At 60.2% G+C, this 56168-nt stretch carries 60 protein-coding genes and 1 pseudogene; 32 read left to right on the top strand and 29 right to left on the bottom strand.

The window, feature by feature from the left end:
- Positions 1-176: 176 nt before the first annotated feature.
- The 13 genes from IB264_RS32075 to IB264_RS32015 all read left to right on the top strand — a co-directional run bounded on the left by IB264_RS32075 (position 177) and on the right by IB264_RS32015 (position 12160).
- The gene (locus tag IB264_RS32075) at positions 177-1073 is read left to right on the top strand and encodes a carbohydrate ABC transporter permease (RefSeq protein ID WP_025428738.1); all 897 of its coding nucleotides are present in this window, start codon (positions 177-179) and stop codon (positions 1071-1073) included.
- Entirely contained in the window at positions 1073-1939 is an 867-nt protein-coding gene (locus tag IB264_RS32070; RefSeq protein WP_025428739.1) for a carbohydrate ABC transporter permease, read from the top strand. The genes IB264_RS32075 and IB264_RS32070 overlap by 1 nt, the downstream gene beginning before the upstream one ends.
- Before the next feature lie 5 nt (positions 1940-1944).
- Positions 1945-3042: an ABC transporter ATP-binding protein gene (locus tag IB264_RS32065; RefSeq protein WP_025428740.1), complete on the top strand. Its 1098-nt coding sequence runs from the start codon at positions 1945-1947 to the stop codon at positions 3040-3042.
- 1 nt (position 3043) lies between these two features.
- Positions 3044-4156, top strand: coding sequence for a mandelate racemase/muconate lactonizing enzyme family protein (locus IB264_RS32060; RefSeq protein WP_057208031.1), 1113 nt, complete (start codon positions 3044-3046; stop codon positions 4154-4156).
- A gap of 10 nt (positions 4157-4166) precedes the next feature.
- Positions 4167-4517, top strand: a complete 351-nt coding sequence (locus IB264_RS32055) for an L-rhamnose mutarotase (protein ID WP_057208030.1) — start codon at positions 4167-4169, stop codon at positions 4515-4517.
- The gene (locus tag IB264_RS32050; RefSeq protein WP_057208028.1) at positions 4510-5589 is read left to right on the top strand and encodes a Gfo/Idh/MocA family protein; all 1080 of its coding nucleotides are present in this window, start codon (positions 4510-4512) and stop codon (positions 5587-5589) included. Before IB264_RS32055 ends, IB264_RS32050 begins: the two co-directional genes overlap by 8 nt.
- A gap of 2 nt (positions 5590-5591) precedes the next feature.
- Positions 5592-6038, top strand: coding sequence for a MaoC/PaaZ C-terminal domain-containing protein (locus IB264_RS32045; RefSeq protein ID WP_025428744.1), 447 nt, complete (start codon positions 5592-5594; stop codon positions 6036-6038).
- 10 nt (positions 6039-6048) lie between these two features.
- On the top strand, positions 6049-6783 hold the full coding sequence (locus IB264_RS32040) for an SDR family oxidoreductase (protein WP_057208026.1): 735 nt from the start codon (positions 6049-6051) through the stop codon (positions 6781-6783).
- 25 nt (positions 6784-6808) lie between these two features.
- Complete coding sequence (locus IB264_RS32035; protein WP_057208024.1) at positions 6809-7654, top strand: fumarylacetoacetate hydrolase family protein; 846 nt, start codon at positions 6809-6811, stop codon at positions 7652-7654.
- 21 nt (positions 7655-7675) lie between these two features.
- The gene (locus IB264_RS32030; protein WP_084814741.1) at positions 7676-8953 is read left to right on the top strand and encodes an L-fuconate dehydratase; all 1278 of its coding nucleotides are present in this window, start codon (positions 7676-7678) and stop codon (positions 8951-8953) included.
- Between the two features lie 247 nt (positions 8954-9200).
- Entirely contained in the window at positions 9201-10178 is a 978-nt protein-coding gene (locus IB264_RS32025; protein WP_025428748.1) for a C4-dicarboxylate TRAP transporter substrate-binding protein, read from the top strand.
- Between the two features lie 159 nt (positions 10179-10337).
- On the top strand, positions 10338-10850 hold the full coding sequence (locus tag IB264_RS32020; protein ID WP_025428749.1) for a TRAP transporter small permease: 513 nt from the start codon (positions 10338-10340) through the stop codon (positions 10848-10850).
- Positions 10847-12160 carry a TRAP transporter large permease gene (locus tag IB264_RS32015; RefSeq protein WP_025428750.1) on the top strand — a complete coding sequence of 438 codons (1314 nt, stop codon included), beginning with the start codon at positions 10847-10849 and terminating at the stop codon, positions 12158-12160. The genes IB264_RS32020 and IB264_RS32015 overlap by 4 nt, the downstream gene beginning before the upstream one ends.
- Before the next feature lie 48 nt (positions 12161-12208).
- Here the strand turns inward: IB264_RS32015 and IB264_RS32010 are convergent, their stop codons facing one another.
- On the bottom strand, positions 12209-13504 hold the full coding sequence (locus IB264_RS32010) for an MFS transporter (protein ID WP_025428751.1): 1296 nt from the start codon (positions 13502-13504) through the stop codon (positions 12209-12211).
- A gap of 38 nt (positions 13505-13542) precedes the next feature.
- Positions 13543-13938, bottom strand: a complete 396-nt coding sequence (locus IB264_RS32005) for a MarR family winged helix-turn-helix transcriptional regulator (protein ID WP_025428752.1) — start codon at positions 13936-13938, stop codon at positions 13543-13545.
- A gap of 239 nt (positions 13939-14177) precedes the next feature.
- Here IB264_RS32005 and IB264_RS32000 point away from each other — a divergent pair, with 239 nt between their 5' ends.
- Positions 14178-14414, top strand: a complete 237-nt coding sequence (locus tag IB264_RS32000; RefSeq protein WP_057208094.1) for a DUF6500 family protein — start codon at positions 14178-14180, stop codon at positions 14412-14414.
- Positions 14415-14541: 127 nt separating this feature from the next.
- Here the strand turns inward: IB264_RS32000 and IB264_RS31995 are convergent, their stop codons facing one another.
- The 8 genes from IB264_RS31995 to IB264_RS35470 all read right to left on the bottom strand — a co-directional run bounded on the left by IB264_RS31995 (position 14542) and on the right by IB264_RS35470 (position 20128).
- Positions 14542-15528 (bottom strand): TerC family protein, encoded by a 987-nt coding sequence (locus tag IB264_RS31995; protein WP_192435064.1) that lies wholly within the window; start codon positions 15526-15528, stop codon positions 14542-14544.
- Between the two features lie 326 nt (positions 15529-15854).
- Positions 15855-16748 carry an SDR family NAD(P)-dependent oxidoreductase gene (locus IB264_RS31990; protein WP_171520652.1) on the bottom strand — a complete coding sequence of 298 codons (894 nt, stop codon included), beginning with the start codon at positions 16746-16748 and terminating at the stop codon, positions 15855-15857.
- Positions 16745-17530, bottom strand: a complete 786-nt coding sequence (locus tag IB264_RS31985) for a hypothetical protein (protein WP_057225291.1) — start codon at positions 17528-17530, stop codon at positions 16745-16747. Before IB264_RS31985 ends, IB264_RS31990 begins: the two co-directional genes overlap by 4 nt.
- Before the next feature lie 10 nt (positions 17531-17540).
- The gene (locus tag IB264_RS31980; protein ID WP_057208081.1) at positions 17541-18128 is read right to left on the bottom strand and encodes a protein-S-isoprenylcysteine O-methyltransferase; all 588 of its coding nucleotides are present in this window, start codon (positions 18126-18128) and stop codon (positions 17541-17543) included.
- A 72-nt stretch (positions 18129-18200) separates the two neighbouring features.
- The gene (locus IB264_RS31975) at positions 18201-18785 is read right to left on the bottom strand and encodes a hypothetical protein (protein ID WP_057208019.1); all 585 of its coding nucleotides are present in this window, start codon (positions 18783-18785) and stop codon (positions 18201-18203) included.
- A 126-nt stretch (positions 18786-18911) separates the two neighbouring features.
- Entirely contained in the window at positions 18912-19046 is a 135-nt protein-coding gene (locus IB264_RS31970; protein WP_025428759.1) for a hypothetical protein, read from the bottom strand.
- A gap of 122 nt (positions 19047-19168) precedes the next feature.
- Positions 19169-19759, bottom strand: a complete 591-nt coding sequence (locus tag IB264_RS31965) for a L,D-transpeptidase (RefSeq protein WP_025428760.1) — start codon at positions 19757-19759, stop codon at positions 19169-19171.
- 6 nt (positions 19760-19765) lie between these two features.
- Positions 19766-20128 (bottom strand): hypothetical protein, encoded by a 363-nt coding sequence (locus IB264_RS35470; RefSeq protein WP_244494256.1) that lies wholly within the window; start codon positions 20126-20128, stop codon positions 19766-19768.
- On the opposite strand from IB264_RS35470, the gene IB264_RS31960 reads away from it, so the two are divergent.
- Entirely contained in the window at positions 20048-20749 is a 702-nt protein-coding gene (locus tag IB264_RS31960; protein ID WP_309141685.1) for an SDR family oxidoreductase, read from the top strand. The genes IB264_RS35470 and IB264_RS31960 overlap by 81 nt on opposite strands.
- Before the next feature lie 175 nt (positions 20750-20924).
- Here IB264_RS31960 and IB264_RS31955 read toward each other — a convergent pair whose 3' ends face one another.
- A complete protein-coding gene (locus IB264_RS31955) occupies positions 20925-22097 on the bottom strand; it encodes an MFS transporter (RefSeq protein WP_057208015.1) in 1173 nt (390 codons plus the stop codon).
- 48 nt (positions 22098-22145) lie between these two features.
- Here IB264_RS31955 and IB264_RS31950 point away from each other — a divergent pair, with 48 nt between their 5' ends.
- Both IB264_RS31950 and IB264_RS31945 read left to right on the top strand, forming a co-directional pair.
- Positions 22146-22718 carry an Lrp/AsnC family transcriptional regulator gene (locus IB264_RS31950; RefSeq protein WP_057208013.1) on the top strand — a complete coding sequence of 191 codons (573 nt, stop codon included), beginning with the start codon at positions 22146-22148 and terminating at the stop codon, positions 22716-22718.
- Between the two features lie 336 nt (positions 22719-23054).
- A complete protein-coding gene (locus tag IB264_RS31945) occupies positions 23055-23477 on the top strand; it encodes a DUF4168 domain-containing protein (protein WP_057208079.1) in 423 nt (140 codons plus the stop codon).
- A 228-nt stretch (positions 23478-23705) separates the two neighbouring features.
- Here IB264_RS31945 and IB264_RS31940 read toward each other — a convergent pair.
- Together IB264_RS31940 and IB264_RS31935 are read right to left on the bottom strand one after the other, a co-directional pair.
- Positions 23706-24115: pseudogene (locus IB264_RS31940) on the bottom strand (SDR family oxidoreductase); the annotation flags it as partial.
- Between the two features lie 128 nt (positions 24116-24243).
- A complete protein-coding gene (locus IB264_RS31935) occupies positions 24244-25191 on the bottom strand; it encodes a LysR family transcriptional regulator (RefSeq protein WP_162249737.1) in 948 nt (315 codons plus the stop codon).
- A gap of 48 nt (positions 25192-25239) precedes the next feature.
- Between IB264_RS31935 and IB264_RS31930 the strand changes: the two genes are divergently transcribed.
- The gene (locus IB264_RS31930; protein WP_082523634.1) at positions 25240-26514 is read left to right on the top strand and encodes a cytochrome P450; all 1275 of its coding nucleotides are present in this window, start codon (positions 25240-25242) and stop codon (positions 26512-26514) included.
- A 57-nt stretch (positions 26515-26571) separates the two neighbouring features.
- Here the strand turns inward: IB264_RS31930 and IB264_RS31925 are convergent, their stop codons facing one another.
- Positions 26572-27258, bottom strand: a complete 687-nt coding sequence (locus IB264_RS31925; RefSeq protein ID WP_210335702.1) for an FkbM family methyltransferase — start codon at positions 27256-27258, stop codon at positions 26572-26574.
- Between the two features lie 273 nt (positions 27259-27531).
- A complete protein-coding gene (locus IB264_RS31920) occupies positions 27532-27822 on the bottom strand; it encodes a BON domain-containing protein (RefSeq protein WP_057208004.1) in 291 nt (96 codons plus the stop codon).
- A 272-nt stretch (positions 27823-28094) separates the two neighbouring features.
- Between IB264_RS31920 and IB264_RS31915 the strand changes: the two genes are divergently transcribed.
- The 7 genes from IB264_RS31915 (at position 28095) to IB264_RS31885 (ending at position 33836) form a co-directional block, all read left to right on the top strand.
- On the top strand, positions 28095-28595 hold the full coding sequence (locus IB264_RS31915; RefSeq protein WP_057225246.1) for an invasion associated locus B family protein: 501 nt from the start codon (positions 28095-28097) through the stop codon (positions 28593-28595).
- 37 nt (positions 28596-28632) lie between these two features.
- On the top strand, positions 28633-28968 hold the full coding sequence (locus tag IB264_RS31910) for an SH3 domain-containing protein (RefSeq protein ID WP_082523633.1): 336 nt from the start codon (positions 28633-28635) through the stop codon (positions 28966-28968).
- A 441-nt stretch (positions 28969-29409) separates the two neighbouring features.
- Positions 29410-30642 (top strand): glycine betaine/L-proline ABC transporter ATP-binding protein ProV, encoded by a 1233-nt coding sequence (proV, locus tag IB264_RS31905; RefSeq protein ID WP_057225250.1) that lies wholly within the window; start codon positions 29410-29412, stop codon positions 30640-30642.
- A gap of 26 nt (positions 30643-30668) precedes the next feature.
- Positions 30669-31547, top strand: a complete 879-nt coding sequence (locus IB264_RS31900; RefSeq protein WP_057207997.1) for a proline/glycine betaine ABC transporter permease — start codon at positions 30669-30671, stop codon at positions 31545-31547.
- Between the two features lie 65 nt (positions 31548-31612).
- A complete protein-coding gene (locus IB264_RS31895) occupies positions 31613-32479 on the top strand; it encodes a glycine betaine ABC transporter substrate-binding protein (RefSeq protein ID WP_057207995.1) in 867 nt (288 codons plus the stop codon).
- An 84-nt stretch (positions 32480-32563) separates the two neighbouring features.
- Entirely contained in the window at positions 32564-32818 is a 255-nt protein-coding gene (locus IB264_RS31890; protein WP_057207993.1) for a helix-turn-helix domain-containing protein, read from the top strand.
- Between the two features lie 130 nt (positions 32819-32948).
- Positions 32949-33836 (top strand): aldo/keto reductase family oxidoreductase, encoded by an 888-nt coding sequence (locus tag IB264_RS31885; protein ID WP_171520650.1) that lies wholly within the window; start codon positions 32949-32951, stop codon positions 33834-33836.
- A gap of 40 nt (positions 33837-33876) precedes the next feature.
- On the opposite strand, the gene IB264_RS31880 is transcribed toward IB264_RS31885, so the two are convergent.
- From IB264_RS31880 to IB264_RS31850, 6 genes are all read right to left on the bottom strand, one after another.
- Positions 33877-34602 (bottom strand): glutathione S-transferase, encoded by a 726-nt coding sequence (locus IB264_RS31880; protein ID WP_057225293.1) that lies wholly within the window; start codon positions 34600-34602, stop codon positions 33877-33879.
- Positions 34603-34766: 164 nt separating this feature from the next.
- The gene (locus IB264_RS31875; protein ID WP_082523632.1) at positions 34767-35882 is read right to left on the bottom strand and encodes a Glu/Leu/Phe/Val dehydrogenase; all 1116 of its coding nucleotides are present in this window, start codon (positions 35880-35882) and stop codon (positions 34767-34769) included.
- Positions 35883-36216: 334 nt separating this feature from the next.
- On the bottom strand, positions 36217-37656 hold the full coding sequence (locus IB264_RS31870; protein WP_057207987.1) for an NAD-dependent succinate-semialdehyde dehydrogenase: 1440 nt from the start codon (positions 37654-37656) through the stop codon (positions 36217-36219).
- 242 nt (positions 37657-37898) lie between these two features.
- Positions 37899-39062: an MFS transporter gene (locus IB264_RS31860; protein ID WP_192435060.1), complete on the bottom strand. Its 1164-nt coding sequence runs from the start codon at positions 39060-39062 to the stop codon at positions 37899-37901.
- Between the two features lie 366 nt (positions 39063-39428).
- Complete coding sequence (locus tag IB264_RS35700) at positions 39429-39728, bottom strand: putative sulfate exporter family transporter (RefSeq protein ID WP_082523631.1); 300 nt, start codon at positions 39726-39728, stop codon at positions 39429-39431.
- A 131-nt stretch (positions 39729-39859) separates the two neighbouring features.
- Positions 39860-40594 carry an IclR family transcriptional regulator gene (locus IB264_RS31850; RefSeq protein WP_234907939.1) on the bottom strand — a complete coding sequence of 245 codons (735 nt, stop codon included), beginning with the start codon at positions 40592-40594 and terminating at the stop codon, positions 39860-39862.
- Positions 40595-40769: 175 nt separating this feature from the next.
- Between IB264_RS31850 and IB264_RS31845 the strand changes: the two genes are divergently transcribed.
- The 5 genes from IB264_RS31845 (at position 40770) to IB264_RS31825 (ending at position 45845) form a co-directional block, all read left to right on the top strand.
- A complete protein-coding gene (locus IB264_RS31845) occupies positions 40770-41747 on the top strand; it encodes a tripartite tricarboxylate transporter substrate binding protein (RefSeq protein ID WP_171520649.1) in 978 nt (325 codons plus the stop codon).
- Between the two features lie 64 nt (positions 41748-41811).
- Positions 41812-42303 carry a tripartite tricarboxylate transporter TctB family protein gene (locus tag IB264_RS31840; protein WP_057225255.1) on the top strand — a complete coding sequence of 164 codons (492 nt, stop codon included), beginning with the start codon at positions 41812-41814 and terminating at the stop codon, positions 42301-42303.
- 1 nt (position 42304) lies between these two features.
- Positions 42305-43843 carry a tripartite tricarboxylate transporter permease gene (locus IB264_RS31835; RefSeq protein ID WP_192435058.1) on the top strand — a complete coding sequence of 513 codons (1539 nt, stop codon included), beginning with the start codon at positions 42305-42307 and terminating at the stop codon, positions 43841-43843.
- Positions 43840-45024, top strand: coding sequence for a CaiB/BaiF CoA-transferase family protein (locus IB264_RS31830; RefSeq protein ID WP_192435056.1), 1185 nt, complete (start codon positions 43840-43842; stop codon positions 45022-45024). Before IB264_RS31835 ends, IB264_RS31830 begins: the two co-directional genes overlap by 4 nt.
- Positions 45021-45845 carry a citryl-CoA lyase gene (locus IB264_RS31825; RefSeq protein WP_171520646.1) on the top strand — a complete coding sequence of 275 codons (825 nt, stop codon included), beginning with the start codon at positions 45021-45023 and terminating at the stop codon, positions 45843-45845. The genes IB264_RS31830 and IB264_RS31825 overlap by 4 nt, the downstream gene beginning before the upstream one ends.
- A gap of 41 nt (positions 45846-45886) precedes the next feature.
- On the opposite strand, the gene IB264_RS31820 is transcribed toward IB264_RS31825, so the two are convergent.
- From IB264_RS31820 to IB264_RS31800, 5 genes are all read right to left on the bottom strand, one after another.
- Positions 45887-46747, bottom strand: a complete 861-nt coding sequence (locus IB264_RS31820) for a LysR substrate-binding domain-containing protein (RefSeq protein WP_057225262.1) — start codon at positions 46745-46747, stop codon at positions 45887-45889.
- A gap of 201 nt (positions 46748-46948) precedes the next feature.
- On the bottom strand, positions 46949-48016 hold the full coding sequence (locus IB264_RS31815) for an ABC transporter ATP-binding protein (RefSeq protein ID WP_025428789.1): 1068 nt from the start codon (positions 48014-48016) through the stop codon (positions 46949-46951).
- A 10-nt stretch (positions 48017-48026) separates the two neighbouring features.
- Entirely contained in the window at positions 48027-48866 is an 840-nt protein-coding gene (locus IB264_RS31810; protein WP_171520645.1) for an ABC transporter permease, read from the bottom strand.
- Positions 48863-49747 (bottom strand): ABC transporter permease, encoded by an 885-nt coding sequence (locus tag IB264_RS31805; RefSeq protein WP_057214813.1) that lies wholly within the window; start codon positions 49745-49747, stop codon positions 48863-48865. The genes IB264_RS31810 and IB264_RS31805 overlap by 4 nt, the downstream gene beginning before the upstream one ends.
- Before the next feature lie 92 nt (positions 49748-49839).
- Positions 49840-50916: a PotD/PotF family extracellular solute-binding protein gene (locus tag IB264_RS31800; protein WP_057207964.1), complete on the bottom strand. Its 1077-nt coding sequence runs from the start codon at positions 50914-50916 to the stop codon at positions 49840-49842.
- Positions 50917-51282: 366 nt separating this feature from the next.
- Between IB264_RS31800 and speB the strand changes: the two genes are divergently transcribed.
- Positions 51283-52344 carry an agmatinase gene (gene speB / locus IB264_RS31795; RefSeq protein ID WP_057225270.1) on the top strand — a complete coding sequence of 354 codons (1062 nt, stop codon included), beginning with the start codon at positions 51283-51285 and terminating at the stop codon, positions 52342-52344.
- Between the two features lie 121 nt (positions 52345-52465).
- Positions 52466-53437 carry an ornithine cyclodeaminase family protein gene (locus IB264_RS31790; protein ID WP_171520644.1) on the top strand — a complete coding sequence of 324 codons (972 nt, stop codon included), beginning with the start codon at positions 52466-52468 and terminating at the stop codon, positions 53435-53437.
- Between the two features lie 229 nt (positions 53438-53666).
- Here the strand turns inward: IB264_RS31790 and IB264_RS31785 are convergent, their stop codons facing one another.
- The 3 genes from IB264_RS31785 to IB264_RS34510 all read right to left on the bottom strand — a co-directional run.
- A complete protein-coding gene (locus IB264_RS31785; RefSeq protein ID WP_057225274.1) occupies positions 53667-53987 on the bottom strand; it encodes a ferredoxin family protein in 321 nt (106 codons plus the stop codon).
- Positions 53987-54178: a hypothetical protein gene (locus IB264_RS34985; protein WP_057225276.1), complete on the bottom strand. Its 192-nt coding sequence runs from the start codon at positions 54176-54178 to the stop codon at positions 53987-53989. Before IB264_RS34985 ends, IB264_RS31785 begins: the two co-directional genes overlap by 1 nt.
- A 1657-nt stretch (positions 54179-55835) precedes the next feature.
- Positions 55836-56168: hypothetical protein (locus tag IB264_RS34510; RefSeq protein ID WP_210335700.1), on the bottom strand; the 333-nt coding region annotated here is incomplete at its 5' end.

The raw sequence follows: 56168 nt of genomic DNA, 5'->3' as shown, positions 1-56168 counted from the left end.
GAGACAGGAAGGCGGCGCCGATACCAAGGTGTCGGCGCCGCCTTCGTCATTTACTGCGTAACTCCCTGGATCGGAAATGGTCAGGAAGGATTATGCAGCAAGTTTAATGCCTTGCAGCGTCTTTTTCGCGTCATATCTGACGCGCGGCACTGTGATGTCACCCTCAGGAATGCCTGATGAAGCTCAAGAAACTGTCCGCACCGGTCCTTCTGCTGCTACCGGCCTTTGTCGTGCTGGCAGCGGTCATCGTGGTGCCGTTGCTCTTCTCCTTCTATTCGAGCTTCACGCCGTTCCGGCTGACCAAGCCTGAATCGCTCTGGATCTTCGTCGGTCTGCGCAACTACATCACCGTGCTGAGCAACTGGGATTTCTGGGTCGCTTTCGGCCGCACCGTCCTTCTGCTCACCGTCGCACTGAACACGGAGATGCTGCTTGGCCTCGGCCTCGCGCTCCTTGTCAACAAGGCCACCCACGGCCAGCGGCTGCTGCGCACCATCATGATGTTCCCGATGATGTTTTCACCGGTGCTCGTCGGCTTCCAGTTCAAATTCATGTTCAACGACAACATCGGTTTCGTGAACAATGCGCTGCAGTCGCTCGGGCTGACGGACCGCGCCATCCCCTGGCTGATTGACGGCAACCTCGCGCTGATCTCGATCATCATTGCCGAGGTCTGGTCGTCGACTGCGGTCTTCGCGATCCTCATTCTTGCCGGTCTTCTGGCGATGCCGAAGGACCCGGTCGAGGCGGCGCATGTCGATGGCTGCACGCCATGGCAGACATTCCGCTACGTCACCTGGCCCTATCTCATGCCTTTTGCCTTCATCGCCATGACGATCCGCTCGCTCGACGTCGCCCGCGCCTATGACATCGTGAAGATCATGACCGATGGCGGCCCGGCCAAGCGCACCGAGCTTCTGTGGACCCTGATCGGCCGCACGGCCTACGCCGACGCCCGCATGGGGATGGCCAACGCCATGGCCTATGTCGCCATCCTGCTGTCGATCGTCTTCACCGTCTATTTCTTCCGCAAGCTCGCCGCCGCGCGCCAGCAGATCGGAGCCGAGTGGTAATGGATATCAATTCGTCACATCGCCTGCGCCGGCGCCTCCTGAAGACGGCGCATCTGATCGGGCTGTTTCTCGCAATGGCCGTGATCTGCCTGCCGGGCCTCTGGATCGTGCTGTCGTCGTTGCGCCCGACCGTCGAGATCATGGCAAAGCCGCCGGTCTGGATCCCGGAAAGCATTTCGCTGGATGCCTACCGCGCCATGTTCGCCGGCGCCGGGCAGGGCGGGGTTCCCGTCTGGGACTACTTCCGCAACTCTCTCATCATCTCCGTCACGTCGACGGTGATCGCTCTGGCGATCGGCATGGCCGGTGGTTATGCCTTTGCCCGTTACCGCTTCAAGGCAAAGTCGGCGATTTTCCTCGGCTTCATGCTGACGCGCGCCGTTCCCGGCATCGCGTTGTCCCTCCCGCTCTTCATGATCTATGCCCGCACCGGCATCATCGACACGCATTTCTCGCTGATCCTGACCTATGTCGCGCTGAACGTGCCCTTCACTATCTGGCTGATCGACGGCTTCTTCCGTCAGGTACCGAAGGATCTGGCGGAAGCCGCCCAGATCGACGGCTGCACACCCTGGCAGGCATTCTGGCAGGTGGAGTTTCCGCTTGCTGGCCCCGGCATTGCCTCCGCGGGCATCTTCGCCTTCCTCACGTCCTGGAATGAATATGCTCTGGCCTCGCAGATCACCCGCTCGGTCAACTCGAAAACTCTGCCCGTCGGCCTGCTCGACTACACCGCCGAGTTCACGATCGACTGGCGCGGTATGTGCGCGCTCGCCGTGGTCATGATCGTCCCGGCGCTCACGCTCACCTTCATCATTCAAAAGCACCTCGTTTCGGGCCTCACCTTCGGCGCGGTGAAAGGATAACATTCATGGCTCCTGTCACCCTCAGGAAACTGGTCAAACGCTATGGCGCGCTCGAAGTCGTTCACGGCATCGATCTCGAGGTGAAAGACCGCGAGTTCATCGCCCTGGTCGGCCCGTCCGGTTGCGGCAAATCGACGACGCTGCGCATGATCGCCGGCCTCGAAGATGTCAGCGGCGGAGCCATCGAGATCGGTGGCCGCAAGGTCAACGACCTGCCGCCGCGCGCCCGCAACATCTCGATGGTCTTCCAGTCCTACGCGCTCTATCCGCATATGACGGTCGCCGAGAACATGGGTTTCTCGCTGAAGATCGCCGGCCGCTCTACTGACGACATCAAGGCGCGCGTCGATGAGGCTGCGACCATTCTCGATCTCGGCCATCTGCTGGAACGTCGCCCGTCGCAGCTGTCCGGCGGCCAGCGCCAGCGCGTGGCGATGGGCCGTGCGATCGTGCGCCAGCCCGACGTCTTCCTGTTCGACGAGCCGCTGTCCAACCTCGACGCCAAGCTGCGCACCCAGGTGCGCACCGAAATCAAGAAGCTGCATGCCCGCATGCAGGCGACGATGATCTATGTGACGCATGACCAGGTCGAGGCGATGACGCTTTCCGATCGCATCGTCATCATGCGCGACGGCCATATCGAACAGGTCGGAACACCGGAAGAAGTCTTCCAGAAACCCGCGACGAAGTTTGTTGCCGGCTTCATCGGCTCGCCGCCGATGAACATGGACGAGGCCGTGGTCGACCATGGCCAGCTGGTGTTTGCGACCGGCGTCCGTCTGCCCATCCCGCCGCGGTTTGTCGGCGCGCTCCGCGCCGGCCAGAAGGTCACATTCGGCCTGCGGCCCGATGATATCTACCCCACGGGCCATGGCCTTCATGCCGGCGATGCCGCTGCCGTGCACGAGGTTGAGCTGCCCGTCACCATCACCGAGCCGCTCGGCAACGAGACGCTGGTGTTCATCCAATTCAATGGCCGCGACTGGGTTTCGCGCATGCTCAATCCGCGTCCGCTTCGCTCAGGCGAAAGTGTGCGCATGAGCTTCGATCTCTCCCGCGCCCATCTCTTCGACATCGAGACAGGAAAGGCTCTGGAAGGCTGACATGGCAAGGATCGAGAAAATTGAACTGCGTATGGTCGATCTGCAGCCGAAGGTGAAGCGGACCGACGCGATCCAGAGCTTCGTCAGCCAGGAAACGCCGATCGTCACGATCACGGATTCCGACGGCGCGACCGGGACGGGCTACAGCTACACGATCGGCACGGGCGGTTCCTCCGTCATGCGCCTGCTGTCCGACCACCTCGTTCCGATCCTGATCGGCGAGGACGTCGATTGCATCGAAGCCATCTGGCACAAGATGGAATTTGCCACCCATGCGACGACGATCGGCCCGATAACGGCGCTGGCACTCGCTGCCGTCGACACCGCCCTTTGGGACCTGCGCGCACGGAAACAGAAGCTGCCGCTCTGGAAGCTTGCCGGTGGCGCCAAGGACAGTTGCCCGCTCTACACCACCGAAGGCGGTTGGCTGCATATCGAAAAGGAAGCCCTCGTCGAGGATGCGCTTCAGGCCAAGGCCAAGGGTTTTTCCGGCTCCAAGGTCAAGATCGGCAAGCCGCACGGCTCCGAGGACTATGATCGCCTGTCGGCGATGCGCAAAGCGCTCGGTGATGGCTTCGAGATCATGACCGACTGTAACCAGGGTTTTACCGTTGACGAGGCGATCCGCCGGGCCGCTCGGCTGAAGGAGTTGGATCTCGCCTGGATCGAGGAGCCGCTGCCGGCCGACGATCTCGACGGCCACATCCGCCTGACACGCTCGACCCCGACCCCGATCGCCGTCGGCGAATCCATGTATTCGATCCGGCATTTCCGTGAGTACATGCAGAAGGGGGCCTGCTCGATCGTCCAGGTCGACGTCGCCCGCATCGGCGGCATCACGCCTTGGCTGAAGGTCGCGCACGCTGCTGAGGCTTTCGATATTCCGGTCTGCCCGCATTTCCTGATGGAACTGCATGTCAGCCTTGTCTGCGCCGTGCCGAACGGCAAATATGTCGAATACATTCCGCAGCTCGATGAACTGACAACCAAGGGCATGGAGATCCGTAACGGACGCGCCATTGCGCCGTCTGAAGCCGGCATCGGCATTGCCTGGGACTGGGATGCTGTGAAGGCGCGCTCGATCAACGAGTTCACCCGGGAATTCGTGAAGTAGGGAGGCCGCCATGCAACGAATGGGAATGGTGATCGGTCTTCAGCCCGACAAGATCGCCGAATACAAGACGCTGCACGCTGCCGTCTGGCCGGAGATCCTTACGCTGATCTCCGAATGCAACGTCACGAATTACTCCATCTTCCTCAAGGAGCCGGAAAACCTGCTGTTCGGCTACTGGGAATATGTCGGCGAGGATTTCGCAGCCGACATGGCCAGGATGGCCGCGCACCCGAAGAACCAGGAATGGTGGTCGGTTTGCATGCCATGCCAGAAGCCGCTCGAAACGCGCGGGGATGGCGAGTGGTGGGCGATGCTGGAGGAAGTCTTCCACCACGACGGAAAGGTCTTGCATCGTGACTGACCAGTTCGATCCGACGTCGCTGCAGCAATCCTGGCCGACACCCGAAAAACCGCGCCCGATCGTCATCTTCGGCGCCGGCAGCATTGTCGGTGATGCGCATCTTCCGGCCTATCGCAAGGCAGGCCTTCCCGTCGCCGGCATCTTCGATCCCGATGTCAAGAAGGCGGCGTCGCTTGCTGCCGAATGGGGCATCCGAGCGTTTGCGACCGAGACCGAGGCGCTGGCAATCCCAGATGCGATCTTCGATCTGGCGACGCCGCCGGCAGCGCATGCTGCAATCCTGTCGAAACTGCCAGTAGGATCGGGCGCCCTGATCCAGAAGCCGATGGGCGCAGATCTGGCAGCAGCCACGGAGATCCTCAACATCTGCCGTGACCGGCAATTGCAGGCGGCAGTCAATTTCCAGCTTCGCTTTGCCCCGATGATGCTGGCGCTGCGCGACGCGATCGAAAAAGGCTATCTCGGCCAGATCGTCGACTTCGATGCGTGGCTTGCACTTGCCACGCCCTGGGGTCTCTGGCCGTTCCTCAAAGGGTTGCCGCGGATCGAGATCGCCATGCACTCGATCCATTATCTCGACCTGATCCGCGGACTGCTCGGCAATCCCGACGGTGTGCACGCCAAGACGATCGGCCATCCCAATCATGAGGTGGCGCAGACCCGCACGGCCGCCATTCTCGACTACGGCGACCAGGTGCGCTGCGTGCTTTCGGTCAATCACGACCATGATTTCGGCCGCAAGTTCCAGGCCTGCGAGTTCCGTATCTCGGGAACCGAGGGGGCGGCATACGTCAAGCTGGGCGTCAATCTCGACTATCCGCGCGGCGAGCCCGACGAACTGTGGATCCGGCCAGCCGGTGGCACGGAATGGGTGGAGGTGCCGCTCAACGGCGCCTGGTTCCCAGACGCTTTTGCCAATCGCATGGCCAACCTGCAACGCTTCGTTAGTGGCGAGGACGAGCAGCTGATCGGCGCAGTCGACGACGCCTGGCAGACGATGGCGCTGGTCGAGGCCGCCTACCAATCCAGCGCGCGGCCTGCAACCGCGATCGCGCCACTTCCCGGACGTTGACGATGTTGGAACAGACAATCCATTTCGAAGACTATGAACTCGGCCATGTCAGGTTGAGCACAGGCCGTACGATCACCGAGACCGACTTCGTGGTCCATGCCGGGCATACGGGCGACTTCTTCCCGCACCACATGGACGCGGAATTCGCCAAAACCTTGCCCGGCGGCCAGCGGATCGCCCATGGCACCATGATCTTTTCCATCGGCGTCGGCCTGACGGCGTCGCTGATCAATCCCGTCGCCTTTTCTTATGGCTATGATCGGTTACGGTTCGTGCGTCCGGTTCATATCGGCGACACCATCCGCACCCGCGTGACGATCTCCGCCAAGGAGGACGATCCGAAGCGGCCGAAGGCGGGACGTGTCGTCGAACGGTGCGAAGTTATCAACCAGCGTGGCGAGGTCGTCCTCGCCGCCGATCATATCCTGGTCGTCGAACGCAAAGCATGAGGGGTCAACAATGACAACGGGTCTTTCGGGTAAGGTCGTCCTTATCACCGCCGCAGCCCAGGGCATCGGCCGCGCCACCGCGCTTGCCTTTGCCAAGGCCGGCGCCAAGGTGCATGCCACCGACATCAACACCGAGGCACTCGCAGCGCTGGCCGCAGAAGCCTCTGTTGAAACCCATCGGCTCGACGTTCTCGACCCAGGCGCTGTCGAGGCGCTGGTTGAGAAGATCGGTCAGGTCGACGTGCTCTTCAATTGCGCCGGTTTCGTGCATGCCGGCTCGATCCTCGACATGAAGGATGCCGACCTTGAATTCGCCTTCGACCTCAACGTCAAGGCGATGATCCGCACCATCCGGGCCGTGTTGCCGGGCATGCTTTCGCGCAAGGACGGCTCGATCATCAACATGGCTTCGGTTGCGTCCAGCATCAAGGGCGTGCCGAACCGCTTTGCCTATGGCGTGACCAAGGCGGCCGTCATCGGCCTGACCAAATCCGTTGCCGCCGACTATGTCGCCGACGGCATCCGCTGCAATGCCATCTGCCCTGGTACGGTCGAAAGCCCATCGCTGCAGGATCGCATGCGGGCACAGGGCGATTACGACGCGGCGCGGGCCGCCTTCATCGCCCGTCAGCCGATGGGCCGGATCGGCACGCCGGAAGAGATCGCCGATCTCGCCCTCTACCTCGCCGGCGCGACCTATACCTCCGGGCAGGCCTATGCCATCGATGGCGGCTGGACCATCTGAGCACTCAAATCAGGGATATGACACCATGAAACTTCTTCGTTATGGCGAACCGGGGCAGGAAAAGCCTGCAATCATCGACGCGAGCGGCACGCTTCGCGATCTTTCCGGCCATGTCGCCGACTTCTCGGGAGCAGCGCTGGATCCTGCCAAGTTGGCGGAGCTGGCCAAGCTCGATCTTGCCAGCCTTCCGGCTGTGGCCGGCAGCCCGCGCCTCGGCCCTTGCGTCGCTGGCACCGGCAAATTCATCTGCATCGGCCTCAACTATTCCGACCATGCCGCCGAAACGGGTGCGACCGTTCCCTCCGAGCCGATCATCTTCATGAAGGCGACGTCGGCCATCGTCGGTCCGAACGATGACCTCGTCATTCCGCGCGGCTCCGAGAAGACCGACTGGGAAGTCGAACTCGGCGTCGTCATCGGCCGCAAGGCGAAGTATGTCAGCGAAGCCGAAGCCCTCGACTATGTCGCCGGCTATTGCACGGTCCACGACGTGTCAGAGCGCGCGTTCCAGATCGAGCGCCAGGGACAGTGGACCAAGGGCAAGTCCTGCGACACCTTCGGCCCGACCGGCCCATGGCTGGTGACGAAGGACGAGATTCCGGATCCGCAGAACCTGCCGATGTGGCTCAAGGTCAACGGCGAGACGATGCAGAACGGCTCATCCAAGACCATGGTCTATGGTGTCGCCTATCTCGTCTCCTACCTGTCGCAGTTCATGTCGCTGCAGCCGGGCGACATCATTTCGACCGGTACGCCGCCGGGCGTCGGCATGGGCATGAAGCCGCCGCGTTACCTCAAGGCCGGCGATGTCGTCGAACTCGGCATCGAAGGTCTCGGCACCCAGAAGCAGTCCGTACGCGCGGACGACTGATCTATTCTCATTGGAGCAAACATGACCCGCATCACCGATCTGCGCGTCTTCGATCTGCGCTTTCCCACATCGCAGAGCCTCGACGGTTCCGATGCCATGAACCCGGACCCTGACTATTCCGCGGCCTATGTCATCCTCGACACCGATAGCCCCGGATTGGCGGGCCATGGCCTGACGTTCACGATCGGGCGGGGCAACGACATCTGCTGCATGGCGATCAAAGCCATGCAGCATCTCGTCGTCGGCAGCGATACGGCGGAGATACTCGCCAATCCAGGCCGCTTTTGGCGACATCTGACCAGCGACAGCCAGCTGCGCTGGATCGGCCCGGAGAAGGGGGCCATTCATCTGGCCACCGGTGCCATCGTCAACGCGATCTGGGATCTGCTCGCCAAGGAAGCCAGCAAGCCCGTCTGGCAACTCGTCGCCGACATGTCGCCGGAAGAGATCGCCGACATTGTCGACTACCGCTATATGACCGATGTGCTGACCCGCGACGAAGCCGTGGCGATCCTGAAGCGTGCCGAAGCCGGCAAGGCGGAGCGTATCGCGACGCTGAAGAGCGAAGGTTACGCCTGCTATACGACGTCTGCCGGTTGGCTCGGCTATGACGACGACAAGCTTCGCCGGCTGGCGCAGGAGGCAATCGACCAGGGCTTCAATCACGTCAAGATGAAGGTCGGGCGTGATCTCGCCGACGACATCAGGCGCCTGACCATTGCACGCGAAGTCATCGGCCCGGACCGCTACCTGATGATCGATGCTAACCAGGTCTGGGAGGTCGGTGAAGCGATCGACTGGGTCAAACAACTGGCCTTTGCCAAGCCGTTCTTCATTGAGGAACCGACAAGTCCCGATGATGTCGCCGGCCACCGTAAGATCCGTGAGGCGATCGGCCCGGTGAAAGTCGCAACCGGTGAGATGTGCCAGAACCGGATCATGTTCAAGCAGTTCATCGCCGAGGGCGCGATCGACGTGGTGCAGATCGATTCCTGCCGCATGGGCGGCCTGAACGAAGTGCTGGCGGTTCTGCTGGTGGCGGCGAAGTATGAGCTTCCAGTCTGGCCGCATGCCGGCGGGGTAGGGCTCTGCGAATACGTCCAGCATCTGTCGATGATCGACTACATCGCCGTGTCTGGGACCAAGGATGGCCGGGTGATCGAGTATGTCGACCATTTGCACGAGCACTTCCTCGAGCCGTGCATCATCCACAACGCCGCCTACATGCCGCCGGAACGTCCAGGCTTTTCGATCGAGATGAAGCCGCAGTCCATCAAGGATTACACGTTCAAGGGCTAGTAGCGCCGATTATCCCTGAGAGGGTATTCATATATAAGGTGTGAATTCAAACGTGTTGCTTGAAGCCGCTGCAGGATCTCTGCGGCGGCTTTTGCTTTTTCCGCCAACGGGACGCGGAATGGCGCTCTCACCTTCGAACAGCCGCGGCACCGAGACATTCCACTTGACGCTTGTGACTCATTCGTAAATAACTTATTCATTCGCTTATGAATGAATTCCGGAGGGGAGTCCGGAACAGGAGGATCCAATGAAGAAGTTCGTGCTCGCGGCTGCCATCGCCGCTCTGTCCTATTGCGGTAGCGCCAATGCGCAGGAATACAGCCTGCGTTTTTCGACCTCGCAGGTGAATCCCAACGAGCCGATCGTCAAGGCGATGAAGACCTTCTCCGAGCGCGTCGAGAAGCGTTCTGACGGCCGAATCGCGATTACCGTGATGACCGGCGACCAGCTCGGCGCGCAGAAGAAGGTCAATGAGATGGTGATGAGCGGCGCCAGCCTGCTCAGCGCCACCGACTACGGCCAGCTCGGTCAGTTCGTGCCCGATATGTCGATCCTGGCCGGCCCCTACGTCTATCCGAGTCTTGAGGCCACGGACCGCCTGTTTGCATCGGACCTCTACAAGGAACTGTCGGGCAAGCTCGAGGCGCAGGGCATCAAGATCATCATGCCCAACGGCCTCTTCGGCTACCGCCACATCATCTCCAACAAGCCCGTCCGTACCCCGGCCGATCTTGCCGGCGTGACGATCCGCGTGCCGTCCTCGCCGATCATGATGGCGACCTTTGGCAGCTACGGCGCACGCCCGACGGAACTTCCCTGGGGCGATGTCTACAACGCGCTGCAGACCGGCGTCGTCGATGCCGCTGAAGGGCCATTCGGTTCGATCGCCGGTGCGAAGCTGAACGAGACCCGCAAGGTCGTCTCCAAGACCGGCCACCAGATCATGTTCACCGCCTGGGTCGCATCGAGCCAGTTCTTCAACGGCCTGCCGGAAGATCTGCAGAAGATCCTTCTGGAGGAGGGGCAGACGATCGCCAAGGAACTGACTGAGATGACGCTCGAAACCGACGACGCCTATGCCAAACAGCTCGCCGACTCCGGTGTCGAGATCGTTACAGACGTCGACGTTCCAGCCTTCGTCGAGGCGTCGCGCATCGCCTATGACAAGGTGCCGAACATTACTCCCGGCATCTACGACCGCGTCCAGAAGGCGATGGCCGAGTAGGCGGACACGCTCGCTCCCGCCGCCAACCCGGCGTCGGCTCGACGGTCGACGCCGGGTTGGCAGATCAGCTCACAGGGAATGTGAGACTGGTACAGCCGACCGCAAATGGGTGGCGCTATCGGCCACCCATATCCTTCTCTTCACATGACCGAGGCCGCCATGGAAACCTCACACCTTCAGGAAGAGACAATTCCTCTTCTCAGTTTTCGCCGCGCCGACGAGGCGATTGGCGTTGTCGCGCTCATCGTCATCGTCTTTTCGATCCTCTGGGGTGTCGTCAGTCGCTATATTTTCCCGCAGCCGGCTGCATGGACCTACGAACTGGCGATCATGGCCTTTGCCTATCTCGTGTTTTTCGGCGCCGTTGCCGGTGTTCGGTTGGGGACGCATGCGGCGATCGATGTGCTGGTCACGGCCTTCCCCGCAGGCTGGCAGAAGGCGATTGCCTGGTTCAATTACCTGTTGCTCGCCGTCTTCTTCCTGGTGATGACGGTGCTGTTTGCCTGGCAGGCATGGACGTCGCGCCAGGTCCACACCATCGCGCTCGACCTGTCGCGCAGCCTCTCCTATGGCCCGCTCGCCCTGGCATCCGCCGGCATGTTCGTTCAGCACCTGATCGTCGAGAGACCGTGGACCGCGCGGGTGCATCGCAATGTGGAATCGCTGATATGACCTTCTTTCATCTTGCCGGCCCGTCGCTGCTGGTCGTCGTTCTCTTCCTTTTGTCCACCCCGATCACCTGGGCGATGGCGATCGGCGCGCTGGCGTTCTTCCTCATCAACATGGACATGATTCCACTTGCCAACTTCGCCCAGGAAATGGCCGAAGGTAGCCAGTCCGTGTCGCTGCTGGCGCTGCCGCTGTTCGTACTCGCCGGCTGCATCATGAACGCCTCGGGCATCACCCGCCGGCTGCTCAACCTCGCAGACGTCCTCGTCGGCCATATGACCGGGGCACTCGCCCAGATGTGCACGGTTCTCGGCACGCTGCTTGGCGGCTTGACTGCATCCGCCAACGCCGATGCGGCGATGCTTGCCAAGACGCTGGGCGTCGAAATGTCGGAGCGGGGATACAGCCGTGCCTTCGCTGCGGTTATCACCTCATCGGCCGCCATTATCACCAGCCTGATCCCGCCGTCGATCGGTCTTATCGTCTATGGCTTCCTTGCCGAAACCTCGATCGGCCGGCTGTTTGCGGCTGGCGTCGTGCCCGGCCTTGTGCTTGCCGGCGGCCTGATGATCACCACCTACTTCATTGCCAAGAAGCGTGGCTACAAGCCGCTGCGCAAGGAGCGGGCGAGCCGTGCCGAAGCGATGAAGGCGCTGGTCGACGGTCTCTGGGCGCTGTCGATCCCGATCGTCATCTTCGCCGGAACTCGCTATGGGCTGTTCACCACCACGGAGGCTGGTGCAGTCGTCGTCGTCTACGTGCTGTTCGTGGCGGTCTTCGGTTACCGTGAGTTCACCATCCGCCAGATCCCGGAAGTGCTTGCCGAGTCGGTGCGCGATTCGGCCGTGGTCATGATCATGATCTGCGCGGCCGCGGCCTTCGGTTTCTATCTCGCCTGGGAACAGGTGCCTCAAGCGATGTCCGGCTGGCTGGGTGCAGCAACCGACAACCCGCTGTTGATGCTGTTGCTGATCAACGTGCTTCTGATCGTCATCGGTACGGCGATCGAGGGGTCGGCAGCGCTGATCATCCTCACGCCGATGCTGATCCCGATCATCGACGGCGTCGGTATCGATCGCGTGCATTTCGGCGTCGTCTTCATCACCAACCTGACCATTGCCGGCATTACGCCGCCGGTCGGTGGTCTGATGTACATCTCGTCGATGGTGCTGAAGGTTCCGATGATGGCCTATGCACGCGAAGTGCTGCCCTATCTCGCGATGATGATGGTGCTGTTGCTGATGCTCAGCATGTTCCCGCAGCTTTCGCTCTGGCTGCCGAACCTCGTTTACGGGACCACGGCAGTTCAATAGTCGATTGCCGGCCGCAATGAAGAACTGCGGCCGGCAACTGCTAGCATTTCACCCCGCCTGCGGCACCAGGTTTGCCGGTGCGCGCTGACCGATGGTCAGGACCAACAGTGCGGCGACGATGCACAGCAAGCCGGCGGCAATAAGCGCTGGCGTATAGGTCTCGAGCGACGTCCTGCTCGCGCCGGCGAGGAATGCAGCGCTCGCCGCGCCGAGCTGGTGTCCGGTAAACACCCAGCCGAAGACCAGCGCCGCCCGCTCTGCACCAAAGCGTTCCGCCGAAAGCTTCACGGTCGGCGGGACGGTCGCGACCCAGTCGAGGCCATAGAAGATGGCGAAGATCGACAGCGTGTAGATGTTGAAGCCGCTGAAGGGAAGGAACAACAGCGACAGGCCGCGAAGGCCGTAGAACCAGAAGAGCAGCCAACGATTGTCATAGCGGTCGGAGAGCCAGCCGGAAAAGACCGTACCGACGAGGTCGAATACGCCGATCAGCGCCAGGAAACCGGCCGCACCGACGGCAGCGATGCCGACATCGCCGCAGATCGACACCCAATGCATCTGGATCAGGCCATTGGTACTGAAGCCACAGACGAAGAAGGTCGCAAACAGCACCCAGAACGTGTTTGAACGGGACGCTTCCTGCAGCGCCTTCAATGGCGAAAGCAACAGGGTGCGCAGATTATGCTTCTGTGCTGGAGCCGGCACGATCGCCCGGCCGCCATAGGGCGCCAAGCCGACGTCAGCAGGCCGGTCCTGCATGAACAGGAGCACGAGGAGGAAGGCAAAGGACAGGACCGCGATGACGACGGTGAGGGCGGTGCGCCAGCCGATCGCCTCGGTGAGAGAGGCGAGGAGGGGCAGGAACACCAACTGCCCGGTGGCATTGCTGGCCGTCATCAGGCCGACAACGAGGCCGCGCCTTTTGTCGAACCAGCGCGTGGCGACGGTGGCGCCGAGCACTAGCGCGGTCATGCCCGTGCCGACGCCGAGAACGACACCCCAAAGCGCTACCATCTGCCACAACTGCGTCATGAAGAACGACGCAATGATGCCGGTAACGATGAGAACCAGCGCCGCGGAAACGACCTTCCTGACGCCGAAGTGGTTCATGAAGGCTGCCGCGAACGGCCCAAGCAGACCGAAGAGCACGAGGCGAATGGCGAGCGCAAACGATATCTCGGCAGTCGACCATCCGAACTCTGTTTCGAGTGGCTTGATCAGAACGCCCGCGGACCCCATTGCACCGGCCGTCGCCAGCATGACGAGGAATGTAACGGCCGCGACAGCCCAGCCATAATGGATGTCACGTTTGGCGAGATATCGCGCAAGCACCGGTCCGAACATCGGCCATTTCCTTCCATCGATCGATTGTGTTGATTTGACTAGAGAGCCTGCAGCAGGGCCGTCAGTTGGGCCGACGCTTCATCCCCGAGCTTGGCCTCGATTGCCGTCTGCACGCCGTCCCAGAGAGGAGCCCCGTCACGCAGGACTTGCCGCCCCTTCTCGGACAATTCGACAGCCGACTCCCTTTGATCCTGCCCGCTCACCATTACGACCAGCGCCATTTTTTCAAGGACCTTGACGTTCCGGCTGACCGTCGAACGGTCGAGTTCCGTGCGCTGGCCGAGATCCGTCAGAGAGATGGGCTCCGCCCGCTGGATGTTTCGCAGCAGACTGAACTGCGCGAGATTGACGCCAATAGGCGCAAGCGCGTCGTCATAGAGCGACGTCACTCGTCTCGAGGCTTTGCGCAGGAGGATGCAATAACAATAGGACATATTGCGTGTATATACACGCAATATTCTGGCGTCAAGCCCTGCGTGCGATGGCACATCCAAGGGTGCGGCAACGGCCGGTCAATCAGACAATCACCCGATGAATCGTGACCGCCCTGTCAAGGATTGCGCAGCCCGACCGGCTGCGGCTAAGACCTCGTCTTGAAAAGAGCCCTTTGAGCGGGCAGGGCGAAGCCGACCCCTTCACCAGAGACAATCAGCAAACGCATTGGAGCCGGATCATGAGAACCGCCTTGCAACGGAAGATATTGGAAGTTTGCGATCGGAAGATCGCTGAAAAGGGACCCGGGGTGGGCCTCTCGTTCTATGCCTTCTTTGCCAACAAAAACGAAGACCCAGAGCTTTTGATGGAGGCGGCCGAATGGTGGATCAGGACCCATCGGCTCGACCATTTCGAGAAAGCCGTGAAGATCCGCGCGATGGTCGCCGCTTTGGGCGAGCAGACGCCGATCCGATAAACGCGAACCGCGGGCGTTCTTTCGAGCACCCGCGGCTTAGCTGATTGTCACTGAAATGGATTGGCTGCCCTCTTGGGCAGCCTCCGGGCGTATCGCCTCGTCTTGACGGAGGTCGCTTTGCCGAGACTTACTCGGCCGGTATCGCCTCCCCGCGCGTCTTGACCAGGCTCCAGATCACGCCGCTTGCGATGATCGCAAAGGTGATGCCAAGCGACAGCGCCGCCGGGAATTTCTCCAGGCCCAGCAGATCGGCAACGAAGATCTTCGAACCGATGAAGATCAGAACCACGGCCAGAGCCGGCTTCAGATAGCGGAAGCGGTGGATCATCGCTGCCAGTGCGAAGTAGAGCGCCCGCAGGCCGAGAATGGCGAAGATGTTGGACGTATAGACCAGGAACGGATCGGTGGTGATGGCGAAGATCGCCGGTACCGAATCGACGGCGAAGATAACGTCAGCCACCTCGATAAGCACGAGGGCCATGAACAGCGGCGTGATGAACCAGATCAGCTTGCCGCTCTTCGGATCTGCCCGCTTGACGAAGAAATGTTCGCCGTGATGGGTCTCCGTTACATTGAAACGGTTCCGCATGAAGCGCACCAACGCGTTGTTGGAGATGTCGGGCTCGGCTTCTTTCATGAACAGCATCTTCAAGCCGGTAACGACGAGGAAGGCGGCGAAGATGTAGAGTAGCCACGAGAATTCAGCGACAAGCGTCGCACCGACGCCGATCATGATGGCGCGCAGGACGATGACGCCGAGGATGCCCCAAAAAAGCACCCGATGCTGGTAGAGACGCGGGACGGCAAAGAATGAGAAAATGAGGGCGATGACGAACACGTTGTCGAGCGCGAGCGTCTTTTCGACGACGAAGCCGGTCATGTAGGCAAGGCCGGCGTCGGCGCCCAGATACCACCAGACCCAGCCGCCGAAAGCGAGGCCAAGCGAGATGTAGAGCGCTGAGAGCCTGATGCTCTCGCCGACCTCGATTTCCTTGTTTTCCTTGTGCAGCACGCCAAGGTCGAAGGAGAGGATAGCGATGACCAGCGTGATGAAGCTGTGCCACATCCAGATTGGCTTACCCAGCCAATCGATAAACAAAAGGGAAGCATCCACGGAATAGAGCTCCGCCGGCGCAGATGTCGGATAAGGTCCGACATCGCAAGAGCGCCGGAAGCTCTCGCCAGAGGGGCCCGGACCAGCGGGTTGTCCGGTAGATGGGAGGGCGCTGGCCGGCCTTCAAGTGTCTGACACCGCTTTTTTGGTACACGCGTCGACGGCATCCTCCGACATCGCCAGTCACTCTGCCATCATCGACCACATCCAATTTTTGAGGCGTTTGACGCAGGTGCCATGGAGCGCATTCGCAAACGGCACCCCTCACATTGGTTGCGGTATCCGGAGGCGATCCGAAGGCGCATTTTTCGACGGTGTCAAACCGATCAGCGGTTTAGAGGGGTGTTTTGCCGCAAGCCATCCCGACGCGAACGGGCGCCACAGCAATCCTTGAATTTTATGCCGGAGCCGCAAGGGCAGGGATCATTGCTGCGGTGTTGCAATCGGCCGATCAATGGCAACATGACTGCGGATGGCAGCCATGCTGCGGCAAACGCCGCAAGTTTGGCGGAGATTCCCGGCACGACTAGACGCCGCCCCGACTTGAACCCGCGCCAAGCGCGCTCGGCGACATAGTCGGCATCAAGCTTCGGCAGGACCTTGAAAAGCGGCACTCGATCGGCGCCGGATCGCTGGAGGAATTCGGTCGATACCGGACCGGGAGCAACGCATGTCACCGTGACGCCGGTACGGCGTAATTCCTGGTGAAGGGCCTCGGAAAATGAGCGCACGTAGCTCTTGCTTGCGTAGTAAAGCGCCATGTTAGGGCCGGGCATGAAGCCGGCAATGGAGCCGAGGTTGAGGACGCCGCCGCGACCGCGCGCCACCATCCCCGGCAGGAAATGAAGAGACAAGTCGGTAAGCGCGCGGATGTTGAGGTCGATGATCCCCAACTGATCCTGGACGGGGAGTGTCGTTGCCGCCCCCCGCAAACCGTAGCCGGCACTGTTGACCAGGACGTCGCAGCAAAGGTTGTTTGCCGTGAGGAAATCCCCCAGGCGCGCCGCCGCATCGGCCGAAAACAGGTCGAGGTGCAGCACGAATGCTTCGCCGCCGGCCTCCCCAATCTCGCTCGCCACTGCGACCAGATCGTCGTGGGATCTCGCGACAAGTACGACGGGTGCTTTTTCTCGCGCGGCAACTTTGGCGATCGCCCGACCGATACCGCGCGAGGCTCCAATGACCACGACCGCCGGTCGCAATTCGGCCTGTACCATCATGTGGTCTTCCGCGACAGCAAGGGCGTGTGAACGGCTTCGTCTTGAGAAAGACCCAACACTTCCTGGGCAACATCACCGTTCAGGATCGCTTCGAAGCGCTCCAGCGCGCGCGCGACGTTGGCACCATCCATGACCCTGTGATCGTAGTGGATGCGTACGGTGACCGTGCCGTCCGCGGCGATGGGGCCGTAATTGAAGAGGGTGGTGAGGGGGGTCAGGGGATTGAGCGATTCCGCCCCGAGGCCCGAATAGACCGACAGTTGGAAGGTGCCGAAGTAGTGGGCGCGCCGCGAGCCGAGATTGAGCCCCAGCCACATGAGCAGCCAACGGATTGGGCCCGGCATGCGGGCAATCTTCAGCGCGCGCCGAAACTCCTTTATCTCCGCCACCGGGCGCGACCGCACCGCATCGATCAGGGCCGCTAGTTCAGGGATAGGGAGGCGCTCCGGAGACTTGATCTTACTGAGCAGGACCACCCGCTCGCCGTCATGCTCGCGTTCATGCGCAATGGACGCTACGCTTTCCGGGTATTCATAAAGCTGAGGTCGGGGGAGCTTGACGTATGCACGCCGGAACTCGGGCGTCTCCCGACAAAGAAGCGCGTATCCCTTCAAGAACAGCACGGTCCAAGACGGCCTGCTGGTCTGGGCGATTCTCGCCCTTTGCAGCGGGTCGAGGTTCATTTGCCGCTGAACGGTAACGCGCGGCACCCCGATCGAAAACCGCATCAGGTCGCAGACAAGGCGCCGTGGCACCGAAAGCTTGATGGCTCGGCCTCGCATCATGTCACCTTTAATAGAGATACGGGACGATTCGCTTGGTCCGCTGCATGTAGTCACGGTACTGCGGCCCGAAAATCTCCAGCATCATACGCTCTTCCTTGTCCACCCTTAGAAAAAAAAGCACCGCGAACCCGAGCAGGCCCGCCAGCCCTGCCACCCAATTGGAAAGCAGAAAGGCCTGACCGAGACCCATCAGCATGAAGGACGTATACATCGGGTGGCGAACAAAGGCGTACGGTCCGCCGGAGATCAGCTCGTGCTTGTCACGAATCTCCAACGTGATCGACCAGTTCCGACCTAGCTCCTTATGTGTCCGGCGAAAAACCCACAGGGCAAAGAAAAAAATGACTGCGCCTAGCACGATGGCCCACGCACGGGCCGAATAGTCGGCGGCCCCCGGCATTCCGGTGGCAACGTAGAAAGCTGGGATGATCGCCAGGCCAAGGAGGCCGGACGCAAGCCCGAACATGTCAACCGGCGAGCGGCGGGTGCTGACGACCTGCACGCGCTTTGCCCGGCGTTCGAACGGCACACGAATAAAGTACCAGGCGATGATGCCGACTACCCACACGATTTTGCCCAGAGCGGCGATCGATATGATCACTTCAAGTCACCGAAGCCTTTCTGCGATATACGATCGATTGGGCGCGAAACGCCGGACCGATCGCCTTTAGCCCGCGTTCATCTGCCGGAGTTTTGTAACGAACTGCTGCGGCCTTAGCCAGATGCTGGGCGTCTGATATCCCATGGAACGTGCGATATCTGCGACGAACGCATTGCAGTTGTACACCGACGCCTGCCAGAATCGCGATTTGGCTTTAAGTTTCCTGATATTGGCAACGGTCTTGTTGTACTCCGCTTCGGTCAGCATCACGCGCCAGCTTGCCGACCTGTATGCCTCCTCAAGGTCGCCGTCGCTGGCACCGGTTTCGGCCGGTACGGGCAAAAAGTGACCGAGGACATAGGGAGTTGCGCTGGTACTGGCCGGTGCAAGACCCGCGACTTCGGGATCAATCATCGCACCAGCCTGATCCGTGCGCCCGAAAATCACATAGGTATGGCCGTAGCTTAGGGCGTATCGGGATCTGAATTCGATAAAGTAACCGGCTTCCCGGGCTACGCCTGCGCTCACGGCAGGTGCGCCACTGGTACTCGAGACAAAACGCGGTTCGGGTTTTTTATCAGTTGATTCGCAGGCAGCCGTCGCAAACGCGAGCATTGCCACGAGTGTTAGTCGGCCAATCATATGCGGCATCACTGTGGAATATCTCCTGAACTCCGATGAGCACAGCCCGGCAGACATTGCAGCCTTACGGCCGGCCCGACCGGTTGGGATGACGTGGGGAGGGCACTTGCCCTCCCCACCCATCAGAAGTTCAAGTTATTTATAGACCGGTGCCGGTTCGGCGGACTCGACCGGCGGCGGGGCTTTACCCTTGCCTTTACCGATAGTATCGCAGCCACTCAGGCCGACGACGGAAAGCAAGGTAACAATCATGATTAGATTTCTGCTCATCAAGAAGTCCTCTCCTCTATGCGGAATGGGAATCAAAGGCAACGCTTATATTAATAGGGCGTTCTTCGCTCTCGCCTAGTGCAAAAAGAACACAATTTGCATCGCTGAGCATAAAAGCTTGATCAGATGACCAGAACCTTGGCCCCAACGGGAGTTCGGTTGTACAGATCGACGATATCCTCATTGGTCAAGCGGACGCATCCGCTCGATACTGCCTGGCCAATCGTCCAGGGCTCGTTTGTTCCATGCAGCCGGAACATGGTATCCTGCCCACCGCGATAGAGATAAAGAGCGGCTGCGCCAAGTGGATTATGGTTCCCACCGCTGACGCCTCCGGCATATTGCCGTAAATGCGGCTTGCGCTCCATCATGCTTTCGGTCGGCGTCCAGGACGGCCATTCGGCCTTGCGCCCGATTGACGCCGGGCCCTTGAGCGTGCGTCCATCTTCGCCGACAGCGACGCCGTAGCGGATGGCCCGACCACCGCCTTCAACCAGGTATAGGTAGCGTTCCGTGGTGTCGACGACGATCGTCCCAGGGGGCTCACCTCCGTCATAAGCCACATCTCGACGCCGATAGCGGGAAGACGGGCCACCTCCGAAGGCAGAAAAGATGGGCTCGCCCAATCGTTGTGCCGTTGATGTGCATCCAGATGCCGTTAAAGCCAAACTGCCGAGCAGGATCGCCCGCCGGGTAACGCGGTTACTGTTCATATCCACCTACGAGTAATCGGTGAGCACTGTTTCGTCTTTAACACTCAAGCGTTCGTTGGCCAAGTCGCTATTCTTCGCTTTTCCGAGGAGAAAACTAGTAGTGCAGGAAGAGTAAAGACCATTGCACTTCGCGTTTCGCAGGTGCAGGCTGACAAAGCACGCCACAATTGATGAAACTGCTTGCAGCTTGCGTCCGTCCCTGGTCGATTGGGCTCTTGAATAAGGATACACAGAATGGAGCTTGGCTTCGCCGGCAAAGTCGCGCTTGTAACCGGCGCAGGGTCTGGGATAGGTGCCGCGGTTGCCCGCCAGCTTGGCGCAGAAAGGGCGAAAGTCGTCGTAGCGGATATCAATCCCGATGCGGCGCAAGCGGTCGCCAACGAGATCTGTTCCTCTGGCGGGACGGCCTTCCCCGTGGAAGTCGATGTCGCCAAAGCCGGCGACGTTGCGAAGCTGGTCGAAACCGTTGTCCAGACACACGGGGGGCTGCATCTGGCGGTCAACAATGCCGGAATCGACGGCGTACGAAGGGCGACGGCTGATTACCCGGTAGACGAGTGGGAAAGGTTGATCAGCGTCAATCTCAACGGCGTGTTCTATTGCATGAAGTACGAGATCGCCGCCATGGCGGCGCAGGGTGGTGGATCCATCGTCAACATGTCGTCGATTCTGGGCTCCGTTGGCCTGCCGACCGCATCGGCATACACCGCAGCCAAGCACGGGGTTGTCGGCCTGACGAAGGTCGCCGCGATCGAGTATGCAAAAAGGGGCGTACGGATCAATGCGGTCGGGCCTGGCATGATCGAAACGCCACTGCTATCCGAGCAGTCCGAGTTGACAAGCAACCGACGCTTGGACGCGCTTCAGCCCATGGGCCGACGCGGCACGCCGGACGAAGTTGCAGCTCTTGTGTGTTTTCTCCTGTCCGAACGAGCGAGCTTCATCTCCGGTAGCTACCATCTGGTGGATGGCGCCTACACCGCGCATTAGATAAGGCGCCTCGGCAACCCATCCCGCCTATACGCTGATCGGCGTTCCAACTGGTCGAACGACGATGGCCGCTAAAGCGCGTCGCGATCTCTCGGATTCGCTTGCTGCGCTCTAAGCTCTTGTTTTTGCGCATGTCGTCATCGCAAAACCGCTGTACGCTTTTGCGCGACATGCTCTAGCGCGGTGCAAGAGCCGCGCAAAGCGCTGCCGCAAGCATCAGACCGCCGGCGGCAACAGGGAGAGCAAAGAAGCTCGCCGCAGAATAGAGGTTGCCAAAGGCAAGTGTGCCGGCAAACAGGGCAAGATAGGTGACGCCACTGTTCAGTCCCATGATGGCGCCGCGCCGGGTGGGGCTGAGCGCCGTCAGCCGCATGATGAGCACATTGAGTCCGAGGTGGTTGGCAAGTCCCCAGAAGAAGACGACCGCCAGCATGGCTTTGTAGGAACCGCTGGCTGCTGCCATCGCAACGTAGACTGCGGCGACAACGAGAAAAATGAGCGGCAGTAATTTTGCGGCACCGAGGCGATCGATCAGACGGTCGAGGAAGGCGGCACTTCCAAAACCGACTCCATAGAAGGCCGCGATGAAGCCGTTGGCGCTGAGGGGCAGTTCCAAGGCGGCATGGAGATGATCGCCGATATAGGCATAGACGCCATAGAAGGCGGCCATGAAAGCGGCGCAGGCGGAAAGAAGTGGCACGGCCCCACGAACGCCGAGCGCCGTCAACGGCGACGAAGCCGCCGCTTGAGGCGCGTCCCGGACGACAGCCATCCGCACCGCAGCACATACGATAAGGGCGGCCGCGGCGACGACAAGGAAGGTCACGCGCCAGCCGGCGAAATCGGCAATAGCCGCCGACAACGGTACACCTGCGACCATGCTCAGCGTCCAGCCCGTCAACACCAGGCCGATGGTCTCGCTCTCGCGTCCCGCCGGCGCGACAATGGCTGCCAGCGTGTAGATGGCCGGCAGCGCGATGCCGGCGGCAATCCCGACCAGCAGTTGTGCTGTCACAAGGAAGGGGAGCGCCGGTGCGGCCGCGCTGGCGCCAAGTCCGATCGCAAGCAGAAGCAATGCGATCACAAGCATTCGGCTCGGGCCGTAGCGATCAATGAAACGTCCAAGGAAGATGGCGCTCGCCGCCGTACCGAGACCAAAAACCGCCGATGCCGTCATGACGGCCGGAGCGCCCACGTCAAGACTGCGTGCAACTTCTGGCGCAATCGGCCCCAGCGCCAGCGAGTTCGACCCGATGACGCCGATGCAGGTCGTTAACACGAAGGCAAACGGAGGGATGCGGGAGCGCTCGACAGATTTAGTGGAAATATGTTGATCTACATTCGTCATGGAGCGATGATTGCAGAATGTTATTCTGCCACAAGAGGAAACATCAGAATGGACCAAAATACAGAAGAGGTTCGGCGCAAGCCTCGTCCCGAACGTGATCTGGATGCGATGGACCGAAAGCTATTAGGCGCCTTGGTCGAGGACGCGACCCTGAGCTACGCCGAACTCGGGGACCGTGTCGGACTATCACCGCCGGCCGCGCACGAGCGCGTAAAGCGCCTGAGGCGCTCTGGCGCAATTCGTCGCGTGGCGGCGCTCATCGATCCCGAGGCCGTTGGCAAGACCCTGCTTGCCTTCGTTCATGTCGACACCACCGGCTGGGGCAAGACCCCAGCATTGCTTGCTATTGAAGAACACCCCGAAGTGGAGGAGGTGCATTCGGTGGCGGGGGACACCTGCATGCTCCTTAAGGTGCGCACGGAGAGCACGCATGCGCTGGAAGGACTGCTGGCGCGCCTGTATGACACGCCTGGCGTCAAGGCGACCCGGAGCTATGTCGTTCTTTCGACCTATCTGGAGCGGCCGGTGCAGCCGGGCGTGACGAGCGAATGGCCGGCACTTGCCAAGAACGTCGAGTTTGGTACCGCTGCGTTCAACGACCATCGCGGACGCGGCAGATGAGGCTATTCGACCTTGGCGCCCGCAAACGGTGCGCTTTGGACATTCGATATCCGTAGCGTACCGGCTCGCCAACAAAGGTGGTGGCCGACGATCGCATTGCAGTTAAGAGCCAGTCGCGCAGCAAGGTTTCCGCAGGGCGACAGGGCCGAGGTGGCGTTTTCGGCGCTCGGTGAAAGCCACAAAGCTGCCGTTCAATGGTCAGCAAATTGCCCTGTCGCTGCCCCACCTGGCCCTTTCGAGGGTTTCATTGTCCAGACCACGCCCCGCATTCATCCGGTTTGGGGGCGAATGAGCAAGGCGCTGTATTGCTGCCTGGCACGTTATAGAGGAATGGACATGATCAATCGTTACGCACTCATTGCATCGCTGACCGCCACACTCGTCAGTTTCACGGCCTTCAGTCCGGCGTCCGCCTTGGAAATGGCCCAGGCACAAGAGACGCAGCCGACCCAGGGTCAGGCCGGCAAGGGCACGGATGCCACCATCAGCGATCAGAAGATCCAGGCATTTGCAGTCGCTTACCTTCAGGTTGACAAGGTCCGGCAGGCGTATTCCGCGAAGATAGAAGCAACAACGGACGCAGCGGCAAAGGAGAAGCTGCAGACTGAAGCCAGCAAGCAGATGGTGGAGGCTGTGGAATCCTCGTCCGCTATTTCGGTGGAGGAATACTCTTCTATCCTGACAGCCGCCCAAAACGACCCGGCTCTGGCCAAGAAGGTTCAGGAAAAAATTCAAACCACGCCCCCAGCCCAACAGTAAGCTGAGCGCGCCGGGCGCAAGGTCGTGTGAGATTAGCGCTGCTGCTAATCGTCGAAATCCGGTCTTGCGGCCTATGGGCAAAAGATGTCAGTGCCCGCCGGTCGGCGGGGACTGCCGTCCGTCGATTCGGCAAGCGGCGATTGGCAACGAACACGTCGCCATGGCCCCAAGGCCACGGCAGCTCGATGCGATTGACCGTACGGAGAGCCCGGTCTCAATCCTGTTGTCTCAATCCAGTTCCTGCACGCCATCACCCGAGACGGTAACAATCTGACCACTGATCCGGCTGGTGAACACAAGAACGAGGCGGCGTTTGCCATGTCCTGGGGTTCGCCCGGTCGGCGGATGGGCGTGTGCGCCGGCATCCTTTCCTCGATGTCATCATTCAGCATGGATCCAAGTGCATCCGTCCGCGTGGCGCCCGGTGCGATGCCGTTGACGCGGATGTTTTTGGAGCCGAGGTCGAAGGCGATATTGCGGATCAGGTGATTTGCGGCTGCCTTCGACGATCCGTAGGACGCCATGCGCTTGTTCTTGTCGTTACCCGCCATCGATGCGATAGCGAGTATGGCGCCACCACCGGCCTTTTCCATCTCCGGCGTTGCGATCTGCGCGAGCCGGAATAGCGAAACCACATTGAATGCATCAGGAAGTGGCCGCCCGCTGCGAAGGTGTCTTGTGCTGTCACCAGCTTTTTCCGCAATGCTAAGCTGGACCGTCTACAGCCTCACGTCCTTGTATAGGACCTGCCCAACCGGATTGTGTCTTACGAAGACTCAAGTCTCCCGCTCTGTGGTTGCAGGTCAGCCTTGCCCGTGAAACTGGGAGATGTTCGCAGAAGTTCCAGCAGACGAAGCGTGGCGGGGCTGAGATAACCGCCACGACGCGTGACCGTGTAAATTGGGTTTGCGACGATCAGGTCTGCAACCCCGACCGTGGCGAGTGAACCTGCGCGCCTTTCCTCATCGATCGCACTTTCCGGCAGTAACGCAATGCCGAGCCCGGCCTCGACCAGGCGTTTCATCGCATTGAGGCTGTCTATGGCCGACCAGCGGATTTCGCCGACGCCGCGCGCCTGAAACTGGGCAAAGATGTTGTCGGCGAACGTTTCGCGCTGATCGTAAGAATTGCGGAAAGCGAACCAGGTCTCATGGCGCAGCTCAGTCAGAGATTTGATTTCCTTGCCCGCCAGGGGATGATCGGCGTGACAGATGACGGCCATGGGTTCCGAGGCGACATGCTCGCAGATGAGATCCGGTGCGATGTCGAGGAGATAGCGCAGACCAATGGCCGCTTCACCCCGCCGAACCAGCTCGCTGACTTCGGCGCTGGTTGCGGTGCTGATCGCAAGTTCGATCCCGGGATGCTCGGCCGTGAAGTGTTTGAGAACCACGGTCAGGTTCGTGCCGGCGAGTGTGCCAACAGCGACGATCGCGACACGCCCCACAACGTTCGTTTGCATGGCTTTGATTGCACTCGAGGCATCGCCGAGCGCAGCAAGTACGCGCTCTGCATGTGGGAGCAGGGTGCGGCCCGCTTCACTCAACACAATGCCACCGGCGGCACGCTCGAAAACCGGCACGCCCAGTTCCTCTTCGAGCAGGGCAATGCGCCGGCTGATGGCGGGCTGGGAGCGGCCGAGAATGTCAGCGGCGCGCGAGAACCCGTTGGCCTGGTGGATGGTCACGAATGTGAGCAGTGCTTCGCTGTCCATGGCCATGCATAAAGCTGATCGGCATCAGAAATACTATAACTTGGACAAATGCAAAGGCAAGGGACATTAAGGGACAAGGCGGCTCAATGGCCCGAACGCAGGAGTATTGCCATGAACACAATCATACTTTCCCCCGACGAACCCGCGCATGTTCGTGCTGCGCCATCTCATCGCGACCCTTCCGCCTATTATAGCCGTCTGGCACAAGAGCAGCCTTTCTTTCATGACGAGGCAAATGGCTGGTGGGTGGCTGCGAGCGCGGCTGCAGTCAAGGAGGTTCTGACCAGTAAGATCTGTCTCACGCGCCCCTTGAGCGAACCGATCCCCGAGACCTTGCTGGGTGGTGCGGCCGGCCAGATATTCGGGCGCTTGGTGCGTCTGCGCGATGACGACGTCGGCGACACGTTGAGGGGGGCGGTCGCAAGCGTCTTGCGTGGCGTCGATCTCGGGCAGCTCGCTGTCGTTGCGCACCGGCGTGCCATGGAACTCGACAGTGACGCACAAGAGATGTTCAGCGTGGATAGAACGATGACGTTCATGTTTGCGTTGCCGGTGCAGGTTGTCGCGCAACTGCTTGGCATCCCCAAGGCCAGCTTCGGCGATGTGATGGCGTGGCTCGGCGATTATGGCGCCGCCGCTGCGGCCGCGGCAACCGGGATCCCCGCATTGACTGCAGAACTGCTCGCACGGGGCCACCACGGCGCCCAGGCTCTGTTCGAGCTAGTCATGAAGATCAGGCGCGACAGTCAACAGTGCGGTCCGTTGCTTCACGCCCTGGCAAACGAGGCAAGGCGGGTCGGGTGCGATGATGAAACTGATGTCGTCGTCAACGCCATCGGCTACCTGGTTCAGGGCTATGTGGCGATGGCGTCTCTGATCGGATCGACGCTCCTGGCGCTGGCGCGCCAACCGGCGCTGCGCACGCAGGTCGTCGCGGATCCGACATTGCTGCGACCGCTCATTCAGGAGGTTTTGCGGTGTGATCCCGTCACCAACAGCACTTTTCGCTTCATGGCGCGTGACGGGAAGATCGCAGGCCATAGGGTGCGGCAGGGCGAGATGATCATCGTATTGCTGGCGGCGGCCAACCGGGACCCGGCGTTAAATCCGGATCCGGATCGTTTCGATATCACACGGGCGGACAGAAAGTTTCTTGAGTTCGGTGCCGGCGTGCATGCCTGTCCCGCAGAGAAATTCGCACCGCTGATCGTCGAGGTCGCTGTCGCTCATCTGCTCCGTCGCGGCTTGCCGTTCGAGCAACTCGAATCCTCGCTCACATACGCTGCTTCGGGGCACGTTCGCACACCCTTGTTCAAACGCTGAGTACGGAGTGGCGGTACCAATGAGGACCGCTGCTCCTGGGATGCTGTGGATGTCAGCTTAAGCCGTGAGATCGCGGCGCGGCCCGACCGTCGAACTGATGCCGACCGGAGCGAAGCGCAATTCGATATCGGGGAGGCGTGACGTGTTTGCCGGCAGTTCGGGGCGTGTCTCGCCTGGTGCTGCCGGGTCCAGCAGATCATTCCTCACAAGGCACATTTCGATAACCAATGGATCGCCCTGATCGTCCGTGCCGCCAAAATTGTTCGGGTGAAGGAAAACGATCGAGAAATTCGACATTCCCTCCACAAACCTGCGGATTCGATCTTCGTGTATGTCGATATCGTGGAGTTCGATGACGACGCTGGTAAAGCGGTTCGAATATTTCACGATATCGTCCAGTATCCGGTACTCGGATCCCTCAATATCGATCTTGAGGAAAATATTGTCTTCGGAGAACTCTTTGAGCAGCCCCTTGACGCTAACTTCCCCCGGTTGATCATAGCCGATTCTGATGGGCTGGTGCTCGACGCCTGGCCGGCTGAAGAACCATCGATAATCCAGATATCGCGCCAGTCTGCCCCAGCGAAGCCGCAGAACCTGCTCGACATAATACCGCAGCCAGAACTTCCAAGTGACGGAATGGTCGAAGCAGACGATGCCAACGCCTGCGAGCTGCCGAAACTCCTTCTCGAACTGCCAATCGTCGTTCAGTCCCATGCTGATCAAGCGCTTTGAGGCAAGCACGGCGCGCTTCGGAACGACATAACCGCCGTCGCGTGCGGATCCCAGCCGGATCAGGCCACCGGATTCAATCGGCTTCCATGGTGCAGGCAGCATGACAGCTCTCCCTTTTCAACCCAGGAGTGCTAACATCACCGGCTTTCGATCGCGTTAATTCCAGGCGTTTGACGGCCATGTATGGCCGCACCCTTGCTGCGGAATGAACCTGCCGGGTGTCGTGATCAGCGCTAATCGTCGGGCGCAAAGATGCCGTGACCGATCCCGACGGTCACGTTTTCAAAGGTAACGGTCAATGTGCCACGCAAGCCGGTTTCTGATGGGTGAACCGGTAACTTCAGCAGCTATCTTCTGGGCTGCATCGCGCATCCGGACGGATGACACCACCCCATCCAGGTAGATGACACCGTGTTCGTGCGTTACCGAAATGTCGACGTCCGTCAACACGTCAGAGTAGGCGATGGCAGTCCTGACCGCCACGACCCCAGCAATGTCAATGGGTTGCAAAGAGAATTGTGAAGCGAACGTTAGGCCGAACATGGGCGCCCGTTCCAAACTTTGATCAAACATCTGTTCATCTGCCGTTCATGTTCGCGACTAACCGACCACATGTCGACCCCTCAAGTGAACACAATCCGGTCACGATATTTTTATCGAGGTCGCACGTTCAGTCAGGCGAGGCACAAGCAGTGCATTGCGCGGGACTTGCGCCTGGTCGGCGGCAATGGGCATTTTTTCGGGTGCTTTTCGTTAACACTTTGACAACGATTGCGACCGCGAATGGCGCATCTTGTGTGCGGTCGAAACGCACTGCCTGATCCCTCCATGCCAAAGGAAACAAGATGAAATCCAGAGTTATTGCTGCTTGCGCTATCGTCCTTACCACGTACGCTTCAGCGCAGGCGCAACCCGTAAAGCTCAACTCCTTCGGCGCCTGGGGCGTGTATTCCTACGAAAATAACGGGCGCGACACCTGCTACATTCTCTCGATCCCAACGACGATGAAACCTGATCACGTCGACCACGGCGACAACTTCTTCCTTGTCGCGCCGTCGCCGCGGCCGGCCACCGGATATGTGCCACAAGCCATCATGGGCTATGATCTCGAGGCCGGTTCCACCCTGACTGCCGCGGTGGGCGACAAGGCTTTCACGCTGGCACCGCAGGGCAGGGCCGCATGGACGCGACGCGAGGCCCGTGATGCCGAGCTCGTAGCCGCCATGAAGGCGGGCGCCACAATGACGCTGAATGCGCGCTCACGCCGCGGCACGGAAACGACCTATTCGTTTTCACTGAAAGGCATGACGGCAGCCCTCAAAGGTGCTGCCCGCTGCACACGATGAGTCCAGCGCCAGATGGCCTCGCTGATCATCTGGCTTTATGTCACGCCCGGTTTGCCGCTCGAGGGTTGTGGAAGAGTCCGGCAACTGGCGAATGATTCGCGACGCGGACGGCGCTATCGGCTGGATGTCGGCAGCGCTGCTCTCCGGTCAACGGATGGCCACCGTCGGAAACTGGCTGGATTCGAACGCAGCACTGAGAAGCGCGCCTGCAGCGACAGCCACGGAGCGCGCCAGCTTGCAAGGCGGCGTGCTGCTCAGGCTTGATCGTTGTGATGGAACCTGGTGCGAAGTGATGGTCAGGCGACACGGTCTCATTGGATATGTCAGGCGGGTGGATCTATGGTGCGTCTACCGCAATGAGGTTGTCGGCTAGCCGTCAGCGGTTCCTTCTCGATGTCGCATATCACTCCGGAAAACCCTTTCAACCGGCGTCAAACCGAGCACGCGCATGCGCGCTTTTGCAGGGTGTTCGGGCGTCCACGGGACCTCGTTGAGTTTCTCAGGCGCACCCAGATTGCCAAAAAAATAGAATTTTCAATGGACATCCGGAACTCTGTGTCGTAATAAAGGCAATCCTTTGCGCCTCGGCCATCATTCGCCATTGTAGAAACGACAGTTTCTCCGCGCTCATCAACGCAGCATGTATTATTATAATAATGCTCATCTGACGATTGCCGAGGATTAACTTCACCATATTCCGCGCGATGGAATTGGTGCCTAAAGAAATCGTTTCCTTGAGCGGTATTTGCTTGAGGAATGCTGAAGATCACAAACAAGGAGAGTGCGTCAGCTATTGAGCAGGCGGCAATTTTTTATGGCTTTTACGACGGAACATGAGAACGGCACGTCCGAGAGTTCGACCAAGATAAGATTGAAGGACGTCTACAAGATTTTCGGGGAATACCCGGAAGATGCTCTGGAGCTCATTCGCTCCGCCAAGAGCAAGGCAGACATTCACCGAGCAACCGGTTGCTCCATTGGCGTCAACGACGCCAGCTTCGATATCAAGGCAGGCGAGATCTTCGTGATCATGGGCCTGTCCGGTTCCGGCAAATCCACGCTTCTGCGCCTGCTCAACCGGCTCATCGAGCCGACATCCGGTTCCATCGAGATCGACGGCCAAGACATCACGAAGATGTCGCGCAAGGCGCTGATCGAGCTCCGTCGCCGAGACATCAGCATGGTGTTCCAGTCCTTCGCGCTTCTCCCAAACCGCAATGTTCTAAACAACGCCGCCTTCGGGCTGGAAGTGGCAGGCGTCGGCGAAGCCGAGCGCAAGGCGAAGGCCATGGTGGCGCTGAAAGCCGTCGGGCTTGACGGTTATAGCGAAAGCCGCACTGACGAACTCTCCGGCGGCATGAAGCAGCGCGTCGGCCTTGCCCGGGCATTGGCAAGCGAACCGTCGATCCTGCTTATGGACGAAGCGTTTTCGGCGCTTGATCCGCTCATCCGCACGGAAATGCAGGACGAACTGGTTCGGCTGCAGTCCGAACACAGCCGAACGATCGTCTTCGTCAGCCATGATCTCGACGAGGCGATGCGCATCGGTGACCGTATCTGCATCATGCAGAACGGAAACGTCGTCCAGGTCGGCACACCTGACGAAATCGTCGGCAATCCCGCCAACGACTATGTTCGGTCGTTCTTCCGCAATGTCGACGTCTCGCAGGTTTTCAAGGCCGGCGACGTCGCGCGAAAGACCCAGATCACCATCATAGAGCGTCAGGGTGTTTCCGCCGCTGCCGCGCTGGAGCAGATGAAGAGCCGCGACAGGGAGTTCGCGATCATCGTCGGCCGCGACATGAAATACCATGGCATGGTCAGCCAGGCGTCATTGATGGAGAAGATCCGCTCCAAGGCGGAAGATCCATATCGCAAGGCTTTCCTTGCCGACGCAGCGCCGATCCTTGCCAGCGAACAGCTCTCGAGTGTCCTTGGGCAAGTGGCTGCAAGCGCATGGCCGGTTCCTGTTGTCGACGACCAAGACCGTTACATCGGCGCCATCAGCAAGTCGGCGCTGCTTGAGACGCTCGACCGCGCCAACTGAACCTCACCAGCCAATCGGATAAAATTATGAGCTTCGACATCGGAGACGGCATCGATTCGGCCGTCAATTACATCCTCGACAATTTTTCGCCCGCGCTCGACTTCATCGCTGCGTCGATCGGGTTCGTGACGAACGGATTGCAGAACGGTCTGCTCAGCATTCCCGCGCCGGTTGGTATAGCGATCTTCGCTCTTCTCGCCCTGTGGCGCGTCTCATTCGGCTTTGCGGTCTTTGCCGGATTGTCGCTTTCGCTGGTCGGGCAAATGGGACTGTGGGCAGCGATGATGGAGACGTTGTCTCTTGTCATTGCTTCGACTGTCATCGCGATGATCATCGGCTTGCCGCTCGGCGTCGCCATGGCGCGACGGGATTCCGTCGCCGCGGTCATCCGCCCGGGGCTCGATCTGATGCAGACGATGCCGGCCTTCGTCTACCTCATCCCGGCGGCGATGTTCTTTGGGCTCGGCGCGGTTCCTGGCACCATTGCGACCGTCATCTTTTCCATGCCCCCGGTCGTGCGTCTGACCAATCTCGGCATCCGGCAGGTGCATGTGGAGTTCGTCGAGGCAGGCAATGCCTTTGGCTGCACGCCGACCCAGCTTCTCCTCAAGGTCCAGCTACCCAACGCAATGCCGTCGATCATGGCGGGCATCAACCAGACGATCATGCTGTCGCTGTCGATGGTGGTCATCGCCTCGATGATCGGCGCGGGCGGCCTCGGTAACACGGTGCTGACGGGCATCCAGCGGCTCGATGTCGGCACCGGCTTCGAAGGCGGCCTGGCCGTGGTCATCCTCGCCGTCATTCTCGATCGCCTTACCCAGAGCCTTGGAAAGAAAGGCGCTTCCTGGCGCCTGCCGTTTGTGAAGTTCGCACAGCGCGAGCCCGAGGCCAAGACGGCCTGAGCGCAGCGTCTTCATCGGCGGGCGTTCCGCCCGCTGTCATTCGAAATGCATAGGAAGGATTGGATATGTTCAAGACAATCGCAACCATCGGCCTTGCGGCCATGTTTATTGGCGGGCCGGCAGGCGCAAGCTTCGCGCAGGAGACAAAGCCTGTGAAAATCGGCTGGGCAGCATGGTCGGATGCGGAATTCGTCACCAAGCTCGCGGCGAAAATCATCAAGGATGAACTCGGCCACGAGGTCGAGCTTGTCCAGACAGACGTCGCTCCGCTCTATCAAGGGGTCAGCCGTGGCGATCTCGATGCGATGATGATGGCATGGCTGCCGCAAACCCATGCCGATTACTACGGCAAGGTGAAGGACAAGGTCGAGACCCTCGGCACTGTCTATGAGGGCGCCAAACTCGGCTGGGTCGTCCCGGCCTACATTCCCGAAAGCGAACTCAACTCGATCGAGGATCTGCAGAAGCCCGAGATCAAGGAAAAGCTTACTTCGACGGTTCAGGGTATCGATCCGGGCGCCGGGCTGACGCGTCTCTCGGAAAAGGCGCTCAAGGATTATGGCCTCGACGGCTACAAGCTTCAGATCTCCAGCGAAGCCGGGATGCTGACGGCGTTGGATCGCGCAATCAGAACTGAAAAGTGGTTCGTCGCTACGTCCTGGAGCCCGCATTGGATGTTCGGCAAATACGAGCTTCGCTACATCGCCGATCCGAAGGGCTCGCTCGGTGAGGCCGAGCATGTCGACGTGCTGGCGCGCCAGGGGTTCAAGCAGGACAATCCTGATGTCGCCGCCTTCCTCTCCCGCATGAAACTGCCGATCGGCGATCTGGAGGCTGCGATGTTCCAGGCGCAGGAGACTTCCTATGAAGCTGCAGTCGAGAAATACATCGCTGATCACCCCGATCAGGTGAAGGCCTGGACCGGAAGGTAAGCCGGTCCACCCACGGGAGAAAGAGCGCGGCGTCAGCCAAATGCCGCCGGGCGACCGCTCACATCAGAATGGAAAGGGATACCGATGAACTTCAACAATTATGAAAACACGTTCTGCACCCAGGATGACACAATCGGCGGACGTATGTCGCTTGCGCGCGATGCGCTTGACGTTTCGGCACAAAAGGCCGCCAGGATCGTCGGCGTCGAGACGAGCACGTGGTTCAACTGGGAAAACGATCGAGATGCCCCACGTGCCAATCGCCTGGCGATGATCGCCGGCGTCTTGAGCGTAAGCCTCTCGTGGCTGTTGACGGGACGGGGGCAGGGGCCGCGCTGAAAACAAAATTTAGCGCGCTCACTGGTGCTGCACGGAGGAAATGCGGATCGTCGACATTTACCGCCGCTGCCAAGTTGCTGAAATCAGCAACAGATTATAGCTTCACAGTGAGCCGACATGGAGAGTAACGATGGAGCGGATTGGAATTGCGGGAGACGTGGAGCTTTCGCGGATTGTCTACGGCATGTGGCGGCTGGCAGACGATCAGGACACGTCGATCGCTCACATCCGCTCAAAGATTGAAGCGTGTCTCGATCAGGGCGTGACCACGATGGATCACGCCGACATCTACGGCGGCTATATGGTCGAAGAACTCTTCGGCAAAGCGTTGCGTGGCAGCGGACTTCGTCAGCGCATCGAGATCGTCACCAAATGCGGCATCGTCTACCCTGCCGGCAGGCACAGCGCCGCGAAGGTCAAGCATTACGACACAAGCGCCCGCCATATCACTGCCTCGGTCGACGAATCGCTCCGACTGATGGCCACGGACTACATCGATCTTCTTCTCATTCACCGGCCTGACCCGTTCATGGATCACGTCGAAACGGGTGCTGCGCTCGACGCGCTGGTCAAGGATGGAAAGGTACGATCGGTCGGCGTCTCGAATTTTCGCCCATGGGATCAAAGCCTTTTACAGTCGGCGATGAGTACAAGGCTCGCGACCAACCAGATTGAACTCAGTCTGTTGGCAACGGCGCCCTTCACCAACGGGGATCTTGCTCATCTTCAGCAAATGTCGACCCCGCCGATGGCCTGGTCCCCGCTTGCAGGGGGTCGGTTGATCACGGAGAGCGGTGTGCTCGCCGAGAAGCTCGACCGTCTCGGCGCCGAGGCTGGCGTCGACCGGGCCGCCGTCGCGATTGCTTGGCTGCTTGCCCACCCAGCCCGAATTCTGCCTGTGCTTGGCACAAACAGCATCGATCGGATCCGCCGTTTTTCAGAGGCGCTTGCGGTTCGCATCGACAGGCAAACCTGGTTCGACCTCTACTCTGCGGCGACCGGAAATGACGTCCCATAGTCGCTCTGCACGCGACCGCAGTGTTGAAGGATCGCAGTGATCACGGATCGATATCGAGCGCGGGATATCTGCGGAAAATGCCGCTTTCGTTGAACGCCAATCGACGCGGCGACGCCAGATAGGAAGCAATAGCGGGACCGTCCTTCACCCGGTCGTGAAGCCGTGCGAGACCCGGATATCGGATGTCGTGGTGCTTCATTGCCTTGGGGAAGGCATAGACCAGCCCTTCGATCATCTGGAACATCGACAGGTCGACATAGCTAAGGCTGTCGCCGACAAGATGGCCGCCTTGTACCGGGTTTTGCTTCAACACGCGCTCGAAATAACCAAGGAATTTCGGCAGGCGGTTCATGACGAACTCCGACGCTCGCGCCTTTGCTTCTTCTTTCTGGTCTTCATAGTACTTGGAGGTCGCTATCGGGTGGTGCGTGTCGTGCACTTCGGCGACGAAATCAGTGATCGTCAATTGAAGTCCGTTGGCGAACCAGCGCGCGTCTTCGTCTCGCGGCGCAAGATCAAGCCGAGCGCCGAGATAGAGCAGGATGTTGGCAACATGGGAGACGAGCTGCCCGCCGTCTTTGAGAAAAGGAGGCGCGAAGGGAATATGCGCCTCCGACGAACTATCGATGAACTGCATCATCTCATCCGTCCCGCGGTCAGGCTCCCGCGTGACATCGACATAGTCGGCCCCGGCGTGCTCAAGTGCCAGCCGCACGAATTCTCCACGGCCCTGAATGCCATCCCAGTAGTAGAGTTCAAATGCCATGACATCCTCGCGGCGATTTGGGCCGACAACGTGCAGATCCGCTGTCAGGCCGACGTTGCGGCTGCCGCATCGGCCAACCCAAAACAATGGGCTCGCTGATGCGGCTGTGCGGGAACATTGAGCAGAAGTCTTCGCTTGTCCACCATCTTGTCGTCTGGGCAAACCTATTGTCTGGCAGTCTCGATGATCTCGCGGGCCATCGTTTCGGCCACGGCGTCGGTGGTCCGGCCCTCGTTCTCGGCGCGTTCGAAGATGCGGGTCAAGATCAAAGGGATCCGGTCGACGCGAACCATCACATCGTCGACGCCGTAGCGACCGCTGCCGATTTCGGCCGCGACGTTGATGACACCGCCGGCGTTGATGACATAGTCGGGCGCATAGAGGATGCCTCTTTCCCTGAGGCGCTCACCGTCCGCAGCGGTCGCGAGCTGGTTGTTTGCCGCTCCCGCAACGATCTTGGCTCGGAGCAACGGGATCGTCACGGCGGACAGAACGCCGCCCAACGCACAGGGCGCGAATATATCGACATCCGCTGCAATGATCGCCTGGCCCTCGACGACTGTCGCGCCAAGCTCTTGAGCGGCGCGTTCGGTGCGGGCTTGGTCGAGATCGGAAACCGTCAGCATGGCGCCTTCGGCGTGGAGCCTCTGGCAGAGCGCCCAACCGACAGACCCCAATCCCTGTACGGCAACGCGAATGCCTTTCAGGTTATCGCTACCGGTGCGATGGCGCAGTGCGGCCTTGAGGCCGAGGAACGTGCCCAATGCGGTAAAGGGCGATGGGTTGCCACTGCCGCCCTTGGTGGTGCCGCTGACGTTCGGCGTGCGCTCGGCAAGGAAGTCCGCGTCCGCAAGCGTCATACCGACATCTTCGGCCGTGATGTATTGGCCAACCAGCGCATTCAGCATCTCGGCATAGGCCGCGAGCATCGCCGGCGTTTTCTCTGTCTTCGGGTCGGCGATGATCACCGCCTTGCCGCCGCCCAGCGCCAGGCCGGCGATGGCGGACTTGAAGCTCATGCCGCGCGAAAGGCGCAGTGCATCGGTGACGCCGGCCTCGAAGCTGACATGCGGCCAGATGCGGGTTCCGCCCAAAGCCGGACCAAGGACCGTCGTGTGAACAGCCACGATTGCCTCAAGGCCGCGCTCGGTGTCGCGGCCCAGCCAAACCTGCTCGTGGGCGTCGAAGCCAGGCATACCTGATGCCTCGCTGGTGATGTCGGTAATATCAAGCGTGGTTGCGGAAGCGATTTCCTGCCGCGGATTCAGCCCATTTCGCATTGCCATTCCTCCCTGTGACCTGCCACAGTGAAGGTTAAACATTCTCAGCGATCTTTGGTTTCGAAGTCAGCACGCCACACGATGGCGCGTTGCGTGCGAGGAAATTTCCGCGCAACAAACGCAAAGCGCATTCGTTTGCAGGAGGGGATGGTTTCAACGAGTGCGCGCCTGTCAGCCGTACCGCCTCAATGCCAGTTGAACCGCCGCGCCATGGATCAACGCCGATGTGGCGGGACCACCTGACCCCGGAGCCGGACGGCCGTATTTTGGCTCGTGGTTCCCCGCCAGGCGAGCGCGCTCTCCCGGCGGGACCAGATAACGGCGTGGCGAGATTTCAGGCGCTCTTGCGCGTCACGAAGCGCGTTTCCAGATAGGCATCTATCGCTTCGGATCCGCCTTCGGTGCCATAACCGGAATCCTTGATCCCCCCGAACGGGACCTCGGGCAGGGCAAGCCCGAGATGGTTGATCGAGATCATGCCGCTTTCGATTTCGGCAGCAATGCGATCCGACTGTTTCTGCGAGCCGGTGAAGGCATAGGCAGCCAGCCCGAAGGGTAGGCGGTTGGCCTCTTCGATCGCATCGTCCAGTTCCGAATACCGGTTGATGATCGCAACCGGGCCGAAGGGTTCGTCGTTCATGATGGCGGCCGAGCGCGGCACGTCTGCAAGCACCGTCGGCTCGAAGAAGTAACCGCGATTTCCGATGCGGTGGCCGCCGGTCGTCAAGCGCCCGCCCTGTTCGACGGCATCGACGATCAGCTTCTCGATTGCGGGAATACGGCGCTCGTTGGCAAGCGGCCCCATGTCCGTCGTGCTATCAAGGCCATTGCCGACCTTGATCGCCTGCGAGGCGGCGGTGAAGCCGTCGATGAACCGATCGGCCACCCGTTCCTGCACGAGGAAACGCGTCGGCGACACGCACACCTGACCGGCATTGCGATATTTGCTGCCAGCCATTACCGCGACCGCCTCGTCGACGTCGGCATCCTCGGTGACGATCACCGGGGCATGGCCGCCAAGCTCCATCGTCGCCCGCTTCATGTGCAGGCCGGCAAGCGAAGCCAGCGACTTGCCAACCGGAGTCGAGCCTGTGAAGGACATCTTGCGGATCACCGGATGTGAAATCAAATACTGCGAGATCTGTGCGGGCACGCCGTAGACGAGGTTGACGACACCATCCGGCACCCCTGCATCTACAAAACACCGGATCAGCTCGGCCGGCGAAGCCGGTGTTTCCTCTGGCGCCTTCACGATGATCGAGCATCCGGTCGTAAGAGCCGCCGAAAGTTTGCGCACCACCTGGTTGATCGGGAAATTCCAGGGCGTAAATGCGGCCACCGGACCAACCGGGACCTTCACCGTCATCTGGGTCACATTGGGCGCACGTGGCGGAATGATCTGGCCATAGGCGCGCCGGCCCTCTTCGGCGAACCAGTCGATGATGTCGGCAGCACTCAGGATCTCGCCCTTCGACTGGCCAAGCGGCTTGCCCTGTTCGCGGGTCATCAGCCAGGCGATGTCGTCGGCGCGCTGCCTCAACAGCGCTGCGGCGGCGCGCATGATTTTTCCCCGATCGAAGGAGGACGTCCGGCGCCAGATCTCAAAGCCTTTCTGGGCCGCTTCAAGTGCCTCGTCGAGATCGGCAACCTCGGCCCAGGCGACAGTTCCGATCGCCTCTTCGGTTGCAGGGTCGACAACCGGAGTGCTCTTGCCTGATCGCGCCGGCCGCCATTTGCCGTCGATGTGAAGAAGGGTATCCGGGTAGCTGGGCATGAAAGAACCTTTTCTGAGGGGGCTGGCTGGCACGACTGTCTGTGGCGCGCGAGGAAGTTTAGGAAACGCGGGGAGACTGCCTGCAAGTGATGCTGAAGATCAAGGGGGCAGGGGCCTGATCATGGCCACATAGAACACGGCATCGCTCGCGCAATAGCCACGCGTTGCCTTTGACCTTCCGACAACTGATGCGGAAACCGGCAGGCGAATTGTGGACCGGGGCCGACTTCGGGCGTCAGCTTTCAGGTTGATACCAGCACGGGAGCCGCTTTGGTGCCCGGCTTCAGCATGCCGGTCAGCAGCAAGCTCACAGCCAGGAAGGGAACAAGCATCCCCAAACCGAAACGCATGTCGCTTTGCTCGGCAACAAGTCCGATCATTGGCGGTCCAATCAGAAAGCCGAGGAGTGCCACGAAAGACAGTATCGCCACACTTGCGGGTGCCGGCCGGTCTTTTTGGTCGGCTGCCGCTGTGACAGCAAGCGGAAAACCGACCGATACACCGAAGCCCATGGCGGCAAAGCCGATCAGCGCCAACCAGGCAGCCGGGCTTATCGCCACCAAGAGCAGCCCCGCAACACTGGCGAGCCCGCATGTGCGAGCCACAGCGACAGGCCCGTAGATGGTCTTGAGCCGGTCACCGCCGAACCGTCCCGCAGCGACCATGAAGGCGAAGATCGAATAGCCAAAACCGGCGCTGGCGCTGGCGAGCCCGAACACGTCTCGCAGGTAGACTGCCGACCAGTCCGCAACCGCGCCCTCGGTCATGGTGATGCCGAAGACAAAGAAGCAAATACCGAGCAAAGCTCGACTTGGTGGGCGGCGCCTGGTTTTGACGGTGTCCGTCTGCGTTGGCTCTACAACATGTAGGTCCGGCAACGCATTGGCTGCCAGAAGGCTGATTGGCAACATAACCGCCGCTGCAATCAGCACGGCCCATTCAGGCGGCACGCCCGCTGCAGCAAAGCCGATGCCGACCAGACTGCCCGCCATGATCCCGAGGCTCCAGAAGCCGTGACATGTGCTCATGATCAACTTGGCAGAGCGCTTCTCGATGGCATCCGCCTCGACGTTGAGGCCCAGCTCCAATGTCGCCAACGCAACGCCCACGACTGCGAGTGTTACGAAAAGCAACTCGATGCTTGGCGCCCATGTCGGTAGCCACACCAGCCCGAGAAACACCATGAAGCCGTAGAGGATGGTGGCGCGGCCGCCGATCCGGGCGACGAAGCGGCCAGCGAAGGGCAGGGTTAGCAGGATTCCTGCTGGCATGCCGAGCAGGGCCAACGCCAGTTCGGCCGGCCCGAGACCGAGCTTTTGTTGAATGTCTGGGATGCGTGGCAACCAGGCGCCAAAAGCGATCGGCTGGAGGAAAAAGATCAGCATGATGAGCCGCTGACTGGTCATGCGCATTGCTCCTCGGCGAATTGTGCTGTCGACTTATCCGCAGGCCACCTTCGTCAGCGATGGCTTCGCGTATCCCGGTCTAGTATTGAAAATCATTTTCACAATTTGTGTGACAAGGTCGCGAGACTGTCAACCGACCGACGCCAGGATTGACCGAAATTCCGCGTAACCGACGCGCTTTCTTTGATCGAAATATTAGTAAATACGCAGCTATGGGGCGAATCTTCTCGAAAATATCAAAGAAACGCCCAATTCTGAAGAAGCTCGTCTGACTGCAGCATACGTGCGATGCTCCACCGGCTAAGATACGCCAGTGAAAAAAATGAACACAGAGTGCGGAGTTCCGGGCGCCTTCCCAATTGTAGCTCATCGGGGGCGCACAATGCGCAATTGTGCTTGTGAAGGAAAGCCCGCAGTCGGTGCGGATCGGCCCAGGATTCGCATAAGCCATCGCTGGCGCGAGGTTATCAGCGTCCGAAGCTCTGGTACTTCTCCCTCGCAGCGCTCCACCCAAACCGTAAAAATCAACGTTGAAACCACAACCGTCGCCGCTAACATCAGACCGGTGATCCCGATGCCGGCCAGCTGGTTGAAGGTTAGCTGCAGGCCAAGCATGGCAACCGCTAGACGAAGCAGTTTTTTTCCCCGCGACGGAGATGCCAGCATCGGCAGACGCCGAGAAGCCGACGATATTGGCAAAAACCATCCCCAAAAAAATCGCGGCGATCATTGGGCTGAGAGATAAGACACATCCCGCGATGTTTCCGTCGACGCGTATGCCGTCCTGATCATGGACCTTATGATTGGAGAAGGCCTCTACTGCCTCCGAAAGCTTCCGTCATGTCCGCAGCCGCCCGCAACAGTGGCTCGATCATCTTTCGTATGAAGGGTTCATCCACGCGCGAACGCGGTCCAGCTAGTGTCACTGCGCCCAGCAACGCGTCGCCCGCACCGAAGACAGGTGCGGAAATGCCGACGGTCTCCGGATCGCGTTCTCCGAACGAGATGTGATAGCCATTCTTGCGGATCGTTTCATATGGCTCGCCCGGCTGGCCAGAAAATGCCACCAGCACTCGTCCACCGGAGCCGGCGGAGAGTGGGAGCACGTCGCCTTCACGTACGGTGTAGCGGATCGCATGCTTCGCCTCGATGCGGTAGAGACAGGTTCTGACATCTCCAGCCAGCACATAAAATGCGACGCTCTCCGAACTCTGGTCATTCAGCGCGCGCATGTGTGGCAACAGCACCTCCGCAGTAATCAACGAGCGCTGATAGATCGAGCCTAATCTGAAGGCTGCCGGTCCAATTCGATAGCGACCGTCATCAAGCCGCTCCATCAGACTTGCCCGCAACAGAGAGGCAAGAAGTCGCAGGATCGTGCTCTTGTACAGGCCCGTTCGCGAGGAGATTTCCGCGAGCGTCAAAGAGCGATCCGTCACCGTAAAGGCATTCATGATTGCGATGGCGCGATCAAGCGCGGCTACCCCCTCGGGCGGTCCGCTTGCCTCCTGCTGTGGGTTTTTCGTGTTCAATGCGGCGATCCTAACGTTTCCAATTGTCCTATCACCAAGATTTCTGATTGCATATCGTTCTGTCTGCCAGAATATAATTCTGTTTGACAGAACGATAATCCTCTGCGATTTGTATGACCCGGGTCGGGAGGACCCACTTTCGACGCTGTCGGTGGCGTCATAAAGGGAGGAAGCAATGCTAAATCGACGTCATCTACTGGCTTATGCGACTACTTTTGCAGCCGTTGCTCTCGCAGGCCCGCTTGACCCTGCGCAGGCATCGGACGCGCCGCAGCTGCAGATTTTCGTGCCGGCTGCCCCGGGCGGCGGATGGGACCAGACCGCCCGGACGATGGACCAGGTTCTTCGCGCCGAGAATCTCATCTCCGGTGCGCAGATCACCAATGTCGGCGGCGCCGGCGGCACCGTCGGCCTTCCGCAGTTCATCAACCAGTGGAAGGGTCGCGAGAGCGCTATCATGGTTGGCGGCATGGTCATGACCGGCGCGATCATCGCGAACAAGTCGCCGGCGACCCTAGATCAGACGACGCCAATTGCGCGCCTGACGGGCGAATTCCTGGCTCTGGTCGTGCCTGCCAATTCGCCGTTCAATTCCCTTCAGGATTTTGTCGAGGCGCTCAAGGCAGATCCCACCAAGGTTCCGGTTGCGGGCGGTTCGGCCGGTGGTTCGGACCACATCCTTTTCGGCCTCGTTGCCAAAGCCTCAGGCGTGAAGCCGACTGACCTGTCCTACGTACCGTTTGCCGGTGGCGGTGAAGCGCTTGCAGCGCTGCTTGGCAATCAGGTCGCCGCCGGCATCTCGGGCTATGGCGAGTTTGCCGAGCAGGTCAAGGCCGGCACGCTACGCGTCCTCGCCATCTCGGCCGACGAGCGGCAGGCGGGCATCGACGCGGCGACCTTCAAGGAGGCGGGGGTCGACGTCGAGCTGTTCAACTGGCGCGGTATTTTTGCGCCTCCCGGCATCACCGAGGAAAACAGGGCCGGGTTGATTGCGATGATCGAAAAGATGGCGACGAGCAAGGCCTGGAAGGACGAGACGGACAAGCGCTCCTGGACGCCGATCCTTCTGACTGGCGAGGCCTATTCGCAATTCCTTGTCGAAGACACCGCGAAGATTACCGCGATCCTCAAGGACCTCGGTCTCGCTTCCTAATCCCTTCCCGAGAACGCAACCTAGTGGGCTGCCCGTAGATGGGCCGCCCGCCGGAGGTCAAAAGATGCTCCCACCCATGCATTCGAAACCGGCGTTACCCGAACTGACCCTCAGCATCGGCGTTCTGCTCGTCGCCGGCGTCATTGCCTGGCAGACCAGCCTCATGGCGGTCTCGCCTCTTTATGCCAAGGTCGGGCCGACGGTATTTCCCTATCTGACCGCCGCCGGCCTGACGGTATTGGCCGTGTCGCTCCTGTGGAGCGCCCTTCGCGGCGGCTGGCAGGACGAGGAAGAAAAGTCCACTCCGCCCGATTGGCGATCCATCGCCTATGTCGCGGCCGGGCTCGTTGCCAACGTGGTCCTCATCGGCCGCGTCGGCTTCACCGCTGCCTCCGTCATGATGTTCGTGCTGATCGCCCGTGGCTTCGGCAGCCACCGGACCCTGCGGGACGCCGCCTGCGGGCTGCTGCTCGCGCTTGCCGCATATTTCGGCTTTGCCAAGTTGCTTGGCGTCAATATCGGCGGCGGTGTCGTCGAGAGCCTTCTTGGAGGTTGACGTGGAAACCCTAAAACAACTCGCGACCGGTTTTGCCGTTGCCCTGACGCCGATCAACCTGCTCTGGTGTCTGGCCGGCACGACACTTGGGACGGCAATCGGCGTCCTGCCCGGCCTCGGTCCGGCGCTGACGATCGCGCTCCTTTTGCCGATCACCTACCAGGTCTCTCCGGAGGCGTCATTCATCCTGTTTGCAGGCATCTACTACGGCGCTATGTACGGCGGCTCGACCACGTCGATCCTGCTCAACACACCGGGTGAGAGCGCCACGGTCGTGACCGCGCTCGAAGGCAACCGCATGGCGCGTTCTGGTCGGGCCGGCGCCGCTCTGGCGACGTCGGCGATCGGCTCGTTTGTCGCCGGCACGATCGGCACGCTCGGCGTCGCCTTCCTTGCTCCGGTTGTTGTCGGCATGGCGCTGAAGTTCGGACCGGCGGAGTATTTTTCGCTCATGGTCCTGTCGTTCGTCATGGTCTCGGCCGTGCTGGGTCCATCGTCGGTACGCGGCCTCACCAGCCTGTTTGTCGGCTTCTTCCTCGGCATGATCGGCGTCGACATGCAGACCGGGCAGGCGCGCTTCACCTTCGGCGTGCCCGAACTGCTCGATGGCACGAGCATGATCGTCGCGGCAGTTGGCCTGTTTGCGGTCGGCGAGACCCTCTATGTCGCCGGCCGTCGGTATGCCGGCAAGGATGAGATCACCCCCTTGCGCGGCTCGCTCTACATGACCCGGGCGGAATGGGCGCGCTCCTGGAAGCCGTGGCTGCGCGGCACGCTCATCGGCTTTCCGATCGGCTCCATGCCGGCGGGCGGCGCCGAAATTCCGACCTTTCTCTCCTATGCGATCGAAAAGAAGCTGTCGCCGCACCGGGACGAGTTCGGAACAACGGGCGCGATCGAAGGAGTTGCTGGTCCGGAGGCCGCGAACAACGCCTCGACGGCCGGCGTCCTTGTGCCGATGCTGACGCTTGGGCTTCCCACCTCTGCAACGGCGGCGATCATGTTGTCAGCCTTCCAGAGCTACGGCATCAATCCCGGCCCGTTGCTGCTTCAGACGCAGCCGGCGCTCGTCTGGGGATTGATCGCCAGCCTGCTGATCGCCAACGTCCTGCTGGTGCTCTTGAACCTGCCGCTGATCGGCCTGTGGGTTCGCTTGCTCAAGATTCCGCCGCCGCTGCTCTATGGTGGCATCCTCGTCTTTGCGACCATCGGCACCTACGGCATTTCCCAGTCCTCTTACGATCTGGTTCTTCTCTACGTGCTTGGTGCGATGGGCTTCGTTATGCGACGTTTCGATTTCCCGACGGCGCCAGTTCTGATCGGCATGATCCTTGGGCCGATGGCGGAGACACAGTTTCGCCGGACGATGACGATCTCCAACGGCGATTGGTCGGTTTTCGTTACGCACCCAATCTCGCTGTCGCTGCTCGTGCTCGCTTTCACGGCGTTGATTGGACCGAGACTGTGGAAGCATTTTTCGGATCGTCGCGCGGCGACGGTCGAACACGCACCCGCGCTTGACCAAAGGAACAATCGATGACGAAAAAACTCCTCGACGGCCTGCGCATCCTGGACCTGACGAACGTGCTCGCGGGTCCCTATTGCGCCTATCAGCTCGCCCTCCTCGGCGCCGATGTCATCAAGGTTGAAACGCCTCTGGGAGGCGATCTTGCCCGCCAGCTTGGCGCCTCTGCCCAGCTCAACGCGCAAGGCATGGGCGCTTCGTTTCTCGCGCAGAATGCCGGAAAGCGCTCCATCACTCTGGATCTAAAGAACGAAACCGATAAGCAGCACTTTCTTCAGCTTGTCGCGACGGCCGACGCGCTGGTGGAGAACTTCCGACCCGGGGTCATGGAGCGGCTGGGCTTCGGCTACGACACTTTGAAAGTGATACGTCCCGATCTTGTCTATTGCGCCATCTCGGGCTTCGGCCAGGACGGCCCGATGCGCGACAACCCGGCCTATGATCAGATCATTCAAGGGCTTTCCGGGATCATGAGCATCACCGGCACGACCGAGACCGCGCCATTGCGTGTCGGCTATCCCGTCGCCGACACGCTGGGCGGCTTATTCGGTGCGTTCGCGGTTGTGTCGGCTCTATTGCGCAGGTCACGGTCGGGTGAAGGCGCCTTCCTCGACGTGTCGATGCTCGAATGCACCCTAAGCGCGCTCGGATGGCCGGTCTCCAACTATCTAATCTCAGGCGTGGAGCCGGCGGCGATGGGCAATGAGAACATGACGGCAGCCCCTTCGGGCTCCTTTATTACGGGAGACGGCCTGCTCAACATCGCGGCGAACAAGCAGGAACAGTTCGTCGCGCTATGCGACGAAATCGGCCGGCCTGAACTCGCCAACGATCCGCGCTTCGAAAAGCGCGACGAGCGCAAACGCCGCCGCGGCGAACTGAAGCTGCTGATCGAGCAGGCATTGGCGCAAGCGCCAGCGGTAGAATGGGAGCGGCGCTTCAATCGACGCGGCATACCGGCAGGGCGGATCCTCGCGATCCCGCAAATCCTTGCAGAAGACCAGGTCATCGGGCGGAAACTGATGACGACATTCCCCGAAAGCGAGGGTGCTGACCGTCTGACTGTCGTTCGCGGCGGGTTCCTGGTCGACGGTGAGCCGCCGATGCCATCAGGCCGGCCGCCGAGGCTCGGCGAACAGACGGCCGAGATCTTGGCCGAGATCGTTTCGCAGCAGGCTATCAGGGTACGCGCATGAACAAGCAAGGTATGGAACAGGGGCGCCAACGGGCCGAGGATTGGTGGAGGACCGATATTATCGAGATGCGCCCCGGCGTCATCCGGCTGCGCGGCCACGAGATCCAGGATCTGATCGGGAACATCAGCTTCCCGGCGATGATCTGGCTGATGTTACGTGGCGAATTGCCGACAGAGGATCAGGCTGGGCTGCTCGGCGTAGCGCTGTCGGCCGCGGTGGATCATGGCCCTCAAGCGCCCTCGATCGCGATCGCGCGCATGGCCGCGACTTGTGGCGTCGGCATCAACAATGCAATGGCCTCCGCGATCAATGTGCTTGGAGACGTGCACGGCGGCGCCGGTGAACAGGCACTGGTCTTTCTACAGGAAATCGCCGCAGGCGTCGACGCCAAGGGCTTGCCGCAGGCAGTTTCGGACCGTCTTGACCGCTTTTTTGAGGGGAGTAATGGCTATGTGCCGGGACTCGGCCACCGCTTTCATCCCGTGGACCCGCGAGCACCAAGGCTGCTCGATATTACGAGGACCTACGCTGAGAACGGCACCGTCGCCGGTAAACTGGTCAATATTGCGGTCGAACTCGAACGCCAGGTTGCTTTGCGCAAGGGCAAGCTCATTCCTCTCAACATCGATGGTGCCACTGCAGTCGTTTATGGTGAACTTGGATTCCCGGCGCCGCTCACACGGGGGCTGTTTGTGTTGTCCCGCTCTGTCGGCATTCTGGCGCATGCCTGGGAGCAATCTCAGAAGCCCGAGCGCAACAAGGGCCCGTTGCCACGTGAATGGCTGTGGCGCTATTCGGGGGATGAGGCGACTTTGGAGTAACCTTCGGGGGCGTTTCTCCCGAAGTCGTCTCAGAATGGAGACTAAGGGCGGTCACCCATGGCCGTATGGCGGGATACAAATTCGACCAGATAGCGAACGCCCTCGGACACGTCCGATTGCGCGTAGAAGCCGATCTCGATCCGGACAGCAGTCGGCAGGTCACTCGACTTGTCGAGTGCGCGACATCCATCCGGGATCGTCGCAGAAATCATCGGGCCAATCCCGATGCCGACCCGCACGGCCGTTGCCATCGCCACCAGCGTGGAGGCAACGCACGCGGTTTTCCATTTTATGTTTCTTTGGGATAAGGTCGCGATCGCCTGAACATTCCAGGGGCAGCTGTCGTCGAACATGATGAGCGGGAGCGGCTGGCTTGCGTCGACGACGAAGTCAGATCTGACGGCCCACATCAGGTATTCGGTCCAGATCAGAATTGGCTTTCGGCCAAGGCAGGCGATGTCGCAGACCGCGACATCGAGCTTTCCGTCTTCGAACATCTCCGCCAGACGGCGGTTCGGCTCGACGATAATGTCGATCTCGACCTTGGGGTTCTGATCCCTGAAGTCGCGTAGGATGTCGATCAGCCGGCTGGCGGCGAAATCCTCGACGACGCCGAGGCGGATCCGCCCCTCGATCACCTTGCCCGTCAGTCTGCGGCCAACTTCGTCGCTGAGCAGGACGATTTCACGCGCATAGGCAACCATGATCTGACCATGGGACGTGAGCTCCAGTCCCTTGGACGACCGGGAGAAAAGCGTGACACCGACGAGTTCTTCGAGTTTGCGAATCTGCATGCTGAGTGCAGCCTGCGTGCGATGCAGTTTTGCGGCCGCGCCGTTGACGGTTCCTATTTCCGCGACCGTCAGGAACGCCCGGAGCAAATAAGAGTCGAGATCGAGCATGGAAGCACCGTGCTTTCGCCGCTGTTGATGAGTGCGGGCCGAAGACGTCTTGGGCTTCCGCATCCGGGACGCGGACGGGTTCGCCAAATGGCGACATCGGCAGCTGGATCGGACATTGAACGATCCGTAAGCCGGGCGCAACAGGGCCCGACCAGCGGGGCAGGCAACACAATCGCTGCCCGCCCGCTCATGTCGAGACAATCATGCAAACAGGACGCAGGCCTGCGGCGGCATGGAAATGCTGATCTCTTGCCCCCGTTCGAAGGAAATGTCCGGGCGGTTCGCACAAGCGGAAATGACCCGGTCGCCGCTGGAAAGCTCCACGGACACATGTCGGAAAGCGCCGAGCGTAACGACGTCCGCGACGCGTCCAGCCATGCCTCTCGCCGCAGCGTCCCTGGTGCTCGACGATATCTCGACACTCTCCGGACGGACGCAAACCTCCTTCATGGCTGCACCGTCGCGTGACGAGGCGACCGGAAACTCCCATCCGGATTCCGAGCGAAACTTCGAGACGGCACCATCGGTCGCGACGACCGAGCCCCGGATCCAGTTCGTTCGCCCCATAAAATCCGCGACGAAACGCGATTTCGGACGCCAATAGACATCGTCCGGCTTGCCCGACTGCATGATCTCGCCACGGCTCATCACGAAAATGCGCTCGCCGAGGCTCATCGCTTCTTCCTGGTCATGTGTCACCACGATCGCCGTGGAGCCAACCGCGGCAAGAACATCCTTCAGCTCCGTGCGCAGTTCATGCCTCAACTTCGCATCAAGCGCGGACAACGGTTCATCCAGAAGCAGCAGGCTCGGATGGGTCGCGAGTGCCCGCGCAAGGGCCACGCGCTGCTGCTGCCCACCGCTCAGTTGATGCGGACGGCGATGTCCGAAGCCGGTCAGCCGCACGAGTTCCAGCATTTCTCCGACACGGGCGGGGATCTCGTTTGCCGCGTGACCGCGGTGACGAAGTCCGAAGCCGATGTTCTGTTCGACGGTCATGTGTGGAAAGAGGGCGTAGTGCTGGAACAGCAGACCGACATTTCGTTCATACGGCTTCAGTCCGGCCATCGACTTGCCGCCGATGGTGATCGTGCCGCTGTCAGGCCGTTCAAAGCCGGCGATGAGACGAAGGATCGTGGTCTTGCCGCAACCGCTCGGTCCCAAAAGCGCAATCGTCTCGCCGGGCTTCACCGAAAACGAAATGTTGTCCAGCGCGACGGTTTCGCCGAAGCGCTTGCCGACACCTTGAAATTCTACGGCAGAAATCATCGTATTGTCCTCATGAACGAAATAGACCCTGGCCTACGACGTTGTCGAACCCGACCAGCCGGTCGAGGACAACGATCAGCAGCACCGTTACAGCCATCAGGATCACAGCGGCTGCCGCGATCGTCAGGTCGAAAGCGGCCCGCATGTTGCTGACCAGGGTAACGGGCAGGGTGGTGGCCGACGGGTCACTCAGGAAAAGGCTGATCGATACGTCGTCCATCGAGATGGCGAAGGCAAAGATCGCCCCGGTGATGATCCCTGTCTTCATCAGCGGTATGGTAATGGACCAGAACGCCTGACGCTCCGTGGCGCCGAGAATCATGGCCGCTTCCGTTAACCGTTTGTCGGCGCCAAGAAGGCTGGCAAGGCTGGTCCTGATGCAATAGGGCACGGTCACGATCACGTGCCCGAGAAGAAGCCGCGCCATACCGTTGGTAATGCCGGCCTTGGACAGAAACAGCAGCAAGCCGAAGCCTATGACGACGGGCGGAACGATCAGCGGCGAGAGGAAGGCGGATGTCAGGATCGCCTTTCCGGGAAAATCTCCGCGTGCAAGGCCAACGGCGGCAGCGGTTCCGATCGAAACCGACAGGATCGTCGTCAGCACGGCCAGAACGAGGCTGGTGCGAAGGCTCGAAAGAATGTCCGCCTGGGAGGCGAGACGCTCGAACCAGTGCAACGACAATGCCGGCGGCGGCAAGGGACCGAGAAATGTTCTTGCGTCGAACGCCATCAGGCAGGTTATCGCAAGCGGGATTGCGAGAAAGGCCAGTCCCAGGCCGACGACGCAGTAGGCGAGCGCGCTGGCAGCCCGGTCGCCGGATCTGGCGGTACGAGAATGTGTGCTCATCGCGGGCTCTTCCATGCGTGCGCCAACGTTATGACCGAAATCACCGCCAGGGCTGCGGCGAGCATGACGAGTGAAATCGCCGCCCCGCTCGGGTAGTTGGCGATATCGCTGAACCGGGTGTAGATCACGTTCGACATGAAGAGGACGCGGCCCCTCCCGAGAACCATCGGAATGACAAAGGCGCTGATCGCAAACGTCAGCGAGATAAGCGTGCTCGATATGAGGGCCGGAAGGCTGAGCGGAAGCGTGATCGACAGATGCGCCTTCCATCCCGGCGCGCCGAGTGATTGGGCGGCGTCGAGGAGGCGCGGGTCGATGGACTGCATCGCACCCATCAGCGTCAGTGTCGCGACCGGTATGATCGAGTGCACCAGCCCCGCGATGACGACGATATTGATGTATTCACGACTGTTCGGCGACAGGCCGACTGTCAGCAGCAAGGGCCGCAGAATGCCGACCGAGCCGAATGTCAGCTCGATCGCATAGGTCTTGATCAAGACGCTCGACAGCACAAGCGTGATCAGAAAGCCGAGTGTCAAGGTGCGCATGCGTGCGGAAAGGCGTCGCACGATGAAATAGGCAAGCGGAAACGCCACGAGCTGTCCGACGATCGCCGCCACGCCGCCGATCCAGAACGTCGTCAGCAGGACATTGGCAAACGCCTGGTTTGCAAGCTCATGGTAGTTCTGAACCGTCGTCGCCGCGTTTTCCACGGAACCGACGCGTCCCGGGGTGAACTCCTTCAGGCTTTCGATCGCCAGGTTGATCAAGGGCGAAAGGAAACCGAAGGCGAGGACCAGCACCGCGGGCGCGAGCGTGATGGCCGCATCGCGACGATCGGGAATTGAAACTGCAGCGGTTTGCTGCCTGGCGTTGGTCATGATGGGACAGCCTGTTTGTCGCCCTTCCGGGCCCCGAAAGAGAATTGCCGAAGGAACGCTTCGCGCCTCCGGCAATCTTGTCGCACTGTGATTTAGAGCAGCGGTGCGATGTCCTGTTCCCAGCGCTTGGACCAGGCATCCTGCTGCTCGAGGACGACGTTGTAGTCCGGCACATAGACGAAGCTCGAGAACTCCTCCGGCGTGAAAGCGAGATGCTTGAGGTTGTCGGGCGTGGACGCCTTGCTGTTGAGCGGCGCTTCACCGGCCACCTTGGCGTAGAGCGAGCTCATTTCCGGGCTGATGGCAAAGTTGATGAAGTCGAGCGCCGCCCGGGTATTGGGCCGGTTTTTCATGACGCCGAAGCCGCTCTGGTAGAGGAATGCCTTGAAATTGCTGTCCTTGGTGAAGCGCGTCACGGGGAAGTTTTTCGCCACGGCAGCCCAGCCCGGCTCGGCGAAGAAGCCGACCGATGTTTCGCCTGATGTCAGCGAGTTGGTAAAATCGATATCGGTTACAGCGACGCGCCCGATATTGCCCGATTTCGCCAGGTCCTGCATCAGCTTCCAGCCGGGTTCCATATTGGTTTCGCTGCCGCCGGCATGCAAGGCAAGCGCCACGATCTGCAGCATCATGCTCTGCGTCGGTCCGGGCCAGCAGATTGCACCCTTCAGATCGGGGCTCAGGAGATCGTCGATGGTCTTGACGACCATGGGCGCAGTGTCGGTTCGTGCACCGAAATACATGCCTCCCACTGCGCGCGGAACAGCCTTGATGTTGCCCTTGCCGTCGCGAATGATGATCTTCTCGGGAATGTCGGCGAGATTGGGAATGTCTGCCGGATTGATGGTTTCCAGCCAGTCTTCCTTGACCATGCTGTTGAAGGACCCCTCCCATCCGGCCACATAGTCGTAATCGACGTTGGGCCAGACCGCCTTAATCTTCGGAAGGATTGCGCCCGCGCCGCCCTGATGCAGAACCCAGTTGAAAGTCGATGCATCCTGGGCAGCCGCAATCTGCTTCATCGCTTCGACGACATCTCCGCCCCATTCGACGGCGGTAAGCTCGCTGCCGGCAGCGAACGCCGACCTCGCCAGTCCCGTCATCGTTCCAGCAATCCCGAGCGCAGCAGCGGATCCCATAAACCGGCGGCGTGTCATATCCATGATCAGTTCCCCTTATTTGTGGCCGCTTCTGTGCAGCCTTGTGATCGCGGGGAGACTGAGGGGACGCCGTTCGAAGCGGTAGTGGGAAAATTATCTCCGGGATATAAGGATTCGTGAATGGTCAGCCGCGGTGTGGCGCGGCGTTTTTACTCTTCTCGCCACTTTTGACTATCAGGGATCCTTATAGGCTCTCATGAATTTTCAAGGTTCCAAAAGGCGCTCCCCGACGCGAATGATGTCGTTGCGACGTTACAGCGCCGCGCGTCCAAAGTGACGCGCAAGGTCGCTGCAACACTTTTAATTCGCTGCATAATTTCATCCTCAAATCGGTTCCGATTTCAGGAATATACAGTTGAACCGTGGGAGCCTATTTTGACGATTGACCGGGATTTTCTGGAAGACTTGCGAAGCCGCTTCGGCAATGCGGCAGGCGGTGAAATGCAGGACCCGCATTTCCGAGAAGTTGCGGCCAGCGTCTTCAAGGACGGCGATAGCCGCAAATGGCCATTTGCAGGCCCGGCCACATTTCTTGACGCGCCATTCATCGAAAACGGGCTGCGGTCCGACATTCTGGAGGCGCTCGACGTTGCCCTGATCGGCGTGCCGATGGATCTCGGCGTGACCAACCGTGCCGGCGCGCGACTGGGACCCCGCGCGGTTCGTGGAATCGAGCGGGTTGGCCCTTACGAACATGTGCTTCGGGTCGCGCCGATGGGCCGGCTGAAGGTTGCCGATGTCGGCGACGTGCCGATGCGCAGCCGGTTCGGCCTGGCTGAATGCCATGCCGACATCGAGGCCTGCTACCGGATGATTGCGGGTACGAAAACCATTCCGCTCTCGGTGGGCGGAGATCACTCCATATCCGGCGCCATCCTCAAGGGCCTTGCCGGCCACGAACCCGTGGGCATGATCCATATCGATGCACATTGCGACACGGCCGGCCCCTATGAAGGGTCGAAATTTCATCATGGGGCGCCCTTCCGAGAGGCTGTGCTCGCGGGTGTGCTCGACCCTCGACGTACGATCCAGATCGGCATTCGCGGCGGCGGCGAATATCTTTGGGAATTCTCGTTCGCCTCTGGAATGACCGTCATTCACGCGGAAGAGGTTGCCGAGATGGGCATCAAGGCAGTGATTGCCAGGGCCTTGGAAGTGGTCGGCTCCGGCCCCACCTATGTCAGCTTCGATGTCGACAGCCTGGATCCCGCCTTCGCCCCGGGTACAGGTACGCCCGAAGTCGGCGGGCTGCAGCCACGGGAAGTGCTGACGATGCTCAGGGGCTTCAAGGGTATCAATCTTGTCGGTGGCGACGTGGTGGAAATCGCGCCGCAATATGACGCGACCACCAATACCGCGCAGATCGCTGCGCAAGTGTTGTTCGAACTTCTATGCCTGGCGATGTTCAGCCCGTCCGCAAGGGTGAACAGGCGTTAACGGCCACTCCGGGCCGCAGCCCAAATGGTTGTGCCGGCTCGGATGCCGGCAGCGTCCGGCCCAGCAGATTTCAACTCTTCGGCCGGCATGACGGCCGACCTATTTTCGAAAGGTTGTTTCCATGACTGACGCGCCAATTCGCATCCTCGACGCCCAGGCGACCGCTGCACTGCTCCCATTCGGCGCCTTGATCGATACCCTGCGGCGGTCCTTTGCCGAGGGCTGCGTCGTGCCGGTTCGCCACCATCACACCATCGCAAACGAGGGGGAACCGGATGCGACACTGCTCTTGATGCCCGCCTGGCATGACGCACAGCGACCGGCGCGCTATCTCGGCTTCAAGATCGTCACCGTGTTTCCCGGGAATACCGCGCGCGGCATTGCCGGCCTGACCTCGACCTACATTCTTTACGACGGGCGAACCGGTACGCAGCTCGCGCTCATTGATGGAAACACGATCACGGCGCGCAGAACAGTGGCAGCATCGGCGCTTGCTGCAGACTATCTCGCCCGGAAGGACGCCAAACGCCTGCTGGTGATCGGCGCCGGCCGGGTGGCAAGCCTTATCCCGGACGCCTATCGCGCCGTCCGGCAGATCGAGCACGTGGACATCTGGGATATCGACGCGGGAAACGCGGCGCGATTGGCGGACAGCCTTGCACAACAGGGGCTCAGAACCTCCGTCGTCTCGGATCTTGAAGCATCGGTGCGTGCCGCCGATGTCGTGAGTGCAGCAACCTTGGCAACCCAGCCGATCATCAGGGGCGAGTGGCTGCGTCCCGGCACCCATGTGGACCTCATCGGTGGCTTTACGCCCGCGATGCGTGAGGCTGATGACGATGCTGTGCGGCGGTCTTCGGTCTACATCGACGCGCATGAGGCCCTACATGAAGCCGGAGACCTGGTTCAGCCCGTCAAGGCGGGCCTGTTTTCGGAGGCCATGGTACGCGCGACGCTCGACGAATTGTGCCGTCGCGATGTGACGGCAAGAACCTCGAACGAGGAGATCACGCTCTACAAGGCAGTAGGAACCGCCTTGGCGGATCTAGCCGCCGCGACGATGGTGTATGAGACTGCGTCCGCCAACAGCTGAGTGGCTTGCGACCGACCCATCCGCGGCTGCGAGGTATTGCCCTGCGACGATCGCTGGGGCCGGCTTGCGCTGATATGGGCGCGCCCGTGTCGCGACGCGGGTGACATCGAGCTTTACGGTCCGGCAATTGTCTTCAGGTTCTCGATCGCGCCATGGACCGCGGCAAACACCGGTGCGCTTTGGTCAGGCGTTCGCACTCGACCGGGAGGTTTGATTCCAGAGCGGTAGGCTATTGAGGCAATCTGTAATGATCGTCGATGTGACGTTGATGACGGGTGTCCTTGTGCCAGCCGATGGCCCTCCTGTAGCTGCCGAAGAGATTGCTTTTGCGCACGAAGTCGACCGTCAGTCCATGCACTGCCTCGGCGTCCGGATCGACGTAGAGCGCGTCCACGGGACAATAAAGCTCGCACATGAAGCAAGTCTGGCAGGCCTCCTGCCGCAGGATACGGGGCGGGCCGTACGGCATGACCTGGAAAACGTTGGTCGGGCAGACCTGGACGCAGAGATTGCAGTCCGTGCAGGTGTCACTATCCAGTACCTCGATCATTATTCTGCAGCCTCCTTGTAGTCGCTTGGTTTTACCGGTTCCGTCCGGATTGTGATTGTGTCGAGGCCGCATACGACCAGCCGGTAACGTTGTTCTGGGTCCTGATTTGGGAAATCGTCGCGGCGGTGCATGCCGCGCGTTTCCGTACGCGCCAGGGCGGCGCGATACATGAAGCGAGCGGTGGCGGTCATTGCCTATGCCTGGCGCAGTGGTAGCACCTGGCTCTCGTCCGCGGCCGTAGCGTCGGCGATCTCTTGCCACAGCTGGTCGAGCCGCTCCAGCGCTGCCGACAGCCCGGTATGTGTCCGGAAATAGTTGACGTTGAGCGGAAAGACCTCATCCTGTACCGCCCTGATGATGGTTTGCGGATCAGCGGTAATCGCGTTTTTGCTAGCCCAGGCTGCGGGCCGGGCAATTGGACAACCTAACCGAAGTGCATCATGCCGATTTTGAGGGTAGGGGTTCAGCCCCCTTCTTGCAAATGTGCCATGAACACCTCGGCCGGTGTCCTGTAGTTGAGGCACTTTGAGTTTCGGCCGTCGTTGCTGTTTGCCGCGATCCGGAACTCACGGCCTATCGAAGTCACGCTGGCAAAACTGGGCGCGGCGCTTGCCCCAGCAAAGAGCGATATTTCCCAGAACAAGCCTTCGTCCTAGGTTCTGCGAATGCCATTCTGGTCATTGGTGCATCGCTGTTCACCGCTTTTTGGAGGGAAGCAGGACGGTTGGCGACACACGCTTCCACGAAAAACAATCGGCACACCGTTTTTTACTCTCGGAACCTTTGACCGTGCACGCCGGCGAGAAATCATCGCCGTGCAAACGGTGTCTATCTTAAGTGGAGCGATGGCCAAACCCACCAAGGAAGCAGCGTCCGTAAGTCGCTGATGTTTAGTGATGTTTTTGTACATTCTTTTAAAGTCAGCCCTATTGCAACTTCCGCGATTTTTGCGATATTGCACGCAATAGCGGTGCCCAAGTCAAGTGTGCTCGCTGGCGGCAAGACTACCGGAGATGGGAGGGGCCCGCGCACCGGCTTACATGTCGTAAACACTGCATATTAACACACAATGGATTTGAAAACGGGCAGTGTCATTGATTGCTCCGTCAGCAATTGTCTGGCACCGCGGATGAACCTCTGCCGTGCGAAGCTGCTTACTGCGTGTATGTTTGCAAGTCACGGAAGGAAGGCTTTGAATGTGGGAAACCTACAGGCGAATGAAGAGGCAAGATCCCAATGTTCAAATCTTGTCTGAGAGTGCAGAGCCAGTGCTTTGTAGGTATTTTCGACGGGTGCATTTGGCGGTCACCATTGCGATGGTTCTTGCCGCAATTGCGACATTCGCATTGCCCGGGTTGGTGCCGAATGGCACGCAGATAGTAAATTCGGCGCTCCCCTATAAAGCCGCGGAAAATTTGAAATACTTCGAAAATGTTAATCCAAATTTTGCCGCGCGATATCTTTTTTCGATCTTACTTTTTGAAGGCGTTACCGCCGCAGGATGTTTATACTCGCTATACATTGTGGCCACGTGTGATCTACGCAGCATAAGGCCGTTGACAATACACCAACTTAGATCGTTGATTTTCTTTTCTTTGTTTGCTTCGATTATTGTATATTTTATATTTGGAATAAATTACATACAGGAAAGAAAAGATCATTATTCTCCGTTAGAAAAACTATTTCTAACGGATTGGATTAATTTTATAAATTGCGCCTTGTTTCTAGCGTTATACTTGTGCTTGCACGTTTTCATTGTTGCGCTCGTGAAGATTATACGTTTCAGGGGGGAGTTGATTAATGACTGAACAGCGGGAATGGTGGCGCAGTCTTCTGGATTTTACGCCCTCAGAGTACGCCTCGATCGGGGTGACCGGCATAAGGAACGTAACGACTGATGTGATAGATAAGGCCGTCGGAGGAACGATAGGTCTGAAAAGCAATATTGCCACCACCGTCGTATTCGGCGCGGCTGACGTTGGCTTTGACCAGTGCGTGGAGAGGCGAGACTGTCGCATCTCTAACTGGCCCAACTGTCGCATTACTAAATAGCCGTGGAGAATCTAATCCAAGTGCAACAATGACGTGTGAAGCGTAGAGGGTTAGCCACTTTCGCGCAAATGGGCCATGAAGACTTCGGCGGGCGTGCGGTAACCAAGGCACTTCCTCGGCAGTGAATTG

It is taken from the genome of Ensifer sp. ENS11 (genome assembly GCF_014851895.1).
Taxonomy (GTDB): Bacteria; Pseudomonadota; Alphaproteobacteria; order Rhizobiales; family Rhizobiaceae; genus Ensifer; species Ensifer canadensis.
The sequence above is the reverse complement of the archived record's forward strand: the minus strand, read 5'-3'. Positions and strand labels throughout refer to the sequence as shown.

Bases quoted from the DNA above. Each gene is read 5' to 3' on its own strand.
- IB264_RS32075 (WP_025428738.1), top strand. From the start codon at position 177: ATGAAGCTCAAGAAACTGTCCGCACCGGTCCTTCTGCTGCTACCGGCC.
- IB264_RS32070 (WP_025428739.1), top strand. From the start codon at position 1,073: ATGGATATCAATTCGTCACATCGCCTGCGCCGGCGCCTCCTGAAGACG.
- IB264_RS32065 (WP_025428740.1), top strand. From the start codon at position 1,945: ATGGCTCCTGTCACCCTCAGGAAACTGGTCAAACGCTATGGCGCGCTC.
- IB264_RS32060 (WP_057208031.1), top strand. From the start codon at position 3,044: ATGGCAAGGATCGAGAAAATTGAACTGCGTATGGTCGATCTGCAGCCG.
- IB264_RS32055 (WP_057208030.1), top strand. From the start codon at position 4,167: ATGCAACGAATGGGAATGGTGATCGGTCTTCAGCCCGACAAGATCGCC.
- IB264_RS32045 (WP_025428744.1), top strand. From the start codon at position 5,592: ATGTTGGAACAGACAATCCATTTCGAAGACTATGAACTCGGCCATGTC.
- IB264_RS32040 (WP_057208026.1), top strand. From the start codon at position 6,049: ATGACAACGGGTCTTTCGGGTAAGGTCGTCCTTATCACCGCCGCAGCC.
- IB264_RS32035 (WP_057208024.1), top strand. From the start codon at position 6,809: ATGAAACTTCTTCGTTATGGCGAACCGGGGCAGGAAAAGCCTGCAATC.
- IB264_RS32030 (WP_084814741.1), top strand. From the start codon at position 7,676: ATGACCCGCATCACCGATCTGCGCGTCTTCGATCTGCGCTTTCCCACA.
- IB264_RS32025 (WP_025428748.1), top strand. From the start codon at position 9,201: ATGAAGAAGTTCGTGCTCGCGGCTGCCATCGCCGCTCTGTCCTATTGC.
- IB264_RS32020 (WP_025428749.1), top strand. From the start codon at position 10,338: ATGGAAACCTCACACCTTCAGGAAGAGACAATTCCTCTTCTCAGTTTT.
- IB264_RS32015 (WP_025428750.1), top strand. From the start codon at position 10,847: ATGACCTTCTTTCATCTTGCCGGCCCGTCGCTGCTGGTCGTCGTTCTC.
- IB264_RS32010 (WP_025428751.1), bottom strand. From the start codon at position 13,504: ATGTTCGGACCGGTGCTTGCGCGATATCTCGCCAAACGTGACATCCAT.
- IB264_RS32005 (WP_025428752.1), bottom strand. From the start codon at position 13,938: ATGTCCTATTGTTATTGCATCCTCCTGCGCAAAGCCTCGAGACGAGTG.
- IB264_RS32000 (WP_057208094.1), top strand. From the start codon at position 14,178: ATGAGAACCGCCTTGCAACGGAAGATATTGGAAGTTTGCGATCGGAAG.
- IB264_RS31990 (WP_171520652.1), bottom strand. From the start codon at position 16,748: ATGATGGTACAGGCCGAATTGCGACCGGCGGTCGTGGTCATTGGAGCC.
- IB264_RS31985 (WP_057225291.1), bottom strand. From the start codon at position 17,530: ATGCGAGGCCGAGCCATCAAGCTTTCGGTGCCACGGCGCCTTGTCTGC.
- IB264_RS31975 (WP_057208019.1), bottom strand. From the start codon at position 18,785: ATGCCGCATATGATTGGCCGACTAACACTCGTGGCAATGCTCGCGTTT.
- IB264_RS31970 (WP_025428759.1), bottom strand. From the start codon at position 19,046: ATGAGCAGAAATCTAATCATGATTGTTACCTTGCTTTCCGTCGTCGGC.
- IB264_RS31965 (WP_025428760.1), bottom strand. From the start codon at position 19,759: ATGAACAGTAACCGCGTTACCCGGCGGGCGATCCTGCTCGGCAGTTTG.
- IB264_RS31955 (WP_057208015.1), bottom strand. From the start codon at position 22,097: ATGACGAATGTAGATCAACATATTTCCACTAAATCTGTCGAGCGCTCC.
- IB264_RS31950 (WP_057208013.1), top strand. From the start codon at position 22,146: ATGGACCAAAATACAGAAGAGGTTCGGCGCAAGCCTCGTCCCGAACGT.
- IB264_RS31945 (WP_057208079.1), top strand. From the start codon at position 23,055: ATGATCAATCGTTACGCACTCATTGCATCGCTGACCGCCACACTCGTC.
- IB264_RS31935 (WP_162249737.1), bottom strand. From the start codon at position 25,191: ATGGACAGCGAAGCACTGCTCACATTCGTGACCATCCACCAGGCCAAC.
- IB264_RS31930 (WP_082523634.1), top strand. From the start codon at position 25,240: ATGCAAAGGCAAGGGACATTAAGGGACAAGGCGGCTCAATGGCCCGAA.
- IB264_RS31920 (WP_057208004.1), bottom strand. From the start codon at position 27,822: ATGTTTGATCAAAGTTTGGAACGGGCGCCCATGTTCGGCCTAACGTTC.
- IB264_RS31915 (WP_057225246.1), top strand. From the start codon at position 28,095: ATGAAATCCAGAGTTATTGCTGCTTGCGCTATCGTCCTTACCACGTAC.
- IB264_RS31910 (WP_082523633.1), top strand. From the start codon at position 28,633: ATGTCACGCCCGGTTTGCCGCTCGAGGGTTGTGGAAGAGTCCGGCAAC.
- proV (WP_057225250.1), top strand. From the start codon at position 29,410: ATGGCTTTTACGACGGAACATGAGAACGGCACGTCCGAGAGTTCGACC.
- IB264_RS31900 (WP_057207997.1), top strand. From the start codon at position 30,669: ATGAGCTTCGACATCGGAGACGGCATCGATTCGGCCGTCAATTACATC.
- IB264_RS31895 (WP_057207995.1), top strand. From the start codon at position 31,613: ATGTTCAAGACAATCGCAACCATCGGCCTTGCGGCCATGTTTATTGGC.
- IB264_RS31890 (WP_057207993.1), top strand. From the start codon at position 32,564: ATGAACTTCAACAATTATGAAAACACGTTCTGCACCCAGGATGACACA.
- IB264_RS31885 (WP_171520650.1), top strand. From the start codon at position 32,949: ATGGAGCGGATTGGAATTGCGGGAGACGTGGAGCTTTCGCGGATTGTC.
- IB264_RS31880 (WP_057225293.1), bottom strand. From the start codon at position 34,602: ATGGCATTTGAACTCTACTACTGGGATGGCATTCAGGGCCGTGGAGAA.
- IB264_RS31875 (WP_082523632.1), bottom strand. From the start codon at position 35,882: ATGCGAAATGGGCTGAATCCGCGGCAGGAAATCGCTTCCGCAACCACG.
- IB264_RS31870 (WP_057207987.1), bottom strand. From the start codon at position 37,656: ATGCCCAGCTACCCGGATACCCTTCTTCACATCGACGGCAAATGGCGG.
- IB264_RS31860 (WP_192435060.1), bottom strand. From the start codon at position 39,062: ATGACCAGTCAGCGGCTCATCATGCTGATCTTTTTCCTCCAGCCGATC.
- IB264_RS35700 (WP_082523631.1), bottom strand. From the start codon at position 39,728: ATGCTGGCATCTCCGTCGCGGGGAAAAAAACTGCTTCGTCTAGCGGTT.
- IB264_RS31845 (WP_171520649.1), top strand. From the start codon at position 40,770: ATGCTAAATCGACGTCATCTACTGGCTTATGCGACTACTTTTGCAGCC.
- IB264_RS31840 (WP_057225255.1), top strand. From the start codon at position 41,812: ATGCTCCCACCCATGCATTCGAAACCGGCGTTACCCGAACTGACCCTC.
- IB264_RS31830 (WP_192435056.1), top strand. From the start codon at position 43,840: ATGACGAAAAAACTCCTCGACGGCCTGCGCATCCTGGACCTGACGAAC.
- IB264_RS31825 (WP_171520646.1), top strand. From the start codon at position 45,021: ATGAACAAGCAAGGTATGGAACAGGGGCGCCAACGGGCCGAGGATTGG.
- IB264_RS31820 (WP_057225262.1), bottom strand. From the start codon at position 46,747: ATGCTCGATCTCGACTCTTATTTGCTCCGGGCGTTCCTGACGGTCGCG.
- IB264_RS31815 (WP_025428789.1), bottom strand. From the start codon at position 48,016: ATGATTTCTGCCGTAGAATTTCAAGGTGTCGGCAAGCGCTTCGGCGAA.
- IB264_RS31810 (WP_171520645.1), bottom strand. From the start codon at position 48,866: ATGAGCACACATTCTCGTACCGCCAGATCCGGCGACCGGGCTGCCAGC.
- IB264_RS31805 (WP_057214813.1), bottom strand. From the start codon at position 49,747: ATGACCAACGCCAGGCAGCAAACCGCTGCAGTTTCAATTCCCGATCGT.
- IB264_RS31790 (WP_171520644.1), top strand. From the start codon at position 52,466: ATGACTGACGCGCCAATTCGCATCCTCGACGCCCAGGCGACCGCTGCA.
- IB264_RS31785 (WP_057225274.1), bottom strand. From the start codon at position 53,987: ATGATCGAGGTACTGGATAGTGACACCTGCACGGACTGCAATCTCTGC.
- IB264_RS34985 (WP_057225276.1), bottom strand. From the start codon at position 54,178: ATGACCGCCACCGCTCGCTTCATGTATCGCGCCGCCCTGGCGCGTACG.